Origin of the sequence: Paenibacillus sp. NPDC056579 (assembly GCF_042793215.1) — a bacterium.
In the GTDB taxonomy this organism is placed as follows: domain Bacteria; phylum Bacillota; class Bacilli; order Paenibacillales; family NBRC-103111; genus Paenibacillus_S.
On the sequence record NZ_JBHTVD010000002.1, the window covers coordinates 287,178 to 344,848 of the forward strand.

A 57,671-nucleotide genomic window follows, 5' to 3' on the forward strand; every position below is an offset into this window, starting at 1 on the left:
GTAATGAAATAAACCGAAGAGCTGTAAAGCTTGCTGGCATCGGTTAACTCACGGCAAAACGCAGTGACGGTACCGAATGGCTTTTCGCTGTTTCCGGCATAATATCTGCTGACCAAGACGCCGATTAACGGACCCAGATACAGGTAACGGACGTTGGATTTATATTGCACGCACAACGAATCGCCGTTAATCAGGCCCCATTGGGACGCAAGGGTAGCATCGAGCCGAAGGATGCCTGCAGTGGACGTCGGAACGACTCTGACTTCATGTCGTGCAGCACCGTAGCGCAGCATGACAGGCGAATTGGGATTGATTTTCCATTTCTTCATCAATGCATCGCTCAGCATGATAGTCCGTTCGTCCAATTGAGTGCTTGTGCTGGCACTTGAAACTACAATGTTGACCTTCGTTCTTTTCACTGTTGTAACTCCTTCCCAGTGCCGACTCGCATGACTAATCCAGTGAACTAATTCATCATATGAGGGCGTTTTGACCTTGGTGAAAAGAAACTGAATGCAGAGGCGCAAAAGGAACAGAAACGGCGTTGTTGTAAACGGTTACAACGGGCGGGCTATCCAACTGCCTAAGCTGGAAAAAGGAGAGGATCGGCAGGCTCCAACCTACAAATTGCGACAAACCGGAATACGGGCTCGTACTTGTGCGTCTCCGCTTTACTAATCGGGCTGTCCGGCAGGTTTTGTACATCGCACCGGAGCAGAAGTTGAGAAATGCAGGGGAAAATGGGTAATATATACGATATGAAAGTGAGAAAAGCGTCTATCGACGTCCTCGGAATCTAATAAATTCTATTGTAGTAAGGAAGACGCCATTACAAGGTTTGTTCGAGTTCAATCTGATTCTAAGTTTGCAAAGGAGAGTGTAGTATGAGACAGGCAATTGCTTCGCGTTTTCTAATTCTGCTGTCTGTGTTCCTGTTAATACTGTCTGCCGGCTGCGAGAGCCGGTCTACTACTGCTAATACATCGCCATCCGGCTCCAATACATCCGAACAAAAAGCAGGAGAGCCGACGGCGGATGCAGCTGGAAAGCCGCCTGCGGATAATGCGGCACCGGGAGCAACTGCGACACCTGCACCTACAGCACCTGCAGCTCCAAAGGATGGCAATGCAGAAGGGGCGGCCAAACCGTCGCAAGCCGGTGAGCCGGCTGCCCAAGAGGCGGCGGTATCGGCGGTTCAGTTCATCAGTCCGACGGAGGGCTGGGCAGGCGGTCCGGGAGCCGTGCTGCATACGAAGGACGGAGGAGTAACCTGGGAGAAGCAATATGGAGGAAGCGGGAACGTCGAATCGTTCTCCTTCCTTAACAGCTCGACGGGCTGGGCATTGATGAGGCCGCTTCAGGGCAGCGGCAGCCCGGCTCAGGATGGCAAGCCCGCCCCGGCCGTCCTGCTTCATACGGTCAACGGCGGAGCCAAATGGACGGAGCTGACCAACTCGGCGCCCATAAGCAAATCTTTTCGTTTTATTTCGGAGAAGGAGGGCTTTAGCGGAAGCCGGTATACCTCGGACGGAGGAGCGACATGGACTTCGCTGCCCGTCCCGGCAAACATCAAAGGGGAGCCGTATTACGTTTCGAAGGATCTGGGCTGGGCGGTTACGATGAAACAGCCCGATTATCAGATTCAGCTTACCAAGGATGGAGGCAAGACGTGGAAGACCGTCTGGACGCATGCAACCGTAAGCCAGGTGACCCAGGCCGTGATTCAGGCAACGAATGCGCAGGACGTGTGGGTGCTGCTAATCGGTGAAAGCGGCATGAGCCAGACATCGTATACGCTGCTGCACAGCAAGGATGAAGGCAAGGCATGGAAGACGGTTGTAGCCCATTCGACAGCCGGAGGCGGCCCTGCGCCAGGCTACAAGACAGAAGAGCAGGTCGGACCGAAAGGGCCGGGAACCAAGCCGGGCCAGCTTCTTGCGATCAATTCGGATACGGCGTATTTGTTCGGCGAGTGCCCGCCTTGCGGTGATTACGGCACCGTATCTGCTGGGTGGACCCGTGACGGAGGGACGACTTGGACGAACGGGGAGCAGCAGATTCCCGGATTGAACGCCCAGGCTTCGTTCATCAGCGACAAGCAGGGCTTTCTCCTCGCAGGCAGCTCCAACATGACTTCCACCCTGTATAAGACGGAGGATGGAGGGAAGAAGTGGACGGCCGTTCAGTCGTTCGGCAAGAAAGGCTCGTAACTTATAGGGACAGGTGCCTCAAAAAGAAACAACGTGCCGAGAGCTTCATGCTCTCGTGCACGTTGTTTTTGTGTTACCTTTGCTTCAGGAAACGTTCACGAATTCTTAAGAGGGAATTTTGCTCACAATCCCTGATTCGTCAAGCGAAGCACATCCATCAGAGGCACTCTCTGCCGGGCCGGATCGTAAATCAGGTAGCCGCTCTTAATATGATCGACGAACAGCAGGCCGTTCAAATGATCGATCTCGTGCTGAATGCAGCGGGCGAGGTAATCTTTGCCTTCTAAGATGAAGGCTTCCCCATGCCGGTTCAAGCTCTTGATCTTGACGTAATTGGCCCGTTTCACAACACCCGAATGATGGGGATAAGACAAGCATGCTTCGGGACCGGTCTGCTCGCCGCTCATCTCCAATATTTCCGGATTGATCAGTTCAATCAGCCCGTCCCCGCAATCCATCACGACGACTCTTCTTAAAATGCCGATTTGCGGAGCGGCTAATCCGCTGCCGTTCGCGTCATACAGCGTATCGGCCATATCGTCGAGCAGCTTGATGATTTTCTCGTTCATTTCCGTAACGGGCTTAGCTTTTTTCCGTAAAATCGAATCCCCGAAAGGGACGATCGTCTTCACTGCCATCGTGTCCTTAGCCTCCTTGCGCTACATTTCCGTCAGGGGTAAACACCCATAAATCGTTCGGCGTGCAATCGAGCGCGGTGCACAAAGCATCGAGCGTCTCCGCCTTCATTTGCTTCGGCTGGCCGGTGAGCAGGGCGCTAATCGACGGCGCAGATAAACGGTAGCCTGCCTTTTCCTTCAGCAGCCGCGCCAGTGCGGCGCCGGTCCAAACGCCTTTTTGCGCCATCACTTGCCTGAGCATCCATACGAGCATGAAATCACCTTACTTTGCGGATGTTATTAGGTAAAAGCTAACAATATTAGGTAGTACCTAATATAGCATGTTCATGTGCCGATGCCAAGGCGATGAATGCAAAAGAGGCGGATGCCCGGCCTTAAGGAAAAGCAGAACCCTCCGTCCGCAGGGAAGGAGGGTTGAGGAGGGTTGAGCGACTTTCACGGAGTGCCGAAATGTTCGCCTGGGAGTCACCAGGAGGGGCTCATTTTGGCAAGTGTGGCAATTATGACAGGTGTTGCATGCATGGCAAGGATGGGAAGTCAATTGCTGCTGTTGCGCAGGTTAACGCTAAGCAATCGATGGTAGAGAATAATGCTGCCAACGCGATTTAGGGTGTCTGAGCTTCATCGGCAGCAATGGAAACTATTGGATTGGGGGAGCGGATGAGCCGAACTTCCGAGAAGTATTCCGGTTCGATGCAATAGACAACAGGTGCACCATCGGCAAGATGTCCTTATCACCAATCCGGCATCGCATACAACTTGCCCGCCTCTTCATCGTTTCATCCAGATGCAAGAGCAATACCGCCAAGCAATGTCGGCGCTTTGTAAAGCGGATCGGACACAGAATCCGTTATTTCTCTTAAAATCGCCTGAAATCGCTATGCATCGGACAGGAGATCCGTTATTCGCTAGAAAACAATGGATATTCGTTGTATTGATGGCTAATAACGGATCCTGTGTCCGAAAGCGGTGCGTTTAGACTCTTTTTTGGTGCAATAGCGGAAGTACGGTCCGATAGGGGCTGTTGCGCATATAGCGTGAATACTTGCTGACAGGACCCGGAGCTTCTGCTGCAGGCAGACGTAAAATGCCTTAGCTTTTTAAGTGAGTAATGCATGCGCCACTATCAGGTCGAGCTGTACTCCATAGTCTCGACCGGCTTCATCCTGGACAGCACGACAAGAAGGCATACGAGCAATATAGCCAAGACTACGAGGAACCACAGCGTGAACGCGATCGAAGCATGCTCCATGAACCGCCCTGTCAGCCAAGAGAAGGCCGCACCGCCGATGCCGCTTGCCGCAATCAGCTTGCTCGTCGTTTGCTCCGTCAATCCGGGGAACAAAGAATTACTATAAATAAGTGCGATAGAGAATAGGCCGGACATGAACAAGCCGATCAGAAGAATCATGGCGAAAGCACCGATAAGGTCCTTCATTAAAGCCAGGCCGATCAGGAAAAGCACTGTTGCCGTTGCACACCAGAGCAGATAGCGCGAGTAGCCGTACTTTTCGGCCAAAAATCCGCACGCGAGCCTTCCGAGCACCATCGTTCCCCAGAACAGGCTGACGCTGAGCGAAGCGACGGCGGCGTCGATAGGCATCGATTCGAGCAGGATGGACGGAAGGAAATTGACAATGCTCATTTCCAGTCCGACATAAATGAAGAAGAGCGTTATGCAGCATAGAAGTACTGCCAGCCCGAATCCCCGGAGTTTGCGCGGAACAGATACGGTAACGCCCGCAGAAGGACGGCCTGCCGTTTGAAGCAAGGCTTGGTTCGATTGACTGAACCGGATCCACAATACCGCAAGGACGAGCGCAAACAGCACCGTGCCGAAAAAGGTCAGCTCCCAGCGCCCGATCGTAATGAGTAAGCTGATCAAAAGCGGCATGAGCAGGGCGCCGGCACCGAAAAACACCTCCAGCCGGCTCATAGCGACGGCTTTCTTGTCTTCGACTGCGTCGATAATGAGCGCGCCTACCGTCGATTCAATGATCCCGGAGCCGAAGCCGACAAGCGGCAGGCAGAGCAGGACAACGTGCCATGGCGGCAGAAAGCCGATGATCAGGTAACCAAGCAAAATAAAACATAGCGTCAGAGTCAACATGGTGCCTCGGCCGAACTGCCGCGACAAGCGGGGCTGGAATACGACCCCGAGCAGAAAACCGAAAAATTGCACGAAAATTAGGTTCCCTCCGTCCGCATAGTCACGCCCGTAATGAGCCATCAGCTCAGGCAATAACGCAGCGGCGATGACGGAGGTGCAGCCGATCAGCAAATAGAAGCAGCAGCAAATCCAGACAAGCCGGTTCATAGAGCGGCCTTCTCCCCGAGCGGATCGTCTTCCGCGGCCTGCAGCGCCCAGGCGACGGCGTCGGCCACGCTTGCAGCTTCCCGGGCTGCCTTCGCCTTCAGCTCCGGATGGCTGTGTGCCATGGCGAAGCTGTTGGGCGTAACCGCGAACATCGGCACATCGTTGAAGGAGTCGCCGATACAGACCGTTTCCTCCGGAAGGATGCCGAGATGCTGCTGCAATGCGCGAAGTCCGGTCCCCTTCGAGACGTGTCTCGGCATGACATCCAGGCAGTCGACATCGGAAATATACGCGTCGATCCGTTCGCCATAGGTGCCGAGCAGCTGCTTTTGCAGTACAAGAAGGTGTTCGATCTCGCCCAGATAGGTGATCTTGCCGCACATGAGCTCGCTGCCAATCGCTTCGATTGCATTAGGCATAATATGCAGCGGCGCCAGCAAATTGTCCTTTATATGAGCGTTCCTTTCGTTCAGCTCGGTGAGAACGTAATGATCGGGGGCGCACATTACAGTAACCAGCGGCATGGCCAATGCGACGGTGGCCAGCTCTCTGATCAGCGCCGTATCGAACGTATCCTGCTGCAGCAGCTTGCCGTTCGATGAGTGAACGTAGGCTCCGTTTTGCGAGACGGAGTGCACTTTAAGCTGCAGCTCTTCCATTACATGCACGATTTCCGGGTGCATGCGGCCGGAGGCAAAGCACAGCTGAACGCCGCTTTCCAGCGCCCGGTGCAGCGCAGCACGGTCCTTGTCGTGAATATGATGGCCTCTTTGCAGCAGCGTTCCGTCCAAATCGCTTACGATGAGCTTAATCATCATTCCTCATCTCCTTTTGCTATCAAAATATCGATTTCATGCCGGTGAAGAGCCTCTTTCATTTCTTCATTCGGCTCTTGGTCTGTAATAATGATATCTATTTGCTCCAAACCGGATATGCGGTTGAACTGGCGTTTGCCGAATTTCGTCCGATCCGCCAATAAGATGACTTGATCCGCACGCCGCATCATTTCCCTGACGAGAAATCCTTCTTCCTCGTAAGGGTTCGTCAGTCCGTCGGTCGTTATCGCACAGGTGCCGAGCAGCAGCTTGTGAACATGGTAGTCCTTCAGCATCTCGAGCGCCCTGGCGCCGTAGATGAGCCGATGCTCGGGGTGCAGCTTGCCGCCAAGCAGATGAACGTCGATGCCTTCTTTACGGTTCAAAATGCCGGCGATATCGATCGAATTGGTTACTACGACGTGTCCTTGCGTGCTGATGCTTTCGGCAGCGCTTTGTACGGTTGTCGACGCATCCAGCAGCAAATAGTCGCCGTCATGAATGAGCGTAGCGGCCAGCCGGCCTATCGCCTTTTTGGACTGAGTGGTCGCTTCGTCGCTCAGCCGGTCGCTATAGTTGGCGACCTTATTCGTGAGCGTGGGCAGTATGGCGCCTCCTCGAGTCCGTAAAATGCTTCCCTGCTCCTCCAGCTTGATAATATCTCTGCGTGCTGTATCTCTAGAGACGTCGAACAGCTCGCAAATGTTCTCGATACTGATGCGCTGATGCTGCTCCAAATGCTGGAGAATTCCGATTAACCGTTCCTCCTGGTACAATGCGTTCGCTCCTCTCTGCAGAAAGTTAATGCAACATGAATGTATTATAAGGCATTGTATGCTGAATACACAATAATTTTTAAGTGATTTTAAGTAAAACTACGTAATATTAAGTTTTTGTGTAATATTTGATTGAGTACCCCTTACTTATGTTACAATGCATGAAGATCATCTTACATATTAAACAGAGAGCAAGACAAAGGGGTACATAAGCTATATAACGGAAGGATAGGGAATCAGTTGGCTGTTAAAAAAGCAAAATTATTGGAGCTGGATATCGTCAGAGCGTTTGCCATCTTGGCTGTCATGATTATTCACAACAGCTCGGAGGCTACGGTTGAGCTTCCCGGGGGCAGCACCGCGCAACTTATTTACTTGTCTATCAACAAGCTGAGCAACTTCGCCGTTCCCGTATTTATTTTTCTTAGCGGGATGGTGTTGTTTTACCGATATTACGACGACTGGAGCGGGAAGCAAGCGTTTACGTTTTATTTGAAGCGCGTCAAGCAGGTGCTGTTTCCTTATTTGATTTGGTCGTTTTTCTACTACCTGTACAATCAGTGGGTGTTCGATCCGAAAGGGCTGCACGTCAATTGGGCCGAATTCGCCGATTTGCTGCCATGGGCTGATGCCTCGTACCACCTGTACTTTATGATCATTATCGTGCAGTTTTATCTTCTTTTTCCGCTTATGCTGTGGCTGAGCCGCGTTTCGTCGTTGTTCCGGAAATACCTGTTTCTTATCGGCATCGCCGTTCAATTGGGCTTTTACTCCTACAGCCATTGGGTGGAGCCGATCGCGAACACGCCGTCGCTATGCGTCACTTATTTCAGCTTGTTTGCGCTGGGCGGATCTCTCGGCATGAATTATGAAGCGTTCACGGCATGGATCAACAAGCATATCGGCTGGGTGCTGCCGGTCAGCATCCTGCTCGGGTGCAGCTTCATGGGCTTGTTCGTACTCGAACAAACCCAGAAACGAGTGTTCGACAATACGTGGTACGAAATTATTTTCAATTTGTATCCGATGATGGCGGGGATGAGCTTCATCTGGATAGGCAGGCTGCTGCTTAAATTTCCACCTGCCGTGTCCAAAGTATTGCTGTCGCTCGGAGCCGTATCGTACGGCGTATATTTGATGCATCCGGCCATTTTGACCTACTGGCGCACGCGGTTTATTCCCGAGGCCGGCAATTTGCCGCAGTACATCCTGTATACCGTCATCGCGTTTGTGCTGAGTCTCGGCATTCCATGGCTGCTTGTTTACGTGTATGGACAAGTGATGCGCAAGCTGCGGCGGCCGTCGCCTAAGGCCAAGCTTTCCAAGGGGAACGCATAAGGCGTGAAGCCAAGCCGGCACGAATTATGTGCGGACATGCTCCGCGTGAAAAAAAGACGCATTCATCCACGACGATATCGTGTTATGGAGGCGTCTTTTTCGTATAGGACTTCCCTTCTTCTCAAAAACGGAAGCCAAGCCTTCCTGCATTATTTCAGAAAGCGGACATTCAGCTCGCCCGATCCCTGCGTATTGGCGGGAAGCTTCAGCGAGAACGCGTTGCGCTTCAGCAGCTGCTTGACTTGGGAGGGAGTCAGCCCGGGGCGCTTTTGCAGCATCTGGGCGACCGTACCTGCCGTGATCGGGGCGGCGAAGCTGGTGCCGGACATGCGGATATAGTTCGCGCCGACCTTGTTCTGCGGCAGCGTCTGGTCCAGGACGGAGCCCGGCACGTTGATGGACACGATATTGCTGCCCGGGGCAAGCAGATCCGGCTTCGTCAAGCCGCCGGCGGCAGGCCCACGGCTCGAATAGGCGGCCACCCGGTCGTCCGACTGGCGGACGGATCCCTGGTCGTTCACGGCTCCAACCGTGATGGCGTCGGGACTTGTGCCGGGGGAGGAGATGGTCTCCCGTCCCGGTCCTTCGTTGCCTGCTGCGACAGTGACGACAATGCCGGCTTTGACCGCGGCGTTGATCGCCCTGCACAGCGGATCGTTGGCGCACGGCTCTAGTGCCGGCTTGCCGAGCGAGAGATTGAGCACGCGGATGCCGTACCGCTTGCGGTTGGCGACGCACCATTCGATGCCGCGGATAATTGTGGAGTCGTAGCCGGACCCTTCGCTGTCGAGCACCTTGACGCCGATGATTTTGGCCTCTGGCGCCGGCCCTTTATAGGTGCCGCCGCTTGAGAAGCCGTTGCCCGCCGCATCGCCGGCAACATGCGTGCCATGGCCGTTATCGTCATAGGGCTTTGTCCGCCCGTTGATGAAATCCTTGAAGGCCGCGATCCGGTTGGCAGGCCGCGTCAAATCCGCTCTGGGCGCGACGCCCGTATCGAGGATGGCGATGCCGACGCCTTTTCCGGTGGCGCCGCTTTTTTGCGCTTCCGCAGCTCCTACGGCCGGGGTCGCCACATTCAGGTTGGTGCGGTTCCTTCGGTCCAAATAGACTTTGGTCACACGCTTATGAGCGCAAATTGTTTGCAGGGAGGCAGGGGATACGCGCACCGCCCATCCGCCGATCAGCTTGAGGCGCCCTTTGTTGCGGCATTTTCGCCCCAGCTTTTTTTGCAGCTGGTCTGCGCTCTTTTTATGCGTCTTTCCCGTGAATTGCACGATGACCGGCAGGAAGGCTTTGCTTTTCCGTTTGCGCCTGCGCAGAACGGCCTGATACAACGACGGAGTCATTTCTCGCCTTTTTTTCAAATCGGGATTCACTCTCCTTCTATCATCACAATATGCGGAGAGCCGTTAATGCTCTATAGCCCGTCTGCCCACATTTTGCCCAATGAATCCGGGAGATTAGGATGAGGCATTTCCTGCCGGGAGGTGATATTTTCGTTTTCCGCCTCATACACTGTATCGTACAAGTTGTAAGAGGGAGGGACTCGCGTCATGAAAGGAATGAAACACGTCATTTATTTGGGACTGGCTCTGGCCATGCTGTTTTATGCAGTGCCCAGGCTCGACCTGCACGCGGAATCGATGCTTCAGACCGTGTTCGGTATCGTGTGGATCGTCTTCTCGCTTGTCGTCATTGCGGCTCATCTGCACGAGCTGATCGGGGTGGACGAAGAGTCGAAGCAGGAGATGGCGAAGATCAAGAAGATGAAAAAATGGCAGCTGGAGCAAATGGTGCAGGGCAAGCGGAAGGTGCTTCAGTTCAAAAAATAACGAAAAGAAAAGAGCCGATCCCGCGCATGGGCATCCGGCTCTTTCGTCGATGAATCAGACCAGCAGGGAAATAACCAGCAATTCATACAGCACCAGCGGCAAAATGACATCGTTGTAGTAATTGTTGAACGGGCTGAAAAATCCGCGCACGTGGCCGGGCATTGGTCTCAAGTATACATGGACGGGATCGACATGCACGATATAGCCGTCATAGGTTTGGCCGTGGAGCGTTTGAACGCGTACAGGATGGTTTAAGTACTGATTGCACAGATTCGTAATATGTTCTTTATTGCTGTGCAGAGACTGGATGCTGGAATGATCCATCTGATACAAGGTTTGCAGCCGTACTTCTTCAGGTTGGTTATACACAGAAGGCACCTCCAATTCAATATACAGCATTCTATGCGTTTGCCCAGTTCCTGGTTCTTTGGGAATGGGCTTTTTTTTGTGCGGGGAAGCGACTATAATGAAAGATAATACAGATTGGTACAGAATGTCGAATTGGGGTGTAACAGATTAGATGGATGATACGATTCAGGCGATGCAGGATGCGGCAACCAAGCACGAGCAAATATTGAAACATATCGAGAGCCTCAAGATCGGGACGAAAATATCGGTGCGCAAAATTGCCGAAAAGCTGGAAGTGAGCGAAGGGACGGCTTACCGCGCGATTAAGGAAGCGGACAACCTGGGGCTGGTCAGCACGAAGGAGCGGGTCGGAACCGTCCGTGTGGAAAAAAAGCTGCGCGACAACATCGACAAGCTGACCTTTGCCGAAGTGGTCAACATGGTGGACGGAGAAGTGCTTGGAGGCGTCGGGGGACTCCACAAAACCTTGAACAAATTCGTCATAGGCGCCATGCAGCAGGATGCGATGATGCGATATATCGATGCGGGCAGCCTGCTGATCGTCGGCAACCGGAGTAAGGCGCATTCGTGTGCGCTGGAGCAAGGGGCAGGCGTGCTTATTACAGGGGGATTCTCCACCAGCGAGGAAGTAAAGAAGCTGGCGGACCAGCTGGAGCTCCCGATCATTTCGAGCAGCTATGACACATTCACCGTGGCGTCCATGATCAATCGGGCTATTTACGACCGGCTGATCAAGAAGAAAATTTTGCTGATCGAGGATATCGTTCCGTCGCCGATGCAGGTATACGTGCTGAAAGGGCACCATACGCTGAAGGATTGGCAGCAGCTTCATGAGCGGACGGGTCACGGGCGGTTTCCGGTTGTCGACGAATGGAACCGGGTCATTGGAATGATCACTTCGAAGGATTTGATCGGAGCGGAACCGGAGCAAACGATTGAAAAGCTGATGACCCGCAATCCGTTGACGGGAAGTCCTAATACGTCTGTAGCGTCAGCAGCTCATATGATGGTGTGGGAAGGGATCGATCTGCTTCCGGTTGTCGATGCGAATCGGAAGGTGCTTGCCGTCATCAGCCGCAAAGATGTGCTCAAGGCGATGCAGCATATACAACGGCAGCCGCAGAACGGGCAAACGTTCGAGGATTTGATCTGGTCGGGCTTCAGCGAGGAGCGGACGAAGGAAGGGCAGATCACGTTCCGGGGCACGGTTACCCCGCAGATGATCAACCGGCTCGGCACGCTGTCCGAGGGAGTGCTCACCATTCTTGCCATACAAGCGGCCTATCATGTCGTGCAGGACGTGAAGAACGGAGAGCTCGTGATGGACAACATGTCTTCGTATTTCATCAAGCCGGTGCAAATTGACAGCGAAATCCAGATCGTGCCGAAAATGATCGAGCTGAGCCGCAAGTTCGGTAAAATCGATGTGGAAATTTACCACTCGCAGTCGTTAATCGCCAAGGCCATGCTGACGACCCAATTCATCGACCAGGCTTAATACCGGCCTGTTCGACCGGCGGGCAGCGGGTGCAGCGACAACCGCATGGTCTAATGAATTAGGTGTGAAACGCGCTTGCAAGACCCTATGTCGCAAGCACGAGTCTCGCTATTGGCGCGTAAAGTAGCTGTGATTGCGCAAGCCTGCGAACAGGTTGAACATGCCGAGCAGGAAGCAGACGACTCCGAATACGCGACGGGTGTTGGAGTCGGTGAAGAAGAACAGCTGGCTCACCGCGATAATAATCAGCATGATGCCCATGGCGATATTCATTCTCGATGCGTACAGCCCTCTCAGCTTCGGATCCTGGCTTCTGCGGGACTTGAAGCTGTAGAACAGGGAGACGAGAAGAGTGAGAACGATAACCACGGGCAGTATTTTTTGAATCCATTCCATAATAACGGGCACATCCTTTAAGCTAGTCGTTCGATCTCATCTAACTTTACCGATTTTCCCATGGAAAAGCAATGAAAGCGAGACGCCTTTTTCTTATCAGGAGCATGCCTCTTTTATCAAAATCACATCACCGGTTTCTTGAACACCTCGGCGGTGACCCATACTTTCAGCTCGGTATGGATCAGCAGCATCGTCTTTATGTTAACGACATAATCTTTGTCGAGAATGTTGTGATATGTTTTTTTGGACAGCAGGCGCTGGTATACGTGCGGAGTTTCGGCGAAGGTGGCGATTTTCTGTCCTTTGATCACGCTTAATTCGTTGCGGACACGCTTTTCGAGCTCCTGCATGGTTACCTTATCCAACGGATTCAAGTCGCCGGGCTCGACGACGATATCGATTTGGTTGATCGTGCTCTGCTGGTTTCTCGTTTTTTTGAAATCGTTCAAATCCGTCAGCAGCTGCTCATTCTCCGCCTGAAGCTCCCTATTTTTAATGATGACGGTATTCAAATGATGATGGTACAAGCTCAGGAACAGAGCGCTTCCGATGATGATTCCCGAAATTACCAGTCCCGTCGATTTCAACAGTCCCGTGTAATGCTCAAAGGGTGGAACCTTCAACTCGTGCCGCCTCCTCTGCAGATCCATTGGATTAAGGCGGTGCCGGACTGCGCCCCGATGAAGGCAAAGACGATCAGCAAGATTTGTTTGATCGCAGGAGAAATGAAGCCTCCGGCCAGATTGCTCTCAATGACGCGCAGCGGATCGATCGTGCCGCCTACGGCAGCTACGAGCGCCCAGATTTTGATCTGCTCGGAGATAAGCAGCATTCGCTGTGTAGGCGGTTCCATCATCAGTACGGCGGCAATTCCCCCTAGCATCGTGCCCCCGAGCACGACTCCGAACGCTACGAAAAAATCGAACACACATTTCGTCAAAAAGCTGACCATTCCAGAATGCCTCCTTTTTCCACTGCGTGAACCTTTGACAACCCTACTTGTCTAATCTATGGTACAAGTGTTCGCATTATGATAAAATAAAAAGAAAGTTTTTCGGCAAAGGGAGGCGGCCTTAGGTGAGTGACTTCGTCCACCTGCATGTACATAGCGAATACAGTCTGCTGGACGGCGCGGCGCGCATCGACGATCTGGTTGGACAAGCGGCCGGGCTCGGCATGAAGGCGCTGGCACTGACCGATCATGGCGTCATGTACGGCGCCATACCTTTTTATAAAGCCTGCAAGCAGCACGGCATCAAGCCGATTATAGGCTGCGAGGTTTACTATACGGCCGGGTCGATCCGTGACAAAGGAACAAGGCAGGAGCAGCCGATCTACCATTTGATCCTGCTTGCCAAGAACGAGACCGGCTACCGCAATTTGATGAAGCTGTGCTCCATCGGGCATTTGCAGGGCTATCACTACAAGCCGCGCATCGACGCGCATCATTTGGCACAGCATGCGGAGGGGCTTATATGCACCAGCTCGTGCCTCGGCAGCGAGGTGTCGCAGCATTTGCTGCACGGACGGTACGAGGAGGCCAAGGCGGCGGCAAACCGGTACCGCGACATGTTCGGAGACGATTTCTTCCTGGAGCTTCAGGACCATGGTCTGATGGAGCAAAAGAAAGTGATGCAGAGCATGATTCAGCTGAGCGCTGAGACCGGCATCCCGCTTATCGCAACGAACGACGTTCACTACGTGAGAGAGCAGGACGCTCAGGTTCAAGATATACTGCTGTGCATCGGCACGGGCAAAACCGTCGACGATACGGAGCGGCTGAAATTCCCTTCGACCCAGCTGTATTTGAAAAGCGACGAGGAAATGAAGCGGTTGTTCCCGCACGTTCCGCAGGCTATCGAAAATACGCGGATCGTGGCGGAACGCTGCAATCTGGAGCTCGAATTCGGCCGTTCGATTTTGCCGCAATTTGAGCCGATTCCCGATCATGCGACAGCAGGGAGCTATCTGGCCGAGCTATGCCGGGAGGGGCTTGTGTCGCGGTACTCGCAACTGCCTCAATGGGAGGACGCAAGCTATCGGAGCCGTCTCGACGAGAGACTGGATTACGAGCTTTCCGTCATCGAGCGGATGGGCTACTCCGACTACTTTTTGATCGTGTGGGATTTCATCCGTTTCGCGCATGAGAAGGGCATCGTCACCGGGCCGGGAAGGGGATCGTCGGCGGGAAGCCTTGTCGCCTACGTGCTGCGGATTACGGATGTGGATCCGATCCGGTATCATTTGCTGTTTGAGCGGTTTTTGAATCCGGAGCGGGTATCGATGCCGGATATCGATATTGACTTTAACGACGTGCGGCGCGACGAGGTGATCGATTACGTCGTAGGGAAGTACGGCCATGAACGGGTGGCGCAGATCATAACGTTCGGAACGATGGCGGCCAAGGCGGCCGTACGCGATGTCGGGCGGGTGCTGAACCTGCCGTATAACGAGGTGGACCGCGCGGCCAAAATGATCCCGCATCAGCTCGGGATGACGCTGGCGGAAGCCATCGAGGCGAACCCCGATCTGAAGGCGCTCGCGGCTCGACAGCCCAAAACCGAAGAGCTGCTGCAGCTGGCGATGAAGGTGGAGGGCATGCCGCGCCATGCTTCCACTCACGCTGCGGGGGTAGTCATATCGCGCGAGCCGCTGACGCAGTACGTGCCGCTGCAGGAAGGCAATGAGCAGACGGCGCTTACGCAATACCCGATGGAGCATCTCGAGTCGATAGGCTTGCTGAAGATGGACTTCCTCGGCCTGAGAACGCTGTCCATTATCGAACGGACGCTGCAATGGGTCAAGGAACAGACGGGAGCCGACATCGACTTCCACAAACTGCCGATGGACGACCCGGCGACTTATGAGCTCCTGAGCAGAGGGGATACCACCGGCGTATTCCAGCTGGAGTCTCCGGGGATGAGGAGAGTGCTCAAGGATCTCAAGCCTAGCGAATTCGAGGATATTATTTCGGTAAACGCGTTGTACCGGCCGGGTCCGATGGAATTTATCCCGCGTTACATTCAAGGCAAGCACGGGCGAATCCAGGTGGAGTATCCGCATCCGGACCTGGAGCCGATACTGCGCGATACGTACGGCATTATCGTCTATCAGGAGCAAATCATGCAGATTGCTTCCAAAATGGCGGGCTTCAGCCTGGGCGAAGCCGACTTGCTCCGGCGCGCCGTCAGCAAGAAGAAGCGCGAGGTATTGGACGAAGAGCGCGCCCATTTCGTCAAGGGCAGCGTGTCGCAGGGCTATACGGAAGCCGATGCGAACAAGGTGTACGATATGATCGTCCGCTTCGCCGATTACGGCTTCCCGCGCGCGCATGCGACGGCTTACGGGGTGCTGGCGTTCCAGACCGCCTACCTGAAGGCGCACTACCCCGTGCAGTTCATGGCGTCGATGCTGACGGCGGTGATGGGCAGCCACAACAAAGTGGCTGAATACGTCGACGAATGCCGCCGGATGGGCATCGCCGTGCTGCCGCCGGACGTGAACGAGAGCGGCGTCGTCTTTACGCCTGTGGCGTACGGCGGCACCGGCGGGTCAGAATCCGCAGGGCCGCGGGACGCCATCGCCGCCGCTGCGGAGGCGGGCCGCGAAGGCAGCGCAACGGCTTCGGCGGCTGCGTCTGCCACGGCGCCGACGGCCGCGGCTGAGGCAGCGCCATCCGGCGCGGGCGCGGCGATTCGCTTCGGCCTAGGGGCGGTGAAGAACGTCGGCACGCATGCGATCGATTCGATCATGCAGCAGCGCGGCGGCGAAGCCGGCCCGTACGAGAGCCTGATCGACCTTTGCCGGCGCGTTGACCTGCGCGTGTGCAACAAGCGCGTGCTCGAATCGCTCATCCAGAGCGGGGCGACGGATACGCTGCCGGGCCACCGCGCCCAGCAGCTCGCGATGCTCGAAGCTACGATGGAGGCTGCCGTCAAATGGCGCAAGGAGCGCGACGATCTGCAGCTGCACTTGTTCGGCTTTGTCGAAGAAGTGAACTGGGAGGTCGAATATCCCGATATTCGGCCGTTCACGATGACGCAGCAGCTGGAGCTGGAGAAGGAGCTGCTCGGGCTGTACATTTCCGGCAGCCCGCTTGACGATTACGAGGAAGCGCTCCGTGCGCTGGACCACGATCCGCTGCACTATTTGCCGGAGCTGCCCGATCACAGCGAAGTCATTGTGGCGGGCATGGTAGTGACGAGCAAGACCATCGTCACCAAGAAAGGGCAGCCGATGGCGTTCATGGAGCTGGAGGACCGCGTCGCCAAGGTTGAGGTCGTCCTGTTTCCAGAGGCATGGAAGCAGTTTGCGCCGCTGGTGCAAAAGGGCAAGCCGCTGCTCGTGAGAGCCAAGCTGCAGCATGGGGACGAGGACGTGAAGCTGCTGGCGGATCAGGTATTTGCCCTCGGCGATCCGGATCTCGCGAAGAAAGCGGCCCGGCGCTCGGCTGTGAAGGATACGGCGCGCAGCCAGCCTACCGCAGCCGCACAGGGCGGCGGCAAATCGGCGGTGCCGGTCGCGGCTGCTGCCGTGCAGAGCGCTCCGAAGGCCGATTCACCCGTGCAGCAGCGCAGAGAGCCGGTTCCATCCGGCAGCCCGGCGTCTGCAGGGACGAGACAGGCGCGGGAGCAAAGGGTGTACGTCAAAATATCGGCCGATCACGAACAGCCCCACGTGCTTGCGCGCCTCAAGGAGATGCTTCTGGATCACGAAGGTCCGCTCCCGGTCATTCTCTACTACGAGAAAAGCCAGAAGACGCTCCGGCTGAGCGACCAATTCAAAGTGAAGCCTTCTCCGAAGCTGTTTCAAGCAATGGAAGAACTGCTAGGTAAAGAAACCGTAAAAGTGAAATAATCAACGCCTCCTAAGCATACATTTAGTAACCCGGATCGTCTTTGGCATCGAATACGATTTCCCATGATCGTAAGCAACGGCAGCGGCTGCTTCCAAAGACGCCGTTCGTTGTCTTAACAGCTTGTCCTGACACTTACAAGGATGAGTTTGCACGAGTCCAGGGACATGACTCCGGTTAGTAGATGGATTCCAGAGGAGGCGTTGTTTCATGTCGCATCAGCACATTGTCGAATGGTTGGAAAAACGGGGCGTAACGATCGAACGCATCGCCGATATCGTATGGAAGCTGCAGCTTCCGTACAATCCTCAATTGAAAAAAGAAGCCTGCGTCGACAGCGTGCTGGCCATCCTGAAGAAGCGCGAGGTTCAATATTCGTTATATACAGGTATCGCACTGGATGAATTGGCTGAGAAAAAGCTGCTTCCCGAGCCGCTTCAATCAATAATGGAGCGGGACGAATCGCTGTATGGCGTCGACGAGACGCTGGCTCTCGGAATCGTTCATGTATACGGTATGATCGGTTTGACCAGCTTCGGCTATTTGGATAAGGAAAAGATCGGCATCATTCGCGAGCTGAACGACAATAAATCCCATATTCACGTATTTCTCGACGATCTCGTGGCAGGGTTGGCTGCGGCTGCGTCCGCCCGAATCGCCCACAAGCATCAGGACCGGCTCGACATGGAAGCGGCGGCATCAAGCGGCACTGACAAACCGGAGCCGGCTGCATCCGGAGATGAAGATGTCCAAGACGCAGCACCCTAACCGTTCGTTTCAGCCAATAATCGCACGAAAAAGCCCCGAACATGGCACGGTTCTATCTTCCGGTTGTCCGTTATAGTGCGGCGTAATAGGAGAAAGTTCGACCGGATTCGAATCGATCCGGAAGGCGCGCCATACCGCCCGCGAGGACGCTTGCAACCCTTTCTTGCGGGAAAAAGTGAAGATATGATATCATTAGTGCATTATGTTCGGGAGGTCTTTTTTCATGTGGACCGTTATATATATAGCTCCTACTACAAAAATTGCAGACAGAATCAAGCAGAAACTGACGGAAGAGGGCTTTCTTGTTCAGGTACGGGCCATTAACATGACGAAAAATCAATTTGAAATCTTAGTCCCGGAAGGTGAACTGGAAGAAGTTCAAGATGTGTTGAATTCCATACTGCATAGATCTTAAGCTCCGGAAGGACCGCATTTGAACATCAACCGCAAGCGAGGTGTAAACGTGTCATTTATAGATTTGTTTCAGAAGAAGAGAAAATATGCAACAATTCCTAGCGCAAACCGTACAGTTACCCAATCAGGTGACGGCGGAGAAATCATCCCCGAGGATAAGCCGAAGAGAGAAATTCCCGAAGGCTTAATGAACAAATGTCCTCGATGCGCTGCGATTCAGTTTACAAAGGAATTGGACAAAAACTTGAAGGTATGTACCTCCTGCGGGTATCACTTCAAACTTAGCGCGGTCGAACGCATTCAGATGGTGATGGATGAGGGCCGCTTTTTTGAATACGACGCCGAACTGGCTTCGGAGGATCCTCTAGGGTTTCCGGATTACGTAGGGAAATACCGCAAAGCGGTAGATGCCACCGGCATGAACGACGCTGTAATTACAGGCGAAGGAACGATTGGCGGATTTCCGGTCGTTGTAGCCTGCATGAGCTTCGATTTCATGGGCGGATCGCTCGGATCGGTTGTCGGCGAGAAGATTACGAACGCAATCGAGCATGCTATGCAAAAGCAATATCCGCTGATCATCTTTTCGACATCGGGCGGCGCAAGAATGCAGGAGAGTATTCTCAGCTTGATGCAGATGGCCAAGACGAGTGCTGCCGTAGCCCGTTTCAACGAGCAGGGCGGACTCTATATATCCGTAATTACCGATCCGACGTTCGGCGGGGTATCGGCAAGCTTTGCAATGCTTGGTGATTATATTATCGCGGAACCGGGTGCCGCCTTTGGTTTTACAGGTAAACGGGTTATTGAGCAAACGATCCGCCAGAAGCTTCCGGATAATTTCCAGACGGCGGAATTTAACTTAAATCATGGACAAGTAGATATGGTCGTAGTACGCAAAGAGATCAAGAACACGCTGACCCGACTGCTGGATCTGCATGTTGTAAAGGGGGATTTGGCAAATGGCCGGTGAATTGCCCTTTGAACAGCCGCTTCTCGAGCTGAAAGCGAAGATAGAGGAGCTGCGCAAGTTCGGGACGGAGAAACAAATCGATTTTACGGATGAAATCGCAAAGCTGGAGCAGCGCTACGAGCAGCTGGCCGCCGAGCTGTACGGCAATATGACGACGGCGGAGAAAATGCAGCTGGCCCGCCATCCGCAAAGGCCGACGACGCTGGATTACATTCAGCATATTTTTACGGACTTCATGGAGCTGCACGGCGATCGTCACTATGGAGATGATTTGGCGATTGTAGGCGGACTGGCGAGATTGAATGGCATCCCCGTTACGGTTGTAGGCCACCAGAAGGGGAAAGATACGAAGGATAATATCGCCCGCCACTTCGGTATGCCGCATCCGGAAGGATTCCGCAAAGGACTGCGCTTGATGCAGCAGGCCAACAAGTTCAAACGCCCGATCATCACGTTTATCGATACCCCGGGAGCTTATCCGGGCGGTGCGGCGGAAGAGCGGGGACAGAGTGAAGCGATCGCCAGAAACTTGATGGAGATGGCTTCCTTCGGCGTGCCGATCCTTTGCGTGGTTGTCGGCGAAGGCGGCAGCGGCGGCGCATTGGCCCTCGGGGTCGGAAACCGCGTGTTCATGCTGGAAAATGCGATTTATTCCGTTAGTACGCCGGAAGCTGCATCCTCGATTTTGTACAAGGATGCCTCGAAAGCCGGCGAAACGGCGGCCGCTATGAAAATTACGGCGGAGCACATCCATGCCCTCGGCGTCATAGATGAAGTGATTCCGGAGCCGCGCGGCGGAGCCCATCGTGATCTTGCCCGACAGGCAGAGGTCATTAAAGAAACCTTAACGAAACATTTGCAGGAATTGCTTCTTCTCTCAGAGAAGGATTTAATAGAAGATCGCTATAACAAATTCAGAAAAATCGGTAGGTTCACTTACATTCAGGAGGGTAATCACAATCATGCGTAAAACGAAAATTGTATGTACGATCGGACCGGTGAGCGAATCGCTCGACATGTTCAAGAAGCTCATTAATGCCGGGATGAACGTGTGCAGGCTCAATTTCTCCCACGGAGACTTCGAAGAGCATGGCAACCGGATCCGCAACGTGCGTCAAGCATGTGCAGAGCTCGGCAAGAACGTGGCAATTTTGCTCGACACGAAAGGTCCTGAGATCCGTACTGGCAAATTGAAGGACGACCAGAAGGTCGAGTTGGTTCAAGATAACTTCATTACTCTTACGACTGAGGATGTGCTAGGCGACGCCGAGCGTGTACACATTACTTATAAAGATTTGCCGAAGGACGTAAAAATCGGCTCTACGATTTTGATCGACGACGGTTTGATCGGTCTGGAAGTCGTTGACTTGACTAGCAACGAAATCAAATGCCGCATCGTTAACGGCGGTTTGCTGGGCGGCAAGAAAGGCGTAAACGTGCCGGGCGTGAAGATCAACCTGCCGGGCATTACGGAAAAGGACGCTAACGATATTATTTTCGGTATCGAGCAGGGAGTGGACTTCATCGCTGCTTCGTTCGTGCGCAAAGCGAGCGACGTCATTGAAATCCGTGAAATTCTGGAGCGTCACAATGCCAACCACATTCAGATTATTTCCAAAATCGAGAACCAGGAAGGCGTAGAGAACCTGGACGAAATTTTGGAAGTGTCCGACGGACTGATGGTTGCTCGCGGAGACTTGGGCGTAGAAATCCCGGCGGAAGATGTGCCTATCGTGCAAAAAGCGATGATCAAAAAATGTAACCAAGCCGGCAAACCGGTTATTACGGCTACGATGATGCTTGACTCTATGCAGCGCAATCCACGCCCTACCCGTGCGGAAGCAAGCGACGTGGCGAACGCGATTTTCGACGGAACCGACGCGGTCATGCTGTCCGGCGAAACGGCGGCAGGGAAATACCCTATCGAGTCCGTAATGACGATGGCCAAAATCGCCGAGCGTGCGGAGACGGCTCTTGAGCACCGCGAAATTTTCATCCGTCAAAGCAATGCGCAGCAAAAAACCGTTACGGAAGCAATCAGCCAAGCTGTTGCCAACTCCGCCCTGGATTTGGACGCAAAAGCGATTTTGACGGCTACCGAGAGCGGTTATACGGCGCGTATGGTGTCCAAATACCGTCCGAAAGCGCCTATCATCGCGGTTACGCCTAACGAGCAAGTACTGCGCCGCCTGTCGCTTGTATGGGGCGTTGTTCCGGTTAAGGGAGAGCACTGCCTAACGACGGACGAGCTGTTCGAGCATGCAGTGGACAGCAGCGTGAAAGCAGGCCATGTCAGCCTTGGTGATACCGTTGTTATTACGGCTGGCGTACCTGTAGGCCGCTCCGGAACGACGAACCTGATCAAGGTGCATCAAATCGGCGAAATGATCGCTAAAGGCCAAGGTATCGGCACGCAGATCGCTACAGGCAAAGTCGTAGCGGCTAATACGGCGGAAGAAGCGAATGCGAAAGCGGTCGAGGGCTGTATCCTTGTTACGGGAACAACGGATAAGGAGTACATGCCTGCCATTCAGAAAGCGGCGGCTCTTATTACCGAAACCGGCGGGATTACTTCTCACGCAGCGGTTGTAGGGATCAGCTTGAGCAAGCCTGTTATCGTTGGCGTCGAGGGCGCATTGACTTTGATCAAGGACGGCGCTGAAGTATCGATTTATCCGGAAGTGGGCGTTATTTACTCCGGTCGTGCCCGCGTATTGTAATATAAACGGGGCGTGTTTCTTTAAAGCCTCATGTCCTGTATGCTTGAAAAAACAGCGTGTGATTAAGGGAATGTGCCGCAGAGTTTACGTGCTGCCTTTGAAAACGAGTTTTTACCGCAGCATCTAATCAAGAAACTCGTTTTCAATAGCAGCCGGAGGCACATCCCTTATCACCCTAGCTCCATTTTATCAAGCAGACATTGCAGTTTTAACAAAACACGCCCCATCCCCAGAGTGAAGTCGACGTTCCTACATCGGTTTCACTCTTTTTTCATCCTACGGGCAATACTAGAATCAGGAGGGACAACTTGTGGCTGCATCATCGTGGTTTGAGCATCAGCTAAGAGTCCGGTACCAGGAGACCGACCAAATGGGCGTCGTCTACCATGCCAACTATTTAAACTGGTTTGAAATCGGCCGTACAGAGCTTATACGGTCACTAGGGATGCCTTATCAGAAGATTGAGGAGCTAGGCCTTCTGCTGCCAGTAATCGAGGCGGAGATGAAGTTTAAGCTGCCTGCGAAATATGACGACTTTATCACGATACGGACTCGTATTGAAGATTTTACCCATTTGCGTCTGCAATTCACATCGGAAATTTGGCGCGAAGAGGAGCTGCTCGTCAGCGGCGGCACCCGTCACGTCTGGCTAAACCGGGAGTGGAAGCCCGCGAGAATCGATAGAGCGGCACCGGAACTGTTCGCTCTTCTTCAAAAAGAAACGACGAATAAGGAATAGATACGGCGTCTTTACATAAAATTTACAAAGTTAATAATCTCCGATGACAATGTCGAACTACCATGAAATAAGTAGAATGTAAACGATATGGCGTCTGAAGCAAAAGAAGATTCATTTTCGCATCCGGACGAAATTGATGGAGGTTACGTAACGATATGAAAGAGATGACGCCGAGAGAAAGAGAAGCATCATCGAATTATTTGAATCGCGATTTAAGCTGGATAGAATTTAATTGGCGCGTGCTGGAAGAAGCGCAGGACCCTGAAACGCCGCTGCTCGAAAGAATGAAGTTTCTTTCGATCGTATCGTCCAATCTGGACGAGTTCATGAGTGTCCGCGTGGCGGGCGTGAAGGATCAGATCAAAGCGGGATATGTTAAAAAGGATTTTACAGGTTATACCCCTGCAGGCTTATTCAAGCGAATTATGAAGCGTTCGTCAAAAATGGTTGCCGATCAGTATAAAACATTTCGGGATATTTCCCGGCAGCTGACCAAAGAAGGCATTATATTTACAGATTATGAAGATCTGAATCTTACTCAGCGTAAAGCAATGGACGAGTATTATCATGAAATTATTTTTCCGGTATTGACTCCGATGGCGGTCGACCAGAGCCGTCCTTTTCCGCTAGTTCATACCCAGGCGCTATATTTGGCGGTCGTGCTGATGAAGGAGGGAGACGATCCCGAGGATGAGCCTTACTTCGCCATCGTCCAGGTTCCGTCGAATTTAGCCCGTTACATTGAGGTACCTGCCCGTACCAACAGTAAAAAGCATGAATACGTGCTGCTGGAGGAGCTGATCGAGCACCACATCCAGACACTGTTCTCCGGGTATATCCCTATCGCCGTTCACGGCTTCAGGCTTACGCGCAATGCCGACCTGACGCTGAACGAAGAAGGAGCGGAGGATTTGCTCGAGGAGATCGAGAAGGAGCTGCGCCGCAGAAGATGGGGCTCTCCGGTTCGTCTTGAAGTGCAGAAGGGGATACATCCGTATGCTCTGGATCAATTGCAGGACGAGTTTGAAATCGTTGACAACATTTTTGAAATCGACGGTCCTTTGGATTTGACCTATTTTATGAAGCTGTCAGGCTCCCTTAAAGGCTACGATTACCTTCGTTACAAGCCTATTGAGCCGAAATATCCTGCTGAGCTTTTGGAGTCCGACGATATGTTCGGTAAGCTGCGGGAGCAGGACGTGCTCGTGTACCACCCTTTTGAATCGTTCGATGCGATAACGGACTTTATATGCAATGCGGCTTATGATCCTCAAGTATTGGCGATCAAAATGACTCTGTACCGTGTCAGCGGCAACTCCCCGTTAATTCTGGCTCTAGCCCGTGCGGCAGAGTCCGGCAAGCAGGTCACGGTAGTCGTAGAGCTCAAAGCCAGGTTCGACGAAGAGCGGAATATCGCTTGGGCGAGAAAGCTGGAGCAGGCCGGATGTCACGTCGTGTACGGATTGGTCGGCTTGAAGACGCATGCCAAGATCACGCTGGTCGTCCGCCAAGAGCCGGATGGATTGCGACGGTATGTGCATGTCGGGACAGGCAATTATAACGATAATACCGCCAAATTGTATACGGATATCGGGCTGTTCACATCGCATTCCGTCATAGGCGAGGACGCTTCCGCCTTGTTCAACGAGGTGACGGGCTATTCGGCTCCGCACAATTGGAAGGCGTTCGGGGTTGCCCCTAACGACATGAAGGATAAGCTGTATGATAAAATCCGACGCGAGGCCGAGCATGCTTTGCAGGGCAAGCCGGCGCGGATTATCGCGAAGTTTAATTCCTTGTCCAATCAGCAAATGGTTGACGAGCTGTACGAAGCCTCCAAGGCCGGAGTCAAAATCGACCTCATCGTCCGCGGCGTCTGCTGCTTGCGTCCCGGTGTGCCGGGCTTAAGCGAGAACATACGGATCCTGAGCATCGTAGACCGTTTTCTGGAGCACTCGCGAATTTTTTATTTCGAGAACGACGGGGATCGGGAAATTTATATTGCCAGCGCGGACTGGATGACGCGGAATTTGACACGCCGCATTGAGCTGATGTGTCCTGTGTTCGATAAGGATATCCAGGAGTCGCTCATCCGCATTTTGGAGTTGAGCCTCAACGATAACGTCAAGGCCCGGATTCTCCAATCGAACGGAATGTATCAGCGGGTCTCCAATGAGGAGAAGCCGCTAAGAAGCCAGTTTGAAGCGATGAAGATCAGTTCGTGGAAAACGAGGAAGCATCAAGAAGTGTAAGCTTGAGACCCCATATCTTCTTAAAATCTTTATTCAAAGCGGCGATCTCTTTATATTCGATAGAGGGATCGTTTTGCGTTTGTACCGTAATGTCCAGCTCTTTATCCAGTGTGACGGCTGCGCTCCGGACCGGAAGCACCTGTGTTTCCGAGCTATCCATAGCAATGGCGAGCTGAAGCAGGCTGCCCAGCTTTACGATGACATCGATGTCCGTCTCAAGCAAAACATCCTTGAATTGAGCGTACAGCTGCTGAACCCTGCTCTTGGCCTTGTAGGAGGCGATGGCGGCGCACAGCACCGTTTCGCGGTGGGTCAGACCATCCAGCCGGCTGTGGGCAATCATATAGAACGAATGCTTGGAGAATTGGTAGTACGTCATGGAAACGCCGATCCGGTACAATAAAGCCGCGATATGCAGACATTGCCGGGCTCTTGCGTCATAGCCGTGAGTCTGCTGCAGGGCATCGAACAGCGTCAATGCGCTGGAGGCAACCTGCTCCAAATGAGCCATCGGAGAGCAGGAATGCAGAGCGAGCATATTGCGCGCGCTTCTCTCCGGCATACTCATCCCGATGGCGGAGTTATCCGTTAAATAGGCTTCTTGAAACAGCCCGTCCCGCAGCCCTGCACCGCTAATAACGTAGTGGCTGCAGCCGCTTTCCTTGAACAGCGTATCGAGGATCGTCAGGCCCGGCACGATAATGTCGAAACGGTCTTTGGACAAGCCGTCCACTTTCTTTCTTTTTTCCGCCGGGAGGGAGGGAAGCCAGCTCATCAATTCCGCCATATCCTCTGCGGACATCGGATAATTGTGTGTGAGAGGCAGAGAATATTTGTGCTTCTTCTGGTTGATCTTGCACAAGCTGCGGATGGTACCGCCAAGGCCGATCATCGGGAGCCCGGGGTGCTCCGTAATCCAGCGCTCGCCGCCAATAGCTTCACGGACCATTTGCCGGATCGACAGCAGCTTCTCTTCGGAGAAATCGCCGTCCGCCGAAAACCGCCGCGTCGTGTTCACCGCACCGAAAGGGAAGGAGACGCTGCGGACGAGCTTACGCTGCCGGAATAAGGAGACCTCGGTGCTGCCGCCGCCGATATCGATCAATATCCCGTCGGGAATATCGAGAGAATGGATCATACCGAGAAAGCCGATGCGGGCTTCGTCTTCCCCAGAGAGCAGCTCTACCCGGATTCCGCTGTATTCCTGCAGCTCGCTTATAATTTGCTGCGAGTTGGCGGCATTGCGGATAGCCGCTGTGGCAGCGGCGCGAATCTCTTCCACCTGGTTAGCGGTGCAGATCCGCTGAAACTGCTTCAGTATAGCAACGATGGACTGGATGTCCTCGCGGCTTAGCGTATTGTCGCTGTTTATTCTTTGACTCAACCGTGCCGATTGCTTAAACTCGCCGATGACTCTATATGCTTGAAGGGAATTGATTTCGTAGATAACAAGTCGAATCGAGTTAGAGCCGATATCGATGATGCCGATTCTGCGGTTGCTTGACATGGTATTCCCCCAGTACTCTTGTGAATTTCAAAAATGTAAATTTCAAATATCATTATTTTACCATCGTTTTGCATAACCGCAAACTTTTCAGTATAATTTAACAGTTCATAACAAACAATTCTTATTATGCTGATAATGAACTTTTATGTCCGAATTTGTTCACTTTGATCGCCAAATCATTTATAGTAGTAATATGAAAATTTTTCATTGCTGGTTCGTCGTGCTCATTCGCACACGTTCGCAATGATCTTTGCATGATCAGACGGCGTTTTGGCTTAAATACAAGTACTGCTGTCGGATTGATGGGTATCCGCATGTTTTTTTCTGAATCATGTTTTATGATATAGTAGTTATATGAACTTGAACGTAAAGGAGAGATTTGCTTTGACTGCAACCAAAGGTTTAGAAGGTATTGTCGCTACGACTTCCTCCATTAGCTCCATTATTGACGGAGTTCTCACTTATCGTGGGATTAACATTGACGATCTGGCTGAAAACGCAACATTTGAAGAGGTTGCCTATTTGCTCTGGTACGGTAAATTGCCTAACCGTTCCGAATTGGCTCAGCTGGTGAACGATCTTAACACCTATGCTCCGGTGCCAAGCCAAGTGATAGATCAAATCAAATTGTATCCTAAAGACACTAACTCGATGGCAGCTCTCCGTACGGCCGTGTCCAGTCTGGCGCTGTACGATAGCGAAGCTAACGATATGACACCTGAAGCGAACCTGCGCAAAGCAATCAAATTGCAAGCGCAGCTACCTACGATTATTGCTGCGTTTGCACGCATCCGCAAAGGCGAAGAGCCGATCGCACCTAAAAGCGACGCTTCCTCCGTTGCTGAAAACTTTCTGTTTATGCTGACCGGCAAACAGCCGGAGAAAGTAGCTATCGAAGCATTGGATAATGCTTTGGTACTTCATGCGGACCACGAGCTGAACGCTTCGACTTTTGCAGCACGCGTTACGGTAGCAACCTTGTCCGATATCTATTCCGGCGTTACTTCCGCTATCGGCGCTTTGAAAGGACCGCTTCACGGCGGTGCAAACGAAGCGGTTATGGCAATGCTGGAAGAAATCGGAACTGCCGACAACGCCGAGAACTACATCAACACCAAGCTTGAGAACAAAGAAAAAATCATGGGCTTCGGACATCGCGTTTACAAAAACGGCGACCCTCGCGCGAAGCACCTGCAAAAAATGTCCCAAGAGCTTGGCAAAATTACCGGCAACATGAACTGGTATAATATGTCCATCAAAATCGAAGAGCTTGTAACCGGTCAAAAAGGTTTGAAGCCTAACGTTGACTTCTACTCCGCTTCCGTGTACACTTCGCTTGAGATTCCGCGCGACTTGTTTACGCCGATTTTTGCTATCAGCCGTACATCCGGATGGACAGCTCATATCCTTGAGCAGTACGAGAACAACCGCTTGATCCGTCCTCGTGCCGAATACACAGGTCAGTCCAACCAAAAATACGTTCCGATTGAAAATCGTTAATCGATTTATCAATAGAGATTGAAGCAACCATCGCAGCGGGTTGTTGCAGCGCAGCACCCCGATCCGTTCCGGGTCGGGACAAGCGCCGCGGCTCCCGTTCAATTTTGTGTGTACTCTTCACATTCTCACTACTATTTTTAAGGAGGCAAACAAAGATCATGGCTCAATTCGAAAACTACGCACTACCAACAGAGGGCGAAAAAATTTCTATCGTTGACGGCAAGCTGAACGTTCCTAACAACCCTATCATCCCTTTCATCGAAGGTGACGGAACGGGTCCTGATATCTGGGCAGCTTCCAAGCGCGTTCTGGACGCAGCGGTAGAAAAAGCATATAAAGGCGAAAAGAAAATCGCTTGGTACGAAGTATTTGCCGGCGAAAAAGCATTCAACAAATACAACAACTGGCTTCCTAGCGACACTTTGACAGCGATCCGCGAATACATCGTTGCTATCAAAGGACCTTTGACAACTCCGGTTGGCGGCGGTATCCGTTCCCTGAACGTTGCTCTGCGCCAAGAGCTTGACTTGTATGTTTGCTCCCGTCCGGTTCGTTATTTCAACGGCGTTCCGTCTCCGGTAAAACGTCCTGAGCTGGTTGACATGGTTATTTTCCGTGAAAACACAGAGGACATCTACGCTGGTATCGAGTGGGAAGCTGGTTCCGCCGAAGTGAAGAAGGTTCTGGAGTTTCTGCAAAATGAAATGGGCGTTAAGAAAATCCGTTTCCCTGAAACTTCCGGTATCGGCGTAAAACCTGTATCCTCCGAAGGATCCAAGCGTTTGATCCGTTCCGCTATCGAATATGCAATCCAACACGGCCGCAAATCCGTTACCTTGGTACATAAAGGTAATATCATGAAGTTCACCGAAGGTGCTTTCAAAAACTGGGGTTACGAGCTTGCTGAGCAAGAGTTCGGCGACAAAACCTTCACATGGGCACAATACGACAAAATCAAAGCGGAGCAAGGTACCGATGCAGCTAACCAAGCTCAAAAAGAAGCTGAAGCCGCTGGCAAAATCATCGTAAAAGATGCTATCGCCGACATCGCTTTGCAACAAGTATTGACTCGTCCTACCGATTTCGACGTTATCGCTACATTGAACCTGAACGGCGACTACTTGTCCGACGCTTTGGCTGCTCAAGTAGGCGGTATCGGTATCGCACCGGGCGCTAACATCAACTACGTAACAGGACATGCTATCTTCGAAGCAACTCACGGTACAGCTCCGAAATATGCAGGCTTGGACGTAGTAAACCCTGGTTCCGTTATTTTGTCCGGCGTTATGATGCTTGAGCACTTGGGTTGGCAAGAAGCGGCTGACCTGATCTACAAAGGTATGGAAACAGCTATCAACAACAAAACTGTTACTTATGACTTCGCACGTTTGATGGAAGGCGCTACGGAAGTTAAATGCTCCGAGTTCGCTAACCAAATTATCAAGCACATGGCTTAATAGACAGCTCCGACCCCCTAGTCCACCTTGTAAAGGGAGACTAGGGGGTTATGTTTACCCTAGATAATCAACCCCCTAAATCCCCCTTACAAAGGGGGACCCCAGGGCTTACGCCCCCTGGACGACGAAAGGTTGTCTTAGGAGTTACTGAGTGGCTTCGAAGGGGCGGGGGATATAGGAACGCGTCCGTCACGAGAGCTTGAGCTGACGCCAAGCATCTCGCGACACGCTTCCATTCTGGTGTTCTTACGTTTTCCAGAGGCGATAGATATCTGCTTGATCGAGGGAAAGGCTATTGTTTTTTGTGTGTTTCGAAAGGAAATCAGGGATCGAGTTCGGCAAATGATTGTTGTAAAATTTCTTCTTCTCTACGGACATATTTGGAAGTGTGTTCCAGTCTTGTGTTATAATCAAAGAATACAGGTTATACAGCGGCCGGAGGGATATCCGTTCGCACGTTAGGTTACACTTTCTACTATGAAACCAGAGCAAGCTTTTACAAATCAGCCACAGCTGCCAGAATCCCGATAATTCGCGTTAAGACACGCAAACTACTAATTACACTTTCAGGAGGCGTATCATGGGAATCCAACGTAAAAAGATTACCGTTGTCGGCGCCGGCTTCACCGGTGCCACTACCGCTTTGATGCTAGCGCAAAAAGAGCTGGGAGATGTCGTGCTTCTCGATATTCCTCAATTGGAGAACCCTACGAAGGGGAAAGCATTGGACATGATGGAAGCTTCCCCGGTTCAAGGCTTTGACAGCAACATCGTAGGCACTTCGAGCTACGACGATGCGGCGAATTCCGATATCGTCATCATCACAGCCGGTATCGCACGGAAGCCGGGCATGAGCCGTGACGATCTCGTCAACACGAATGCAGGTATTGTGAAATCCGTTTGTGAAAACGTGAAGAAGACGTCCCCGGACTCGATCGTTATCATCTTGAGCAACCCGGTTGACGCTATGACTTACGTTGCTTTCCAAACGTTGGGCTTCCCGAAAAACCGCGTCATCGGCCAATCCGGCGTATTGGATACCGCACGCTATTGCACATTCATCGCGCAGGAGCTGAACGTATCCGTCGAGGACGTTCGCGGCTTCGTGCTCGGCGGACACGGCGACGATATGGTTCCATTGGTTCGTTACTCCAACGTTGGAGGTATTCCTATCGAGAAGCTGATCCCTGCCGATCGGATCGAGGCCATCGTACAGCGTACGCGTACAGGCGGCGGCGAAATCGTGAACCTGCTGGGCAACGGCAGCGCGTACTACGCTCCTGCTGCTTCCCTCGTTCAAATGACGGAAGCGATCATTAAAGACAAGAAACGCATCATTCCATCCATCGCCTTGCTTGAAGGAGAGTACGGGTACCAGAATCTGTTCATGGGCGTTCCTACGCTGCTGGGCGGCAATGGGATCGAGAAAATCTTCGAGCTGGAGCTGCTTCCTGAAGAGAAAGCGGCGCTGGACAAATCCGCTGAATCCGTACGCAATGTAATTAAAGTCGTAACAGGCTAACGATTATTGCGCACAAGCAACCATACAACACCAAGCAACCGGTCAAGGCTCAGTCGAGCTCGACCGGTTGTTTTTCTATCCCATAAGAACATGATCATCATCGTAGGACGGATCCAAAAATTTGCCCCCAAAAAGCCTGAGTAAGACGATGATCCGATGTTGCGTCCTCTGGATAATGATGTTAAAATCAAAAATGACTGACGAATCAGTCATAAAAGAAGCTGCACAGGATAGGGGGAATCCAGCGGTGGGAGAGGATAAGAAGTTGAACATGATTGAAGCCGCTCTGAAGCTGTTTGAAGAGCAGGGATATCATCAGACCAGAGTTTCGGACATCGTTCGCGAGGCGGGCGTAGCGCAAGGAACGTTTTATCTATATTTTCAGAACAAAGAGGATATGTTCCGCAGTATCGCCTCGGCGTGCCTGGATGAGATTTCGGCTGCTCTCAAGCATAATCACGAGCACATGTGCGAGAACAATGAAGTTTACTACTGGATGATTCACAGGGCGCTGACGGTGTACTATCATAACCGGACTATTTTGACGATCATGTACCGGCATGGCGTAGCTTCCGAGGAAATAAAGGACATTTCCGAAGCCTTTTACCATGAAATGATGCTGATCATTAAAGAGCATTTGAAGGAGTGGGGCGGTCTGCCCAACTATTCCGAGGAGCAGCTGGAAATTGCGGCTTATTCCAAGATCGGCATGGTAGAGATGGTTGCTTACCAATGGTTTGTCTTGAAAAAGGCGGGACCCGAGCATATCCAGAGGCTGGCGGAAGTCATTGTCGAGCTGGACTGCAAGGACGGGGAGCAGATGGATGTGAAGGGCGAATGATCGCGAAGCTGATCCGATACCGCAAGGTTACGCTGCTGTTCTTCCTGATGGCTATTCTGATGGGGATTGTCAACATATACACCTTGAAGCAGCGGGAAAATCCGGAGATCGATCTTACCGTTGCGCTTGTGAAGACGATCTACCCGGGCGCATCTCCCGAGAAGGTGGAGCAATTCGTTACCCGTCCGTTGGAAGAGAAAATCAAAGAGATGAGCGATATTTCGATATTGAGCTCCACATCCATGGCCAATGTCTCGGTCATTAACGTCGAAGTACGTGCAGATACCGATATTAAGCGGGCTTGGGACACGCTCAAGCAGAAGGTGCAATCGGCGGAAAGCGAGCTGCCCGACGAAGCGGAAAAGCCTGAAGTCAACGACGATCTAAGCAAAATCGCCGAGCAAATTTTGCATTTTTCCGTAGAGTCCCCGGAGCAGCTGGAGCCGCTCAGGCCGACCATGGAAATTTGGAAAAAGCAGCTGTCCACCATCAGCGGGGTAAGCAATGTAGAGATCGTTGGGCTGCCGGATCAAGAGGTGGCCGTTATTTTGGATACGGCCAAGATGGATACGCTCCATTTGCCTTGGGGTATCGCAGCGCAGGCGCTGCTCAACGGTCATGACCGGGTGCCGATCGGAACGGTCGATAAGGACAGCAAGTCCTATTATGTGAATCTGAGCGGAGAATGGAAGTCCGCTGAGGACATAGCCAATATCGAGCTGCTGGGGCTCCCGGGCGGCAAAGCGCTGAAGCTGAAGGATATAGCGGATGTGAAGCTTCGTCCGAAGAAATCCGAGGTCAGCATTTTACATAACGGAAAGCCGACGCTGGACCTGGTCATCAATGCGGAGAAAGGGGCGGATATTCCGTCTCTGCAGAAGCGGATCGATGCCAAGGTCGCTGAACTGCAGCCGCAGCTTCCGCAGCATGTGCAAATGTCCTCTTTATTTACGCAAAAAGAAAGCCTGGATCATTTGTTCAAGGAGCTTGGGCAAGAGCTCTTGATAGGCATTGCGGTCGTTATTGTCGTCTGCTCGCTCGGACTGACGTTCGGGACCTCGCTGATCGTTGCCTTGGCTATCCCGATATCGATAACCGTGGGCTTCATACCGGTCGAGGCGATGGGAGTCGACTTGAACCAAATCACGATCGTTGCCATTGTCATCGTGCTCGGAATCCTTGTCGACGACGCGATTGTCGTCAACGATAACATTCAGCGCCGTCTGCAGCTGGGAGACGATCCGGCCAAAGCGTCGCTGGAAGGAAGCCGCGACGTGGCCATCTCGATTTTGACGGCTACGATCGCTACAGCCGCCGCCTTTTTGCCGCTGTATTTCCTTAAGGGCAATATCGGCAGCTTCATCCGTCCGCTCCCGATTGTCATATCGCTGACATTGGCCGCCTCTATGGCGATGTCGCTCACGATCATTCCGATTTTCCGCCAATGGGTCGGAGAGCGGATTCTGAAGCGCGGAGGCTCGTTCAGCGGAGGCAAAGCGGCACCGGGCTTGCTTGGACAGCCGATCCAGCGGTTGAGCCAATATTACGGGAGGCAAATTCATAAGTTTTTGCGCCGCCCGCTGTTAACCGGGATGGTTGCGCTGCTTATCGGAACGAGCAGCTTCGGCCTGCTGCCGCTCCTGGGGGTACAATATTTCCCTCCGGCGGAAAAAGACGAGATGCTGATCGATTTCAAGCTTCCGACAAGCAGAGTGTTCGCCGAGACGGAATATACGATGGCCAAGGCGGCGGATTGGATACGTCAGCAGGAAGGTGTTGTATTCGTATCGGCTTATTCCGGGCGATCCACCCCGAGGTTCTATTACTCCGAATCGGATTATTCGGGGACGGGAGTCGGCCAGCTGTTCGTCAAAATCAATCCGAAAGTGATACGAACGAAGGAGGTCATTTCCGTCTGGCGCCAGGAGCTCAAAACGATGTTTCCCGCTGACGTAGAAATTACGCCGCGGGAGCTCGAACAGGGGCCGCCCGTCGGAGCACCCATTGCCGTCCGGATTAGCGGGGACGATTTGACTCAGCTGCGTATGCTGGCTGACGATGTCAAAGGGATATTGAGCGGCATTCCGGGAACAGTCAGCATTACCGACGACGTCGGTACGGACATGAATACAATCGAGATCGAAGCCGATCCAGACAAGCTGAGATTATTCGGGGTCAACGATAAGGATTTGTCTCAGACGCTCCGCATTGCTACGGAAGGTCTCAAAATTACGACAATGCAGCAGGGCAAGGAATTGCTGGATGTCTCGTTATATGCCAAGCAGCGTACGGCAGATCCGGTAGATACAATGAGCAAAATGTATGTGCCGACGCAGACCGGAGGCACGGTAACGGTACAGGAGCTGGGCGATATCCGCAGCAGCAAAATGATGAAGCAAATTCATCACCGCAATCAGACAAGAACGATCATTGTCCGCAGCTATGCGGAAGAACGGCTTCCCGATGAAATCGTGAAGGATTTGAAGCTGGAGATGAGCCAATATAAGCTGCCGGCAGGCTACACGGTGGAATTCGGCGGGGAGAATGAGGAGCGCAACGATGCGTTTGCTTCTATAGGCAAGCTGTCGATCATCGTCGTACTGCTTATTTATATTATTATGGTCATGCAATTTCAGTCGCTGTCCATACCGGTTCTCATCTTGTCTACCGTGTACCTGGCAGCAGGCGGTGCGGTAATCGGTCTGTTCCTCACGAACTCTCCTATCGGGTTCATGGCCTTGATGGGATTGGTCAGCTTGGCCGGTATCGTTGTGCGCAACGGCATTATTCTCGTGGAGTTTATCGAGCAGGCGCGGGAGGAAGGACTGCCGTTGTATGAAGCCGTAGCCGAGGCGGGCAAAGCGAGATTGCGGCCGATTTTGCTGACGATGGCAACGGCCATCGGAGGACTATTGCCCATGACGATTATGGGCGGCAATCTATGGCGGCCGATGGGGATCACGATTATTTCCGGTCTCATTTATTCCACTTTATTGACGCTTATCGTCGTGCCGTCGCTGTTCGTTATCTTGGCGCGGTTTCGCGACAAGCGTGCCGCCAAGAAAGGGGCCGCCGGTCATCATCATTCCAACGGACATAAAGGAACAGGGGCAGCAGAGCAAGCTTAAAAAGTGTTATGGCGCCTTCCATTATTTTCTTTCATCGACTCGATTCTAGTAGTATACTGAAAAGAAATAGAGGTCAGAGGAATGGGAGGCAGCCCCGTGATCCAAGTATTCGTATATTTGCACGTGCTTTCTGCAATTCTTATGGGTGTATACTTGATGTTCCCGTTTCTTTCCATGCGGATTCAGGCATTGACGGGATCGGCGCAATTCGGGTTCTTAAGCGTTCTGTTCGCGGCGAACCGGGCAGGACAGCTGGCCTTGGTCATCGCTCTGCTGTCCGGCGGATATCTGGTCAGCAAGCAGCCATACAGCGTCGTCTGGATGGTGCTCGCTGTCGTATTGTTCCTTGCGCTTGGCGGTGTTACCGGAGCGCTCGGCAGCGCAATGCGCAAGGCGCTGGACGATCCGTCCGGCAGCAAGATCAAGGACCACATCGGAAAAATCAAATCGACGAGCGTAGTCTCAGGTATCTTGTTTTTCCTCATCGTCACCTTGATGAAATTCCCGTTTTATGCAGGCTGATCTGCGGAGTACAACGATAAAGCTCGGAGACTGTGTATCGTCTCCGAGCTTTTTTCCGTCCGTATGAGATTGCGCCTATTCCTCCGACAGCTCATCCAGCGTCTTCTCCAGGCTTGGGGCCAGATGCTGAAGGAAGTAGTCCACCTCCGGCATATTCAGCTTGCTAATGGATTGCTCGATCTGCTTCTTGGCGCTGCCGAATTCCTTATTGCCCGCCGACAGCTCCGTAACGCATTTCAAGTAGGCGTCGAGCAGGTCGGCCGCTTTGACATAACGCTTCAGCTCCGGATCGAGCCCCGCTGCTTTGGTATCGATGAGCGGCTCGTATGCCGGGCGCAGCTTGGGCGGAATCATGTCCAGCAGCCGTTCGGCCGCCATTTGTTCAATGTCACGGAAATTGGACAAAATCTTCGGGTTGTGATGCTTGACCGGTGTCGGAATGTCTCCCGTGAATACTTCCGTCGCATCGTGGAACAGCGCCATGCTGACGATCCGGTCCGTCGGCAGCTGCCGGTTAAATTCCGTATTCGCAATCGTGCACAGGACGTGCGTAAGCAAAGCGACATGAAACGAATGCTCGGCAACATTCTCCTTGACGATATTGCGCATGAGGCTCCAACGCTCGATATAACGCAAACGATACATATAAGCGAAAAAATGACTGTCCATTCCACTCATCCTATCCTGGTTACTTCTTTACCGCAGGCGACTGGCGTACGGCATAGCTCTGTACAGTAGGATTATACACGATTTGCGCCCCGATGACCGTTTCAAGATCTTTGATGCCGATGAGCACCTTGTTATTCTTTGTGTATAACGGCTTCTGCAGCGTAACGGTGGCTGTACCGTTCGTTAGACCGGCTCCATTGACCTTTCCCTGCCATTGAGCGCTTCCGTACAGAATCGTTACGGCCCCGCCGCTGACGGTAGCTTTGCCTCCCAGTTGACTCAACGTTTCCGCCAGAGGAACCTCTGCCGAGGGATTGCTTGCAGCAACGATGCGCCGCAGGATGGAATTGTGCAGCACCTCGGGGGTAATCATGCTATTGCCCGCATTGATGCGCGGTATTTGCATCGGATCGATATCCCGCGTCGCCATTTCCGGCACAATCGTAAAGGCGTACTTCATGCCTCCTTGACCGACGTAGTCGATCGCTCGGGCATCGAAATAGCCGAATGGATAAGCATATGAATCGATCGGCTCGGGATACAGCTCGCTAAGCTTAGCTACGCAGGCCTGCGTATCGCCGATGACGCGCTGCTTGTATTCCTCGTCGGTCTCTTTCTTTCCGTTCGTTACCATTCTTCCTATTAATGCGGGGCTTCCGTCCGGCAGCTTATAGTGGAAGTTGTTCGTATGGCATTGAGCGTCGATGAAATTCGTATCGCTCGTCATCTCTACGATCTCGTCCCGCGAAAGGGACGGAATGTAGCTGGCCAGCGGATTTTCCAGATCGTTCGTGATGACGAAGTTGACCGCCGGAATTCGCATGCTTTTTAGTATGGGATAAGCATTGATATAAAAGCTTTCGTATCCGTCGTCGAAGGTGACAAGGACTGCGTTGTGCGGGACGGATGCGCCCTGCATGAAATCCTTGAATTGGCGGAGTGTAATAAATTGGTAGCCCTTGCTTTTCAAATAAGTTAGCTGGTCTTCAAAAAGCTTCGTCGTGATCGTTCCCCCGCTTTTGGCATCGTCATCCACATGGTGGTACATGATCACCGCAACCTGATCCTTGTATAGGACATTAGTCTTGGCTGCCTGCAGGGAAGGAAGAATCACGGTAAGCCCGAGAATGCACAGGGCGAGCGCCTTCGTAACGAGTTTGCTCATAGTTCCCGCCGCTCCTTGTCGTATAGTCGTAAACTCCCAGATGATGTCTATATGTATTCGATTACGCAGGGGAAAATCCTGCTTCGCTATACGGCCGCAAAATAATATCTTTTGAGAGTAGACGAGTGCCTCACAGAGCCTATAACAGACACAATGTTGAGCATATTTATCGGTTTTTGAACATGGCGGAATGTGCTATTATAGTAGTAGTGTAATTTACTAGATTTGAAGCAGGGCCTAATCTGAAAGGAGATTTTATTCATGCAGCATTTTCAGGAAAGTGTGTATAAACTGATCGTAGAGACATCGACCAACCTGCCGGCTGACGTTCGGCGGGCTATTCAATCTGCCCAGGACCGTGAAGACGCAGGAACGCGTTCGGCTATCTCGCTGTCCACGATCGCTAATAACATCGATATGGCGGAATGCAACGTTTCTCCGATTTGTCAGGATACAGGAATGCCGACTTTTATCATTCACTGCCCGGTAGGCGCGAACCAAATCATCATGAGAAAGCAAATCTTGGAAGCTGTTGCTCAAGCGACCAAAGACAGCAAGCTGCGTTCGAACTCCGTAGATTCGTTAACCGGAGCCAACTCGGGCGACAACCTGGGACCGGGAACGCCGGTCATTCACTTCGAGCAGTGGGAGAAGGACGATGTCGAAGTGAAGCTGATTCTTAAAGGCGGAGGCTGTGAGAACAAAAACATTCAATACAGCCTTCCAACCGAGCTTGAAGGTCTTGGTAAAGCAGGCCGCGATCTCGACGGGATCCGCAAATGCATCCTGCATGCGGTATATCAGGCGCAAGGCCAGGGCTGCAGCGCAGGCTTTATCGGCGTAGGCATCGGCGGCGACCGGACCAGCGGCTACGAATTGGCGAAGCACCAGCTGTTCCGCAGAGTCGACGACGTGAACCCGAACGAGGAATTGCGCAAGCTTGAGGATTACGTTTTGGAGAAAGCAAACACATTGGGTATCGGTACCATGGGCTTCGGCGGCCAAGTATCGCTGCTGGGCTGTAAGGTGGGCGTGATGAACCGTTTGCCGGCCAGCTTCTTCGTATCCGTTGCTTACAACTGCTGGGCGTTCCGCAGACAAGGCGTTCTGCTCGATTCGAACAGCGGCAGCATCAAGGAATGGGTATATCCGAACGGCGATGCCGTATCGATGAAGCAGGAAGCGACAGATTCAGAAACGTCCGAGCGCCGTGAAGTGGTACTGCAAACACCGGTAACGGAAGAACAAATCCGTCAGCTGCGCGTAGGCGATGTCGTTATCATCAACGGACCGATGTACACCGGCCGCGATGCCCTGCATAAATATTTGATGGATCACGATGCTCCGATCGATCTGAACGGTGCGGCGATTTATCATTGCGGACCGGTTATGGCGAAGGACGAGAACGGCGAATGGCACGTTAAGGCGGCTGGCCCGACGACAAGCAGCCGCGAGGAGCCTTACCAAGGCACGATCATCAAGAAGTTCGGCATTCGCATGGTCATCGGTAAAGGCGGAATGGGAGCCAAAACGCTGGCAGCGCTGCAAGAGCACGGAGCGGTTTATTTGAATGCCATCGGCGGCGCGGCTCAATATTATGCGCAATGCTTCAAGAAAGTGAACGGCGTAGACTTCATGGAGTTCGGAACGCCGGAAGCAATGTGGCATCTGCAAACCGAAGGCTTCGCGGCTATCGTAACGATGGACTCCCACGGCAACAGCTTGCATGCGGACGTAGACAAAAATTCGCTGGAGAAGCTTTCCCTGCTTAAAGAGACGGTATTTGCCTAAGATGAGATTATACGGCTTGAAGCTTAATGCGATTATAGAAAAATATTTATCCCTCATTGTCCCGGTATCTCTGATACTTGGGTTTCTTTTTTCTGCCCAGCTAAAAGGATGGACAGCGTGGGCGCCGTACTTGTTCGCCTACCTGACGTTCGTCATGGCGACCGGCTGCAGCTGGAAGCAGATCAAGCAGGCGTTCCGCATGCCGGTTCCGATGCTGCTCATCTTTACGGCGGCGCACATTGTTGCGCCCGTCGTCTCTTATTCGCTTGGTAGCGCATTTTTCGGAGCGCAGTCGCCGTATGTGGTCGGCTTCGTCCTGTTTACCGTCATCCCGCTCGGGGTGTCGTCGGTCATTTGGGTCGGGCTGTCGAAGGGCAATATTCCGCTGGCGCTGTCCATGATCGTTGTGGACTCGGCGCTAAGCCCGTTCGTCATTCCATTAGCGGTGTCGTTGTTCTTCGGGGCTGAGGTTGAATTCGATCACGTCAAAGTTATGCTCGATTTGGTTAAAATAATCGTAGTGCCGACCATCATCGGTGTGATTGCCAATGAGCTGTCGCGGCAGCGGTTCAAGGAATGGTCGGCTCCGGTGTGCGGGCCGAGCTCCAAAATCGCCATGATCACCGTCGTAGCGATCAATGCGGCAGCCATTCAGCCTTACGTCATAGAGATGAAGCGGGATATGATCGTCGTAATCCCTCTCGTCGTGCTGATGGTCATTTTCTGCTACTTGATCGGCTTTGCGTCCATGTTTATTTTGAAGCGGCACGAGCTCGTCATTACGGTTGCCTATTCATCGGGCATGCGCAATATTTCACTTGGTCTCGTACTGGCGCTTGCTTACTTCGAACCGTTGACGGCGGTGCCGGTCGTCCTCTCGATTCTCATTCAACAGCCGTTCGCCACTTTGAACTACTGGTGCCTGAAGAAGATGGCGCAATCCCGCCTTTACAAAAAATTAACTGGCATTCCTCCTGCAGAGACGCTAGGCTATTGAGTAGACTGTCTTTTTTACCACAATAGAATTTATAAAATTCCGAGATCATAGGGATGCAAAATTCTATTTGGCGATAAACCTGTTGGGCAGCGAGCACCTCAAACGGAGGGACAAAAGGTCATTATGCAAAAATTTCGGGCAAGGCTAACTTTGATTTTTATTATCTTGATAGGCGCTTCGGTGCTGGCAGCCGGGTTGTTCTCCGCCCGAACGCTGAGGGAATCCCATATTGAAGCATTGAAAACGAATATGGAGCGGGAGCTCAAAGTCATTTTGGTCTCGATGGAATGGAAACAGACGGGTACGGAAACGGAGCAAGTCCGCTATTTTACGGACCAAGCTGTCCGCCTTAAGGAATCTGCCGATGCCAGAGTCACCTATATTCGGGCCGACGGGAAAGTGATGGGGGATTCCGACCACAGCGTGGAGGATATGGAGAATCACCTGAACCGCAAAGAAGTGGTTGAAGCTGCGCAAACCGGGCAATTCGGTTCCGATATGCGCTATAGCACGACCGTACAGCGCAATATGCTTTATGTCGTTGTGCCTGTAAAAGACGGTGCCGCGATCCAAGGCTTCGTCCGCTTGGCCATGAGTCTGGAAGATGTGGAAGCGTCCATTCGTCAAGTATGGTACGTCATTCTGACGGGTCTGGTCACCGTGTTCGTTATCGCCGGATTAATAAGCTACCGTATCGCTTACGGGCTGACACGCCCGATTGAGATGATCACGAGAGTGGCGCACCAGATTACGAACATGAATTACAAGGCACGGGTACATGTGCTGAAAAAAGACGAGGTCGGTCAGCTCGGGCTTGCCATCAACGGGATGGCGGACAGCTTGCAGCTGCAGATGAACCGGATTATTGAGGACGAGAGCCGCCTGAAGAGCGTCCTTGAAAATATGATCAGCGGCGTCATGATGATTGACCGCGAAGGCAAAATCGTGCTGCTTAACCGTTCCGCCGAAGATATTCTCGGCTTCTCGACCCAGGAGCTGCTGGGCAAAAAATTCGACGAAGCGAAGCAGCAGTATGAATTCACGCAATTAATCCAGGAATGCATTGATTCTAAAGAGCATATTCGGGACGAGATGATCTTCTATTATCCTTCTGAGCGTATATTGGAGATAAACTTAAGCCCTCTGTCTATTGCCGAAGATGAATGGGCCGGCGTGCTGATCGTGCTTCACGATATTACGGCCGTCCGCAGGCTGGAGAGGATGCGCAGCGAGTTCGTGGCCAACGTGTCACACGAGCTGAAGACGCCGATCGCTGCAGTGAAAGGGTTTGCCGAAACGCTGCTGGCCGGCGCAATGAACGATAAGGAGACGGCGAAATCGTTTTTACAGATTATTTTTGACGAGAGTGAGCGGTTGAACCGTTTGATCGGGGATATTCTCGAGCTGTCGAAAATCGAATCGAAGCGCATCCCGCTGCAGTTCTCTCCTGTCGATCTTCACACCTTCGTAGGCAATTGCATCCATGTGATGAATACGGAGGCGAAGAAGAAATCGATCGATCTGGATATGCAGGTGGATGAGGATATGTATATGGAAGCGGATGAAGACCGCTTGCGGCAAATTTTGATCAATCTGCTGTCCAACGGCATTAACTACACGCCGGAAGGCGGTAAGGTGAGAGTGAAGGTCGAGCCGATCATCGAAGGCTCGTCATCGGGGATGGAATATGACAAAATCCGCTTCACGATCTCGGACACGGGGATTGGCATCCCGAAGAAGGATTTGCCGCGGATTTTCGAACGGTTTTATCGCGTAGACAAAGCGCGCTCCCGCAGTTCAGGCGGAACCGGTCTCGGCTTGTCCATCGTCAAGCATCTAGTGGAGCTTCACAGAGGCACCATCCGGGTTGACAGTGAAGTCGGGATGGGGACGAAGTTTATTATCGAGCTTCCGGTTATCCATTAAAGCGGGTTATTTTTGAACACGGGCCTGCTCGCTTAGGCAGTCAGCACAATAATGCCTTATGGAATGATGTATTGCTTCCATAAGGTTTTGTTGTGCAATAATTTTAACGTTTTCATTAAGTTTTAAAAAAATTTACATTTTGCCAACAAAACCGTGCTATGATAAGCTTGTCATACTAGAAACGAATACGGGGGATTCCCATGTCGCAAAAAATCTTGGTCATTGAAGATGAGCCTACGTTAGCAAGATTGTTATCTTATAATTTGTCTCAGGACGGTTACGAAACGAAGGTAGTCGATCACGGCAGCGAAGGCTTGCAAACGGCGCTTCAGCAAAGCTTTGATCTGATTATTTTAGATATTATGCTTCCAGGATTGAACGGCTTCGAAATATTGTCCAAGCTTCGCCAGAAAGGCAATAAAACGCCGGTTATCATCCTGACGGCGCGCAATGCGGAGGAAGAGGTCGTGCAAGGCTTGAAGTACGGTGCCGACGACTACATTACCAAGCCGTTCGGCGTCGCGGAGCTATTGGCGCGGGTATCGGCCGTATTGCGCAGAACGATGTCCGAAGAGCAGCTTCAGGATAAGAGCACGACGGGAGAGAAGGTCATTACCGCCGGAGATTTGTTCATTTATCCGGAGAAATATGAAGTCATGCTGAACGGAGAATCGATCCCGCTCAGACCGAAAGAGTTCGAGGTGCTGCTGTACCTTGTTCAGCGTCCGGGGGTTGTAGTAACGCGAGATGATTTGATGAACATTGTATGGGGCTTCGACTACATCGGCGGTCAGCGTACGGTGGACGTTCACGTGAGCTCGCTCCGCAAGAAGCTGGAGATGAACCAGCAGAGCGTACAGATTGAATCGATCCGCGGCGTAGGGTACAAGCTGGTTACGTCCGTAGGCAAAAAAGCATAATTATCAACAAGAGAAGCACCATTGCGATGGCTTGCTTCTTTTTTATTTCCATTTCCCGGGAAATTTTTGTCGACGGCAGGGCGGAGCATGTCAAAAAAGATCGATATATTATGGCAAAATCGCATACAATATAGGCCAGATTAGAAATATCTTTTTCGGACAATGTTCACTATACTAATGTCTAGATATTGAGGGAGCATTGAATGCTAAATGCTGAACCCACCTAATAGAGGAGGACCAAATCAATGGCTAAAACGTTTAGAATTGGCATTATCGGCTGCGGCGGTATCGCCAATGGAAAGCATATGCCTGCTCTGAAAAACCAAAAGAACGTGGAAATGGTCGCTTTTTGCGATATTGTGAAGGAAAGAGCGAGCGAGGCCGCCGAGAAATTCGGTACGCCTGATGCCAAAGTATACGACAACTATAAAGAACTGTTGAACGACAGTTCTATCGATATTGTTCATGTTTGTACGCCAAACGATTCCCATGCGGATATCTCTATCGCGTCTATGGAAGCAGACAAGCATGTTATGTGCGAGAAGCCGATGGCGAAAACTGCTGCTGATGCTCGGCGGATGGTGGAGGCCGCCAAGCGTACGGGCAAAAAACTGACCATCGGTTATCAGAACCGTTTCCGCTCGGACAGCCAATATTTGAAAAGACTGTGTGAGGACGGAGAGCTCGGCGACATTTATTATGCGAAGGCGCATGCGATTCGCCGCCGCGCCGTACCAACTTGGGGCGTATTCCTGGATGAAGAGAAGCAGGGCGGAGGTCCGCTTATCGATATCGGTACGCATGCATTGGATTTGACGCTGTGGATGATGGACAACTACAAGCCGAAGGCTGTATTGGGTACGGCGTTCCACAAGCTGTCCCAGAAGAAAGACGCAGCCAACGCTTGGGGATCGTGGGATCCGGAGAAATTTACAGTCGAGGACTCCGCGTTCGGTATGATTACCATGCAGAACGGTTCGACGATCGTGCTGGAATCCAGCTGGGCCATTAATATGCTGCAAACCGGCGAAGCGAAGACGACGCTGTGCGGCACCGAGGGCGGAGCGGATATGCAGGACGGACTGCGCATTAACGGCGAGAAGCACAGCAAGCTGTTTATGAACGAAATTCAGCTCGATGCCAAAGGCGTTGATTTCTACGACGGTAAGAAAGCAAGCCCGGCTGATCTGGAAATGCGCTTGTGGCTGGAAGCGGTGGAGCAGGACAAAGAGCCTGTAGTTACGCCTGAGCAGGCTTGCGTCGTTTCGGAAATTTTGGAAGCTATTTATGAATCGTCGAAAACCGGCAAAGCGGTTTACTTCGAATAATTTAACGGTAAGAAGCCCGAGCCTCCTGTTTGTGATTGGAGGCCCGGCTTTTTTTGCATATTTATATGAGCGGTGGCTCCCCACTTTGTGGGGATATTTGCATTGGGCGGTTAGAGGCTGACGATTGTTCCGGGAGACGGCGAGCCTACGCTGCCCTGAAGACTGAACCGTGAGCCAGAAGTCTTGACCACTGTGCTGCGCTTCGATTATTTCCCGGTTTTGCCCTGTACATAGGAGGCGTTGAACAAGAACAAGCGCATCAGCAAGTACAGGGAAGGAATGAGCAGCAGCAGCCCTGCAATAAAGGCGATGATGAGGGCCACTCCCATCGTCGGGCTTGTCACGCTCTCATGAATCGAGACAATAGGGTAGATGATATACGGCAAATGGGCTGCGCCATACCCGAAGAACGCGAAGGCGAACTGCAGCATGACAAGGATGAACGCCAAACCCAGCTTCCTGCGATTCCATATGAGGTATATGGCGAACAGAAAGCACAGGAAGGAAAGGACGAACATCCACGCGATATCGAGCATGCCTTCGAAATGCCACGGGCTGTGCTTGTAGATCGAGAAAAAGACGAGCAGGCTGGCCAAAATGGTCGGCGCGCTCCAACCGACCGCGAAGCCCCGGAGTACTTCCATCGCGGCGGCGTCCTTAGCTTTATCCGCATAATACGTAAGGAAAGAAGCGGAGATGAACAAGATGCTTACAAGAGATAGCAGGACGACCGACCACGCATAAGGGCTGGTGAACAGCTTCGCATACTGAAGGATCACTTGGCCGTTCTGCTCCTGAATGAATCCGCCCTCCGAAATGGTCAGTACGATGGATAGCGAAGCCGGGATAAGCAGCCCGCTGCTTCCGTATAGCAGCATATAGAGCGGATTATCCTTCGTTCCGCCATAGGTGCTGAAAGCATAGTAAGAGCCGCGGATGGCGAGGAGAATGATCGCTATGCTGCCCGGGATCAGCAGGGCCGTCCCCAGGTAATAGGCGGTGTCAGGGAAGAAGCCGACCATGCCGACCATGAAGAAGATCAGGAACACATTCGTTACTTCCCACACCGGGGACAAGTAGCGCTCGATAATGCCGTGAACCAGATGCTTGCGGCCGGTTATCATACTGTAATAGCTGAAAAATCCGGCTCCGAAATCGATGGATGCCACGATCAAATAACCGTAAAGGAAAATCCAGAGCACGGTAATGCCGATTACTTCGATAGTCATTTGGGTTCGCCTCCTTCGATTCCGCGACGAGCCATTTCCTGCTCCGCCGTGTTGCTCCTAAACAGCTTGCGCAGTACCGCCCAGACGGTAAATCCGAGCACGATATACAACAAAGAGAAAAGCAGCAGCATCCAATCTACGTTGTCCGCGGTTGTGGCTCCATGAGCGGTCTTCATATACCCGCGCAGTATCCAGGGCTGGCGCCCGGCTTCAGCGAAGATCCAGCCGCATTCTATCGCAAGCATGGCAAGCGGCCCCGCCCAGACGGTACAGCGTAGCAGCCAGCGCGGCAGCTCGCGTCCCTTGGCGCTCCGACGCTTGCGGGCGAACAGCAGGTAGCCGATGCACAGCACAATAAGCAGGCTGCCGATCACTACCATCGTATCGAAAAAATAGTGAATGTATAACGGCGGACGTTCGTCCGGCGGGATATCGTTCAGCCCGGTAACGACGGCGTCCGGCTTGCCGAAGGCGAGAATGCTCAGCGCATAAGGCAGCTTCAGCCCGTAGCGGATTTCATTGTTTTCCTGCAAAATACCGCCGATCACCAGCGGAGCGCGAGACGTCGTCTCGAAATGCCATTCTCCTGCCGCGAGCTTCTCCGGCTGGTATTCAGCAAGGAACTTGCCGGACAAGTCACCTATGAATGCGGTCAGCAAGGAAAAGATAAGGCCCGTGATCATCGTCAGCCGCAGCGCTTTTTTGTAGTAGACATGCTTCCGGCCTGCCAAAAGCGCTAGAGCGGCGAAGCCCGCCAGCACGAATGCGCTCGTCATATAAGCGGATGAGAGCACATGCGCGGTTTTGGTCGGTGTTGCCGGATTGAACATGGCTACAATCGGATCGATATCGGTAATAGTCCGTCCCGATAGTGTGAAGCCTTGCGGCGTGTTCATAAACGCATTGACGATCGTGATGAAAAACGCGGATGCCGACGAGCCGATAATAACGGGAATCGACAGGGAGAAATGAACCCATGGGTTACGGAACCGATCCCACGTATATAAATAAATGCCCAGGAAAATGGCCTCGAAGAAAAAGGCGAAGGTCTCCATAAATAACGGCAATGCGATGGCTTGCCCGGCAATTTGCATAAAGCTCGGCCACAGCAAGTTCAATTGAAATCCGATACAGGTGCCCGTGACGACGCCGACTGCTACCGTAATGACAAAGCCGCGGGCCCAGCGGCGCGCGAGCAAAATATAGTGCGGGTCGCGGCGCTTAATGCCGAGAAACTCGGCAATGGCGATCATTACGGGCACCCCGACGCCGATAGTGGCAAACACGATGTGGAAGCCAAGGGTTAATCCCGTCAATATGCGGCTGTATACCGCCGGATCGTAGGACATCATGGTTCGATCAGCTCCTTGTAATGTAATAGGGAGGACATGGTTATTCTTAGCATTTTTCCTTACTGTTAGTATAAAGGTTGTATGTGATTTAATTCACATAATATGTGATCAACGGTTGAAGAAATGGTTACGAAATGTTGAAGGGGTGAAAAAAAACTTATTTTTCTGTCAACAAGTACTAATAAAATCACAAAAATGCCCTTGTAAAAACTTTAAAATGCCCCTTGCTCTATACTATACAGGCATCTCGTTAACGATAGAATCTCTCATGACTTGACATTCCCACACTTTAAAGCTATCATGGATAAATAAAGTCTGTAATCGAGGTGAGACTGCACCATGAAATTTTCGAAAGCGACGAACTATGCCCTTCACACCATGCTCTTTCTTGCGGCAGCCACCCCGAATAAGCTTATTGGCGTACAGCAGTTGGCGGAGCGGCAAGGGGTTTCACCAACGTATTTATCCAAAATACTAACCAAGCTCGTCAAGGCGGGAATGATTGAATCCACTTCAGGCGCCAATGGCGGCTATAGATTAAAGCGGAATTGGGAAGAGATCTCGTTTCTGGATATCATCCATGCCATAGAAGGTACAGCCTCCTTATTCGATTGTGATTTGAACCATGGACCCGATTGCTTGATTCAGAAAGCGATGGTTTCGGCGGAAGAGAAGATGGAGGAATACCTGCGAGAGCAAAAAATGTCTGAGCTTGCCAAAAAAGTAACGTTTGTTCTGTAACAAACGGCTGCTTTTTTTTTGATAATATTATAGATATTAAGAGTCTTTAAAGTCTTTCAAATTTTATTAGAGGGAGCTGCAGCAAGATGACAAACGATCTTTTTAATGAAGCCGTATGGGAAAAAGCTTGGAAGGAGGATATGCAAACCGGAGTGAACAAGATGAAACAAGCCGGGATAGATCCAGTGCATGCTTTTGACGATAAGGCCAAGTCATTCAACGAGCAAGCATTTAACGAAGAAGGCAGACGAAGGGCCAAACGCATAATGAATTGGCTGGAAGGCCAGGGTGTCGGCTTCAAAGATTCCTCCATACTGGACGTTGGAGCGGCCTCGGGCGGATTTACTGTACCGTTTGCAGAGAGGGGGGCTGCTGTTACTTCCGTGGAGCCTAGTCTTCCGTTGGCTGAGCTTCTGAAAGACAATATTGCGGGATTGCCGAACGGCAAGGTGGAGGTTGTGACGGAGCCGTTCGAGGACATCGATATTGAAGCAAGAGGGTGGAGGAAAGCCTTTGACTTCGTCTTTGTCTCCATGTGTCCGGTTATTGTCGATTGGGAGAGTGTGGAGAAGGTGCTGAGCTGTGCGCGGCAGTTTTGCTATATCAGCATGTCCGTCGGCTCCAGGGAGCATAGTCTGGTAAGTGAGATTTGGCCTCTGGTGACTGAGCGGCCTATGATAACCAAGCATATGGAGATGGGCTATCTGCTGAATTTATTGTACCTAAAAGGCTATTCCTATGAGTCGCTTGTAACCCGGGAAATGAAGAACACGGTGGTATCCAGAGAAACGGCGCTTCAAGAGGCTATGGACTGGTTGAAAATGTTTGGTTTGCCTGCCGACGACCGGAACCGGAGGATTGTCACCGACTATTTGCAGCGGACTTACCCTGAGGACAAGGTGGAGATCCAGCAGGGAGGCCGATTCGGCAAGGTGCTGATACGATTGCAGGATCAGAGCATGTATACCCGAGATTGACGGTCGGCTAGTGAGGGGAAAGCAGCGGGAAAAGAAACACCCGAAGGGCGTAGTGTGGCAAGGAATCGAGAAAATCCAAGGACAAGCCTTGGATTTTTTTGTTGAGCAAAACCAAAGAAACCCGGCCTTTGATTGTATTGTTCGGCGGGATATGCCTTCCAGCCAGGCTTTCGAGGGTCGGACAGGAGATCCGTTATTTCTTGAAATGATGCTGCTTTCGGAGTGCGATCGGACCGAGAGTCCGCTATTTGCTCTTTTTAACGGAAAAAACGGTGTATTTTTTCGAAATAAAGGATCTGTAGTCCGATCATCCTGCAAGAAGAACCATTTTTGGTAAAATAACGGATTTACGGTCCGCACCAACTTGAGCAGTTCTCTCGTTCTTCAACGGACGGCACACTTTTGACCAGAAATTGCATAGTTTTGCACCGGTTTTTTCAATGATTCCCTATGGTATATTTATTTAGTTAAGCAATCATTTCAAGGGGGTCCGGTAATGAGACGCAGCTTCGCTAAGCCATTCACATCGATAAGGGGCAAAATACTGCTGTCGTTCTTTCTTTGCATCATCGTGCCGGTCGCCTTTATTATTTATAACTCTTACACATCATCACAGGCGGTTCTTAGAGAGCAGATCGACCGCAGCCAGCAGGAATCCATGCGCAATTTGGCCGCCAATATGGATGATCTGTCGGAGCGCATGATGAACGCATCGAATTTGATCGTTAATGATATGGAGCTTCAAAATTTTTTGCAAGCGTCCCCGGAATGGACGGGCAATTACGCTTCGTTCCAGCAATACCAGAATGTCCAGAAGAAACTGATGAATATTAAGGGCATCATAATGGACAGCAATGCTGTAGTAGCAGTGGTTGATTTTCGCGGATTCGTACATTCCTCATCTGTCGATTACGGAGGCCGGCCAGCATTCAACGAGCTTGTAAAGGAACCATGGTATGGGATGACGATAAGCAAGCAAGGCTGGCCTTACTGGCAGCTGCCGTATGAAGGGACATTGGGAGGAGAAAGCCCGGATGTACAAAAATGGTTCGTACTGACCCGGCTTATCAAATCTCCGCTAGGAGAAGAAGGGCTTGGTTTGGCCCTCATCGCAATACCGGCCGAATCGTTCTTCCCTGGAACGGCATCGACGGATGAAGGGGATAAAGGCAATACGCTGCTGCTCGTATCGGGCGAATCCAAAGTGCTGGATGTGCAAGGCGACCGGGCTCTCGAGTCGTATGAGCCGATAATAGCGGAAGCCTCCGGGCAGGAACACGGGGGAAGCTTATCCAGACTGACCGTCGACGGTCAAGATTATTTCTACAGTACGGTACCGATTCCGCGCGTCGGCTGGAAGGTGATCGAGCTTGTTCCGCAGACGGAGCTGATGGGACAATTGAACCGGATCAAGTATCAATCCTTTCTGTGGCTGTTCGCTTTGTTTGCGGTGTTCACGATGGTGTTCGTTGTACTAATGCTGCGGTTTACCGGTCCGATCCGCGGCTTGCTCCATTCCATGAATCGCCTGGGGCAAGGGGACTTCAACGCTCAAGTACATGTGAGAGGGGAAGACGAAATAGCCAAGCTGGGCGTTCATTTTAATAGGATGACCGCCAACTTGAGAGGGCTGATCGACAAGCTGTCGGAGGAGCAAAAACGGAAGGAAGCCGCCAAATTCCAAGCACTTCAGGCGCAAATCAATCCGCATTTTCTCTTCAATACGCTCAATTCCATCAAGTGGATGGCCGTCTTGTCAGGCTCTCAGCATGTAAGCCAAATGATAACTAAGCTCGGCAAGCTTCTGCAATTTACGATGAAGAACGACGGGGAGATCATTACGCTGGAGGAAGAGTTCACTTATTTGCAGGATTATTTGGATTTGCAGAAAATCCGCTTTCACGATAATGTGCAGATCGAGACGCATTTGCCGGAAACGCTCAAACGCTGCGGCATTTTGAAATTTACGCTGCAGCCTATCGTGGAGAACAGCATCATCCACGGCAATCGTACACCGCTTGCTATATGCATCTCGGCGTCCGAAACGAACGGTGACTTGGTACTTATTGTCAAGGATAACGGGAAAGGCATGAGCGAAGAGAAGCTGAACGAGGTGAAAGCGGCACTCCAACCGGAGCATGCGCGGTACAACGGAATCGGTATAGGTAACGTTCATGAGCGTCTGCGGATGCATTACGGAGAAGGTTATGGTGTGGAGCTTCAAAGCAATGAGGCGGAAGGGACAGCCGTTACGATCCGCATGCCGCTCGTACAACCGGAAGATGAGGAGGGAGCCAGATGATCCGCGTATTGATTGCCGACGACGAAATCTTAGTGCGTATCGGGCTGAAAACGATTATTCCATGGGAGCAGTACGGCTTCGAGCTGATCGGCGAGGCGTCCAACGGACTTGAGGCGCTGGATATGATCCGTCAATCCGCATGCGACATTGTGCTTACCGATATCCGAATGCCGGAATGCGACGGCCTCACTTTGATCGAGAGGTTGAAGATCGAATCTCCCGGTACCAAATGCTTGATTTTATCCAGTCATAATGATTTTGAATATGTCCAGAAAGCACTGCGGCTTGGTGCCGTCGATTATGTGCTGAAGCTGACGATGGAGCCGGACGAGCTGCTGCATAAGCTGATTGCACTGAAGGAGCAGGTCGTTCAAGAGAATGAACGGCAGCTTCAGGCGTCCGTTCGGGAGTTCAAGATGAGTGTATACAGCAGGGAAGCGAAGGAGAAGCGCTTGAAGGATTTGCTCGTCAAGGCGTGCTCCCCTCAGGATGTCCAAGAGTTCATGGGCGAATTCGGCTTCTGGGAGCCGAGCGAGCCGTACTACATCGTCAGCATGGCGCTAGATCGCTACCAGGAAGAGCTGGATGAAAACCGGTTCCGCAGCGAGCGGCTTCTGAACTTCACCGTGATGAATATATTGACGGAAATCGGCAAGAAGTACGAGCAAGACGAATTTGTTGAAATCGATAACGGACGATTTGCCATGATTGCGAGTACCGATCCCTGCGAAATGCTGACAGAAATAGGATCGGCGGTGCAAACGTTCCTGCAGCTCTCGGTGTCCTCCGGCATCTCGCAGCCGCTGGAAAGCTTAAACGAGATGCATACGGGCTTTCTCCAAGCGGAGGAGGCGCTGCTTCACCGGTTCTACCATGGTTGCGGAGGGATCATGCGCTATGTATCGGGGCGATATACCGCGCATGCCGGCCCGCAGATAGAAGAGGAATGGGTAAAGCTGCTCGAGCTGAGGGACGAGGAAGCCGCATTGAACAAGGCAAGAGACTGGTACTTGGCCTCCAGCGCGGGCCTGGAGCATCCGGACGAGCTTCGGGAGCAATGGATTCAGCTCGTGCATGTGTACGGAAGCTATGCCACCAAGCTGGGCGGGGATCTGTATTCGGTCCCATTATACGATAACCGCTATCCGTTTCATGCCGTCCGCAGCCTGGAGACGCTTCAGGAGATATACAACTGGTTCACGGGCTGGAATCGGATTTATTTCGATTATGTACGGCAGCTGACCGGCAAAGTGTGGCGTCCGGAAATTCAGGAGGTCATCGAAACGATCCGAAACCGGTATAACGAAAACTTGAAGGTGTTCGAAATCGCCAAAGAGATCGGCTTCACGGAAAACTATCTGAGCGTGTTGTTTAAGAAGGAAACCGGTGAAACGATCATGGACTATTTAACGCGAATCCGCATGGACAAAGCAAGAGAGCTGCTTAAGGATCAATCCTACAAAATTTATGAAATAGCCGAATTGGTCGGTTACGGCGACTCCAACTATTTCAGCAAGCTGTTCAAGAAAATGGAAGGAATGTACCCGTTGGAGTTCCGCAAGCATGTATTGGGACGAATGCCAACATCCAAGAATTCGACGGTTTCATGAAGGAATAGTCCATTCTCATCCCTGCCGGCGTTTTGTTAATCTGAAAACGCAAACAGCATATATACGAAAAAATCGGAGGGGAATCGACTTGAAGACATGGGTAAAGGGCACCGTCGCTCTGGCGCTTGCCTCAACAATGGTCGTCAGCGGATGCGGAAGCAGCAAGGATAACAACTCTGCTGCAAATGCTAATAATAACGGATCGGGAGCAAAAGTTGTTAAATTGAAGGTTTGGGGAGGCGTTCCGGAGGAGAATGGGCCGAAAACGGTTATCGACAACTGGAACAAGAGCCATCCTGACATTCAAGTGGAGTATGTGCGCTATGTCAACGATGATACCGGGAATACGAAGCTGGACACGGCATTGATGACGCAAAGCGATGCGCCGGACTTGTTCTTCAGCTACGGCGAGAATAACTTGTTCAGGCGGGAAAATGCAGGGATGACCGCACCGCTGGACGAGCTTATCAAGAAAGCGAACTTCAATGTCGATGAGGTTATCGGCAACGACAATGTCATGAAATACAAAGATCAAATCCATTACCTGCCGGGGTACAAGAACATCGACTTCGTCGTTCTGAATAAGAAGGCGCTGGAGGCGGCGGGCGAGAAAGTGCCTGCCGACTGGACTTGGGATGAGTTCGCGGCTCTGGCCGAGAAGCTGAATAAAGGCGCGATGAAGGGTGCTTTTGTTACGCCAGGTGCGGATTTGCTGATCGGCAAATTCACTTTGGTCGGCTCCAAGCCGAACGATTCGCTCTACACGGATGACGGCAAGACGAATTTTAACAACCCTGCCATGCAGAAGGGTCTCGATATTCAGAAGAGCTTGTACGACAAAGGCATCATGGTGCCTTGGGCGGAAGCGATCGCGAACAAGCTGGACCCGGCTAACGAGCTGCTGACCGGAAAAGCCGCTATGGTGTACGGCGGCGCGTGGATGATGAGAAGCTTGAAGGATACGACCAAATATCCTCGCGATTTTGCGGTTGCCTTCGCGCCTGCTCCTCAGCTGGAGAAAGGCAAAAACGTCAACAACGGCGGAATGAACGACTTCATGTCGGTCAACGCCAACAGCGCCAACAAGGAAGCCGCGTTCCAGTTCATGTCCTGGTACCTCACGGAGGGCAGCATGGATATGGTAGCCGGCGGCCGCATTCCAACAAGTAAGAAAGCCGACTTCGACAAGGTGACGAAGCTGATCGTCGGCGATTCGGGCAGCATTCTCGATGAGCAGTCTCTGAGCCAGGTGCTGAAAGCGAACTACACCTTCGCAACCCGCGTAAAATCCGAAGCGTTCTCCCAAATCACGAATGTGATGAAGGAAGAGGCGGAGAAATATTTCATGAACGTCCAGCCGATCGATAAGACGCTTGAAGCTATGAAGAAGCGCGGCGATCAAGCGATTCAAAGCGTGAAGAAGTAAAGTATTGCCCGTGCCCGTTATCCGCCATCAGCGGATGCGGGCTTTTTTTGTCGAAATTCGTAGAATCACCCTGAAAGCGGCGAGATTCAGCCATGTCGTCCGCGGCGGTCCTTTTTTACAATGAAGGTACTAACGTTAAGAGGTGTGAAATGCGATGAAGAGGAATCGACAGAAGCTGGCGGAGACGCTGGCGGGCTATTTGTTCATTTTGCCTAATTTTTTGGGCGTGCTGGTGTTTGTGCTGTTTCCGCTCGTTGTCAGCTTGATTATGGTCTTTACGGACTGGGATTACATGAGAGGCTTCGCCGGTATGACCTGGGCCGGTCTGGATAATTTCAAGCAGCTCGCGACTGACGAGTATTTTTTGAAGTCACTGCAAAATAACGTCATATTTACTGCAGTCACCGTGCCGGTATCAATGGCGATCGGTCTGCTCGTAGCGGTAGTCCTGAATAAGTTCGTTTATTTGAAAAATGTGCTTAGGGTTTTATTTTTCCTGCCTTATGTCAGCAGCGTTGTGGCGATATCCGTCGTCTGGAGCGTGCTGTACAATCCGACTAACGGACCGATCAACTCGGCGCTGCGCTCGTTTGGCATCGATTCGCCTCCGGGCTGGCTGGCCGATCCGAAATGGGCGCTCATCGCGATCATGATCATGGTTATCTGGACGTATACGGGGTATACGATGGTGCTGTACATGGCGGGCCTGCAGGGGATATCCAAAGAGCTGTACGAGGCATCGGACATTGACGGAGCGTCCAAGCTGCGAAGCTTCTTCCAGATTACAGTTCCGATGCTCAAGCCGACCAGCTTTCTGATTGCCGTTACCCTGATTATTTCCACGTTTCAGGTTTTCGCGGCGGTTGCCGTCATGACGAAGGGCGGACCCGTTAACTCGACGATGGTGCTGGCCTACCATATTTACATCGAGGCGTTCCAGCATTACCGGATGGGTTACGCGGCTGCAATCTCATGGGTGCTGTTTATCGTTATCTTTATCATTACGATGATTCAATGGCAGGGCCAGAAGCGCTGGCAAAGTCATTTCTAGGAGAAGGAGGAGAAGCAAATGAACTTGTATTCGGCCAAAAGCAGGAATGCGGCTTTCAAGCTAATTACTACAGTGGTTTTCACCTTGCTTGCAGTGCTCGCCGTCGTGCCGTTCTTGTGGATGATTTCGGCATCGTTCAAGCTGCCGGCAGATTTGTTCAAATACCCGATTGAATGGATTCCGAAGAAATGGTATTTCGGCAACTACCAGGAAGTATGGTTCGGGAAATATCCGTTCTTCCTCTATTATTGGAACTCGATCAAGATTACGCTGATTACCGTCGTAGGCGTTCTGGTAACCAGCTCGCTGGCGGGCTTTGCGTTTGCCAAGCTGCGGTTCAAGGGCAGGGAGGCGATGTTCCTGCTGTACTTGTCGACCATGATTATCCCGGCGCAAATTTTGCTTGTTCCCCGATTCGTTCTGTTCGATAAGCTAGGCATTATCAATACGCATTGGGCCGTCATATTGCCGGGGATGTTCTCGGTGCTCGGCACGTTTATGATGCGTCAGTTTTTCAGCACGCTGCCAAACGAAATTTTGGAGGCGGCACGGGTTGACGGAGCAGGCTTTTGGCGTCAATTTTGGCAAATTACTTTGCCGTTGACCAAGCCTGCGCTCGTGACGCTGCTCATCTTGACGTTTACCTGGCACTGGAACGAATATGAGAATCCGCTGATTTTCCTGCGCGATAACGACCTGTATACGATCCCGCTGGGGCTTACCAACTACGTGGACGAGAACAGCACGAACTACACGCTGATTATGGCGGCTTCCGTCTCGGCGCTGCTGCCGCTAATCGTCATTGTGGCGATTTTCCAGAAGTGGTTTATCGAAGGGATTGCAAGCTCCGCGGTAAAAGGGTAAAGCTCATCCGGAAACGTTAACACAACTGCACACAATTGGAGGGTTTAAAGACATGAATCAAGTGATAGAAACAGATGTAGTCGTCGTCGGAGGCGGACCTGCCGGGATTAACGCGGCTATTGCAGCGGGAAGGACCGGAGCCAGAACGCTGCTTATCGAACGATACGGCTTTCTTGGCGGCATGTCCACCGTGGCGCTGGTCTACCCGTGGATGACCTTCCATACGATGGAAGGCAAGCAGGTTATCGCAGGGATAGCGCAAGAAATCGTCGACCGTCTTCAGGCGCTCAAAGCGTCTCCGGGCCACGTGCGCGACACCTGCGGATTCGTTCATACGATTACGCCGTTCCATCCGGAAGTGTACAAGGTGCTCGTCATCGATATGCTCAAGGAAGCGGGAGTCAAGCTGCTGCTGCACAGCTTCGTCGATGAAGTGAAGACGAACGGCGACCATATCGAGTCCGTTCGCGTCTCTTCGAAATCGGGTCCCATCACGATTCAAGCCAAAACGTTCGTCGATACAACCGGCGATGCGGATCTCGCCTATTTGTCGGGAACGCCGGTGCTGCAAGGACGCGAGGCGGATCGGCTGACACAGCCGATGACGATGAAGTTCCGGATGCGCGGCGTCAATCTGGACGCTGTCAAGCAGTATATGATCGAGCATCCGGACGAATTTTACCGCAAAACGCCGGTAGCGGAGCTGCCGAATCTTCCTTTGTCTGCCGTACAAGGCTTCTACAAGCATTGGAAAGAAGCGAATCTTCCGATAAATCGGGATCAGGTGCTGTTCTTCACCGGTCCGGAGGAAGACGAAGTGCTGGTCAATATGACCCGCGTGCAAGGGCTGGACGGCACCAACGTCGAGCATTTGACCGAGGCCGAGGAAATCGGGCGCAAGCAGGTGCTGATGGTGGCGGACTTTATGAGAAGCAGCTTGCCCGGCTTCGAGAAGGCTTCGATATCGCAGGTGGGCGCACAAATCGGTATCCGCGAGACGCGCCGCCTGGACGGACAATACAGCTTGCAAATCGAGGACGTTACGGAAGGGCGCCGTGCAGCGGACGTTATTGCACGCAGCGGGTACCCGATCGATATCCACGATCCGAAGAGCAAAGGGGTCACTGCGGCCTGGATTGCAGGCGACGGAGCTTACGACATTCCGTACCGCACGCTGCTGCCAAAACGGATCGATAATCTGCTTGCAGGAGGACGCTGCATTTCGACCAGCCACGAAGCGCTGGCGACGACCCGCCTGTCCCCGAGCTGTATGGCAACGGGGCAAGCCGCCGGAACGGCAGCCGCCATGTCGGCCGTCTCGGGCATTTCGCCACAGGAGCTGGATACTGCGGCTCTGCAGCAGAGACTGGCAAACGACGGCGCCATTTTGAAATAAACGTAAATCAGGCAGGAGAGTGTAGACGATGCGAACAGGCGACATCATATATCCGTTTGAGCCATGGACCGTTACGGAACGGTCCTTCGATACCGGGACGAACCAACGGGACGAGACCGTATTTGCGGTAGGTAACGGCTATATCGGGATTCGGGGCAATTTCGAGGAGGGATATGACGGTCCTCCGGGGACGACGCTTCACGGGACGTATTTGAACGGCTTTTACGATTCGTCCCCTATTGCCTACAGCAAAGGACGTCATTACGGGCATCCGGAATTTCATCAAACGATGCTGAATGTAACGGACGGCAAGCTGATCGAGCTGTATGTGGACGGCGAGAAGTTCAGCTTGTTTGCAGGCAAGCACGAGGATTACGTGCGCACGCTGGATATGCAGCGCGGGACGGTGACACGGAGCGTAGTATGGCAGACGGAGACGGGCAAACGGGTCCGCATCCGTATCGAGCGGTTTGCCTCGCTGACGAACAAGCATTTGGCCGTTGTCCGATATGAAGCGACGCCGCTCAATTTCTCGGG

48 protein-coding genes (2 of these 48 cut by a window edge) are annotated in these 57,671 nt (G+C 52.1%); 32 read left to right on the forward strand and 16 right to left on the reverse strand.

Annotated elements, in window-relative coordinates; translation table 11 throughout:
* Nucleotides 1-419, reverse strand: the beginning of a protein-coding gene (locus ACFQ88_RS08815; RefSeq protein WP_379453849.1) for a YheC/YheD family endospore coat-associated protein. It extends 958 nt beyond the left edge of the window; 419 of the gene's 1,377 nt are visible here — the first part of the coding sequence; its start codon is at nucleotides 417-419; the stop codon falls past the left edge of the window.
* 465 nt (nucleotides 420-884) lie between these two features.
* Here ACFQ88_RS08815 and ACFQ88_RS08820 point away from each other — a divergent pair, with 465 nt between their 5' ends.
* On the forward strand, nucleotides 885-2,210 hold the full coding sequence (locus ACFQ88_RS08820; RefSeq protein WP_379453850.1) for a WD40/YVTN/BNR-like repeat-containing protein: 1,326 nt from the start codon (nucleotides 885-887) through the stop codon (nucleotides 2,208-2,210).
* A 122-nt stretch (nucleotides 2,211-2,332) separates the two neighbouring features.
* Here ACFQ88_RS08820 and def read toward each other — a convergent pair whose 3' ends face one another.
* From def to ACFQ88_RS08845, 5 genes are all read right to left on the reverse strand, one after another.
* Nucleotides 2,333-2,848: a peptide deformylase gene (def, locus tag ACFQ88_RS08825; RefSeq protein ID WP_379453851.1), complete on the reverse strand. Its 516-nt coding sequence runs from the start codon at nucleotides 2,846-2,848 to the stop codon at nucleotides 2,333-2,335.
* Between the two features lie 7 nt (nucleotides 2,849-2,855).
* Nucleotides 2,856-3,101, reverse strand: coding sequence for a helix-turn-helix domain-containing protein (locus tag ACFQ88_RS08830; RefSeq protein WP_379453852.1), 246 nt, complete (start codon nucleotides 3,099-3,101; stop codon nucleotides 2,856-2,858).
* An 873-nt stretch (nucleotides 3,102-3,974) separates the two neighbouring features.
* Nucleotides 3,975-5,165, reverse strand: coding sequence for an MFS transporter (locus ACFQ88_RS08835; RefSeq protein WP_379453853.1), 1,191 nt, complete (start codon nucleotides 5,163-5,165; stop codon nucleotides 3,975-3,977).
* Nucleotides 5,162-5,983 (reverse strand): HAD family hydrolase, encoded by an 822-nt coding sequence (locus tag ACFQ88_RS08840; RefSeq protein ID WP_379453854.1) that lies wholly within the window; start codon nucleotides 5,981-5,983, stop codon nucleotides 5,162-5,164. Before ACFQ88_RS08840 ends, ACFQ88_RS08835 begins: the two co-directional genes overlap by 4 nt.
* On the reverse strand, nucleotides 5,980-6,756 hold the full coding sequence (locus ACFQ88_RS08845) for a DeoR/GlpR family DNA-binding transcription regulator (RefSeq protein WP_379453855.1): 777 nt from the start codon (nucleotides 6,754-6,756) through the stop codon (nucleotides 5,980-5,982). The genes ACFQ88_RS08840 and ACFQ88_RS08845 overlap by 4 nt, the downstream gene beginning before the upstream one ends.
* 240 nt (nucleotides 6,757-6,996) lie before the next feature.
* Here ACFQ88_RS08845 and ACFQ88_RS08850 point away from each other — a divergent pair, with 240 nt between their 5' ends.
* Entirely contained in the window at nucleotides 6,997-8,094 is a 1,098-nt protein-coding gene (locus tag ACFQ88_RS08850) for an acyltransferase (protein ID WP_379453856.1), read from the forward strand.
* A 149-nt stretch (nucleotides 8,095-8,243) separates the two neighbouring features.
* On the opposite strand, the gene ACFQ88_RS08855 is transcribed toward ACFQ88_RS08850, so the two are convergent.
* Nucleotides 8,244-9,461, reverse strand: coding sequence for a S8 family peptidase (locus tag ACFQ88_RS08855; RefSeq protein ID WP_379453857.1), 1,218 nt, complete (start codon nucleotides 9,459-9,461; stop codon nucleotides 8,244-8,246).
* Nucleotides 9,462-9,650: 189 nt separating this feature from the next.
* Here ACFQ88_RS08855 and ACFQ88_RS08860 point away from each other — a divergent pair, with 189 nt between their 5' ends.
* Nucleotides 9,651-9,929: a hypothetical protein gene (locus tag ACFQ88_RS08860; protein WP_239633002.1), complete on the forward strand. Its 279-nt coding sequence runs from the start codon at nucleotides 9,651-9,653 to the stop codon at nucleotides 9,927-9,929.
* 54 nt (nucleotides 9,930-9,983) lie between these two features.
* Here ACFQ88_RS08860 and ACFQ88_RS08865 read toward each other — a convergent pair whose 3' ends face one another.
* Complete coding sequence (locus ACFQ88_RS08865) at nucleotides 9,984-10,298, reverse strand: hypothetical protein (RefSeq protein WP_239633004.1); 315 nt, start codon at nucleotides 10,296-10,298, stop codon at nucleotides 9,984-9,986.
* A gap of 151 nt (nucleotides 10,299-10,449) precedes the next feature.
* Here ACFQ88_RS08865 and ACFQ88_RS08870 point away from each other — a divergent pair, with 151 nt between their 5' ends.
* The gene (locus ACFQ88_RS08870) at nucleotides 10,450-11,796 is read left to right on the forward strand and encodes a DRTGG domain-containing protein (RefSeq protein ID WP_239633006.1); all 1,347 of its coding nucleotides are present in this window, start codon (nucleotides 10,450-10,452) and stop codon (nucleotides 11,794-11,796) included.
* A 108-nt stretch (nucleotides 11,797-11,904) separates the two neighbouring features.
* On the opposite strand, the gene ACFQ88_RS08875 is transcribed toward ACFQ88_RS08870, so the two are convergent.
* The 3 genes from ACFQ88_RS08875 to ACFQ88_RS08885 form a co-directional block, all read right to left on the reverse strand.
* Nucleotides 11,905-12,192 carry a YtpI family protein gene (locus ACFQ88_RS08875; RefSeq protein WP_239633008.1) on the reverse strand — a complete coding sequence of 96 codons (288 nt, stop codon included), beginning with the start codon at nucleotides 12,190-12,192 and terminating at the stop codon, nucleotides 11,905-11,907.
* 122 nt (nucleotides 12,193-12,314) lie between these two features.
* Entirely contained in the window at nucleotides 12,315-12,815 is a 501-nt protein-coding gene (locus ACFQ88_RS08880; protein WP_239633010.1) for a sporulation membrane protein YtrI, read from the reverse strand.
* Nucleotides 12,812-13,144 carry a YtrH family sporulation protein gene (locus ACFQ88_RS08885; RefSeq protein ID WP_239633012.1) on the reverse strand — a complete coding sequence of 111 codons (333 nt, stop codon included), beginning with the start codon at nucleotides 13,142-13,144 and terminating at the stop codon, nucleotides 12,812-12,814. Before ACFQ88_RS08885 ends, ACFQ88_RS08880 begins: the two co-directional genes overlap by 4 nt.
* A 125-nt stretch (nucleotides 13,145-13,269) precedes the next feature.
* Here ACFQ88_RS08885 and ACFQ88_RS08890 point away from each other — a divergent pair, with 125 nt between their 5' ends.
* From ACFQ88_RS08890 to ACFQ88_RS08925, 8 genes are all read left to right on the forward strand, one after another.
* Nucleotides 13,270-17,049, forward strand: coding sequence for a DNA polymerase III subunit alpha (locus tag ACFQ88_RS08890; protein WP_379453858.1), 3,780 nt, complete (start codon nucleotides 13,270-13,272; stop codon nucleotides 17,047-17,049).
* 208 nt (nucleotides 17,050-17,257) lie between these two features.
* Entirely contained in the window at nucleotides 17,258-17,815 is a 558-nt protein-coding gene (locus tag ACFQ88_RS08895) for a phosphatidylglycerophosphatase A family protein (protein ID WP_379453859.1), read from the forward strand.
* A gap of 223 nt (nucleotides 17,816-18,038) precedes the next feature.
* Entirely contained in the window at nucleotides 18,039-18,230 is a 192-nt protein-coding gene (locus tag ACFQ88_RS08900; RefSeq protein WP_239633018.1) for a glutamate decarboxylase, read from the forward strand.
* A 48-nt stretch (nucleotides 18,231-18,278) separates the two neighbouring features.
* On the forward strand, nucleotides 18,279-19,202 hold the full coding sequence (accD, locus tag ACFQ88_RS08905) for an acetyl-CoA carboxylase, carboxyltransferase subunit beta (RefSeq protein WP_239635311.1): 924 nt from the start codon (nucleotides 18,279-18,281) through the stop codon (nucleotides 19,200-19,202).
* Complete coding sequence (locus tag ACFQ88_RS08910) at nucleotides 19,192-20,172, forward strand: acetyl-CoA carboxylase carboxyltransferase subunit alpha (RefSeq protein WP_379453860.1); 981 nt, start codon at nucleotides 19,192-19,194, stop codon at nucleotides 20,170-20,172. The genes accD and ACFQ88_RS08910 overlap by 11 nt, the downstream gene beginning before the upstream one ends.
* Complete coding sequence (gene pyk, locus ACFQ88_RS08915; RefSeq protein ID WP_239633023.1) at nucleotides 20,165-21,922, forward strand: pyruvate kinase; 1,758 nt, start codon at nucleotides 20,165-20,167, stop codon at nucleotides 21,920-21,922. Before ACFQ88_RS08910 ends, pyk begins: the two co-directional genes overlap by 8 nt.
* Nucleotides 21,923-22,232: 310 nt before the next feature.
* Complete coding sequence (locus ACFQ88_RS08920; protein WP_379453861.1) at nucleotides 22,233-22,661, forward strand: acyl-CoA thioesterase; 429 nt, start codon at nucleotides 22,233-22,235, stop codon at nucleotides 22,659-22,661.
* Between the two features lie 155 nt (nucleotides 22,662-22,816).
* Nucleotides 22,817-24,913: an RNA degradosome polyphosphate kinase gene (locus ACFQ88_RS08925; RefSeq protein ID WP_379453862.1), complete on the forward strand. Its 2,097-nt coding sequence runs from the start codon at nucleotides 22,817-22,819 to the stop codon at nucleotides 24,911-24,913.
* Here ACFQ88_RS08925 and ACFQ88_RS08930 read toward each other — a convergent pair.
* Nucleotides 24,876-26,420 carry a Ppx/GppA phosphatase family protein gene (locus tag ACFQ88_RS08930; protein ID WP_379453863.1) on the reverse strand — a complete coding sequence of 515 codons (1,545 nt, stop codon included), beginning with the start codon at nucleotides 26,418-26,420 and terminating at the stop codon, nucleotides 24,876-24,878. The genes ACFQ88_RS08925 and ACFQ88_RS08930 overlap by 38 nt on opposite strands.
* A gap of 384 nt (nucleotides 26,421-26,804) precedes the next feature.
* On the opposite strand from ACFQ88_RS08930, the gene citZ reads away from it, so the two are divergent.
* The 6 genes from citZ (at nucleotide 26,805) to ACFQ88_RS08960 (ending at nucleotide 35,390) form a co-directional block, all read left to right on the forward strand.
* Nucleotides 26,805-27,920 (forward strand): citrate synthase, encoded by a 1,116-nt coding sequence (gene citZ / locus ACFQ88_RS08935; protein ID WP_379453864.1) that lies wholly within the window; start codon nucleotides 26,805-26,807, stop codon nucleotides 27,918-27,920.
* A 158-nt stretch (nucleotides 27,921-28,078) separates the two neighbouring features.
* Entirely contained in the window at nucleotides 28,079-29,377 is a 1,299-nt protein-coding gene (gene icd / locus ACFQ88_RS08940; protein WP_239633033.1) for an NADP-dependent isocitrate dehydrogenase, read from the forward strand.
* Nucleotides 29,378-29,957: 580 nt separating this feature from the next.
* Entirely contained in the window at nucleotides 29,958-30,899 is a 942-nt protein-coding gene (gene mdh, locus ACFQ88_RS08945; RefSeq protein ID WP_239633035.1) for a malate dehydrogenase, read from the forward strand.
* A gap of 247 nt (nucleotides 30,900-31,146) precedes the next feature.
* Nucleotides 31,147-31,740, forward strand: a complete 594-nt coding sequence (locus tag ACFQ88_RS08950; RefSeq protein ID WP_379453865.1) for a TetR/AcrR family transcriptional regulator — start codon at nucleotides 31,147-31,149, stop codon at nucleotides 31,738-31,740.
* Nucleotides 31,737-34,868 (forward strand): efflux RND transporter permease subunit, encoded by a 3,132-nt coding sequence (locus ACFQ88_RS08955; protein WP_379453866.1) that lies wholly within the window; start codon nucleotides 31,737-31,739, stop codon nucleotides 34,866-34,868. The genes ACFQ88_RS08950 and ACFQ88_RS08955 overlap by 4 nt, the downstream gene beginning before the upstream one ends.
* Before the next feature lie 96 nt (nucleotides 34,869-34,964).
* Nucleotides 34,965-35,390, forward strand: a complete 426-nt coding sequence (locus ACFQ88_RS08960) for a hypothetical protein (RefSeq protein ID WP_379453867.1) — start codon at nucleotides 34,965-34,967, stop codon at nucleotides 35,388-35,390.
* A 75-nt stretch (nucleotides 35,391-35,465) separates the two neighbouring features.
* Here the strand turns inward: ACFQ88_RS08960 and yfbR are convergent, their stop codons facing one another.
* Both yfbR and ACFQ88_RS08970 read right to left on the reverse strand, forming a co-directional pair.
* Nucleotides 35,466-36,059: a 5'-deoxynucleotidase gene (yfbR, locus tag ACFQ88_RS08965; protein ID WP_239633043.1), complete on the reverse strand. Its 594-nt coding sequence runs from the start codon at nucleotides 36,057-36,059 to the stop codon at nucleotides 35,466-35,468.
* A gap of 19 nt (nucleotides 36,060-36,078) precedes the next feature.
* Nucleotides 36,079-37,224 carry a polysaccharide deacetylase family protein gene (locus ACFQ88_RS08970; protein ID WP_379453868.1) on the reverse strand — a complete coding sequence of 382 codons (1,146 nt, stop codon included), beginning with the start codon at nucleotides 37,222-37,224 and terminating at the stop codon, nucleotides 36,079-36,081.
* A 261-nt stretch (nucleotides 37,225-37,485) separates the two neighbouring features.
* Here ACFQ88_RS08970 and ACFQ88_RS08975 point away from each other — a divergent pair, with 261 nt between their 5' ends.
* From ACFQ88_RS08975 to ACFQ88_RS08995, 5 genes are all read left to right on the forward strand, one after another.
* Complete coding sequence (locus tag ACFQ88_RS08975; RefSeq protein WP_379453869.1) at nucleotides 37,486-39,015, forward strand: fumarate hydratase; 1,530 nt, start codon at nucleotides 37,486-37,488, stop codon at nucleotides 39,013-39,015.
* A 1-nt stretch (nucleotide 39,016) separates the two neighbouring features.
* Nucleotides 39,017-40,012 (forward strand): bile acid:sodium symporter family protein, encoded by a 996-nt coding sequence (locus ACFQ88_RS08980; RefSeq protein ID WP_379454357.1) that lies wholly within the window; start codon nucleotides 39,017-39,019, stop codon nucleotides 40,010-40,012.
* A gap of 123 nt (nucleotides 40,013-40,135) precedes the next feature.
* Nucleotides 40,136-41,938, forward strand: a complete 1,803-nt coding sequence (gene pnpS / locus ACFQ88_RS08985; RefSeq protein ID WP_239633049.1) for a two-component system histidine kinase PnpS — start codon at nucleotides 40,136-40,138, stop codon at nucleotides 41,936-41,938.
* 200 nt (nucleotides 41,939-42,138) lie between these two features.
* Complete coding sequence (locus tag ACFQ88_RS08990; RefSeq protein WP_239633051.1) at nucleotides 42,139-42,858, forward strand: response regulator transcription factor; 720 nt, start codon at nucleotides 42,139-42,141, stop codon at nucleotides 42,856-42,858.
* Between the two features lie 245 nt (nucleotides 42,859-43,103).
* Nucleotides 43,104-44,186 (forward strand): Gfo/Idh/MocA family protein, encoded by a 1,083-nt coding sequence (locus tag ACFQ88_RS08995; RefSeq protein WP_379453870.1) that lies wholly within the window; start codon nucleotides 43,104-43,106, stop codon nucleotides 44,184-44,186.
* 206 nt (nucleotides 44,187-44,392) lie between these two features.
* Here the strand turns inward: ACFQ88_RS08995 and ACFQ88_RS09000 are convergent, their stop codons facing one another.
* Together ACFQ88_RS09000 and ACFQ88_RS09005 are read right to left on the reverse strand one after the other, a co-directional pair.
* Nucleotides 44,393-45,415, reverse strand: a complete 1,023-nt coding sequence (locus tag ACFQ88_RS09000) for a cytochrome d ubiquinol oxidase subunit II (protein ID WP_239633055.1) — start codon at nucleotides 45,413-45,415, stop codon at nucleotides 44,393-44,395.
* Nucleotides 45,412-46,767, reverse strand: coding sequence for a cytochrome ubiquinol oxidase subunit I (locus ACFQ88_RS09005; RefSeq protein WP_379453871.1), 1,356 nt, complete (start codon nucleotides 46,765-46,767; stop codon nucleotides 45,412-45,414). The genes ACFQ88_RS09000 and ACFQ88_RS09005 overlap by 4 nt, the downstream gene beginning before the upstream one ends.
* Before the next feature lie 339 nt (nucleotides 46,768-47,106).
* On the opposite strand from ACFQ88_RS09005, the gene ACFQ88_RS09010 reads away from it, so the two are divergent.
* The 9 genes from ACFQ88_RS09010 to pgmB form a co-directional block, all read left to right on the forward strand.
* Entirely contained in the window at nucleotides 47,107-47,508 is a 402-nt protein-coding gene (locus tag ACFQ88_RS09010; RefSeq protein ID WP_239633060.1) for an Rrf2 family transcriptional regulator, read from the forward strand.
* Nucleotides 47,509-47,594: 86 nt separating this feature from the next.
* Nucleotides 47,595-48,485, forward strand: a complete 891-nt coding sequence (locus ACFQ88_RS09015) for a class I SAM-dependent methyltransferase (protein ID WP_379453872.1) — start codon at nucleotides 47,595-47,597, stop codon at nucleotides 48,483-48,485.
* A 496-nt stretch (nucleotides 48,486-48,981) separates the two neighbouring features.
* Nucleotides 48,982-50,787 carry a cache domain-containing sensor histidine kinase gene (locus ACFQ88_RS09020; protein WP_379453873.1) on the forward strand — a complete coding sequence of 602 codons (1,806 nt, stop codon included), beginning with the start codon at nucleotides 48,982-48,984 and terminating at the stop codon, nucleotides 50,785-50,787.
* Nucleotides 50,784-52,397, forward strand: coding sequence for a response regulator (locus ACFQ88_RS09025; RefSeq protein ID WP_379453874.1), 1,614 nt, complete (start codon nucleotides 50,784-50,786; stop codon nucleotides 52,395-52,397). The genes ACFQ88_RS09020 and ACFQ88_RS09025 overlap by 4 nt, the downstream gene beginning before the upstream one ends.
* A gap of 88 nt (nucleotides 52,398-52,485) precedes the next feature.
* Complete coding sequence (locus ACFQ88_RS09030) at nucleotides 52,486-53,823, forward strand: ABC transporter substrate-binding protein (RefSeq protein WP_239633069.1); 1,338 nt, start codon at nucleotides 52,486-52,488, stop codon at nucleotides 53,821-53,823.
* 154 nt (nucleotides 53,824-53,977) lie between these two features.
* Nucleotides 53,978-54,874 (forward strand): carbohydrate ABC transporter permease, encoded by an 897-nt coding sequence (locus ACFQ88_RS09035; RefSeq protein ID WP_239633071.1) that lies wholly within the window; start codon nucleotides 53,978-53,980, stop codon nucleotides 54,872-54,874.
* A gap of 18 nt (nucleotides 54,875-54,892) precedes the next feature.
* Entirely contained in the window at nucleotides 54,893-55,738 is an 846-nt protein-coding gene (locus tag ACFQ88_RS09040; protein ID WP_379453875.1) for a carbohydrate ABC transporter permease, read from the forward strand.
* A gap of 52 nt (nucleotides 55,739-55,790) precedes the next feature.
* Nucleotides 55,791-57,134, forward strand: a complete 1,344-nt coding sequence (locus ACFQ88_RS09045; RefSeq protein ID WP_379453876.1) for an FAD-dependent oxidoreductase — start codon at nucleotides 55,791-55,793, stop codon at nucleotides 57,132-57,134.
* A gap of 28 nt (nucleotides 57,135-57,162) precedes the next feature.
* Nucleotides 57,163-57,671 carry the start of a beta-phosphoglucomutase gene (pgmB, locus tag ACFQ88_RS09050; RefSeq protein ID WP_379453877.1) on the forward strand. It continues 2,455 nt past the right edge of the window, so the window shows 509 of its 2,964 coding nt (coding positions 1-509); its start codon is at nucleotides 57,163-57,165; its stop codon lies off the right edge, out of view.

Bases quoted from the DNA above. Each gene is read 5' to 3' on its own strand.
- ACFQ88_RS08820 (WP_379453850.1), top strand. From the start codon at position 885: ATGAGACAGGCAATTGCTTCGCGTTTTCTAATTCTGCTGTCTGTGTTC.
- def (WP_379453851.1), bottom strand. From the start codon at position 2,848: ATGGCAGTGAAGACGATCGTCCCTTTCGGGGATTCGATTTTACGGAAA.
- ACFQ88_RS08830 (WP_379453852.1), bottom strand. From the start codon at position 3,101: ATGCTCGTATGGATGCTCAGGCAAGTGATGGCGCAAAAAGGCGTTTGG.
- ACFQ88_RS08835 (WP_379453853.1), bottom strand. From the start codon at position 5,165: ATGAACCGGCTTGTCTGGATTTGCTGCTGCTTCTATTTGCTGATCGGC.
- ACFQ88_RS08840 (WP_379453854.1), bottom strand. From the start codon at position 5,983: ATGATGATTAAGCTCATCGTAAGCGATTTGGACGGAACGCTGCTGCAA.
- ACFQ88_RS08860 (WP_239633002.1), top strand. From the start codon at position 9,651: ATGAAAGGAATGAAACACGTCATTTATTTGGGACTGGCTCTGGCCATG.
- ACFQ88_RS08870 (WP_239633006.1), top strand. From the start codon at position 10,450: ATGGATGATACGATTCAGGCGATGCAGGATGCGGCAACCAAGCACGAG.
- ACFQ88_RS08875 (WP_239633008.1), bottom strand. From the start codon at position 12,192: ATGGAATGGATTCAAAAAATACTGCCCGTGGTTATCGTTCTCACTCTT.
- ACFQ88_RS08885 (WP_239633012.1), bottom strand. From the start codon at position 13,144: ATGGTCAGCTTTTTGACGAAATGTGTGTTCGATTTTTTCGTAGCGTTC.
- ACFQ88_RS08895 (WP_379453859.1), top strand. From the start codon at position 17,258: ATGTCGCATCAGCACATTGTCGAATGGTTGGAAAAACGGGGCGTAACG.
- ACFQ88_RS08900 (WP_239633018.1), top strand. From the start codon at position 18,039: ATGTGGACCGTTATATATATAGCTCCTACTACAAAAATTGCAGACAGA.
- ACFQ88_RS08910 (WP_379453860.1), top strand. From the start codon at position 19,192: ATGGCCGGTGAATTGCCCTTTGAACAGCCGCTTCTCGAGCTGAAAGCG.
- pyk (WP_239633023.1), top strand. From the start codon at position 20,165: ATGCGTAAAACGAAAATTGTATGTACGATCGGACCGGTGAGCGAATCG.
- ACFQ88_RS08925 (WP_379453862.1), top strand. From the start codon at position 22,817: ATGAAAGAGATGACGCCGAGAGAAAGAGAAGCATCATCGAATTATTTG.
- ACFQ88_RS08930 (WP_379453863.1), bottom strand. From the start codon at position 26,420: ATGTCAAGCAACCGCAGAATCGGCATCATCGATATCGGCTCTAACTCG.
- icd (WP_239633033.1), top strand. From the start codon at position 28,079: ATGGCTCAATTCGAAAACTACGCACTACCAACAGAGGGCGAAAAAATT.
- mdh (WP_239633035.1), top strand. From the start codon at position 29,958: ATGGGAATCCAACGTAAAAAGATTACCGTTGTCGGCGCCGGCTTCACC.
- ACFQ88_RS08955 (WP_379453866.1), top strand. From the start codon at position 31,737: ATGATCGCGAAGCTGATCCGATACCGCAAGGTTACGCTGCTGTTCTTC.
- yfbR (WP_239633043.1), bottom strand. From the start codon at position 36,059: ATGGACAGTCATTTTTTCGCTTATATGTATCGTTTGCGTTATATCGAG.
- ACFQ88_RS08970 (WP_379453868.1), bottom strand. From the start codon at position 37,224: ATGAGCAAACTCGTTACGAAGGCGCTCGCCCTGTGCATTCTCGGGCTT.
- ACFQ88_RS08975 (WP_379453869.1), top strand. From the start codon at position 37,486: ATGCAGCATTTTCAGGAAAGTGTGTATAAACTGATCGTAGAGACATCG.
- ACFQ88_RS08980 (WP_379454357.1), top strand. From the start codon at position 39,017: ATGAGATTATACGGCTTGAAGCTTAATGCGATTATAGAAAAATATTTA.
- pnpS (WP_239633049.1), top strand. From the start codon at position 40,136: ATGCAAAAATTTCGGGCAAGGCTAACTTTGATTTTTATTATCTTGATA.
- ACFQ88_RS08990 (WP_239633051.1), top strand. From the start codon at position 42,139: ATGTCGCAAAAAATCTTGGTCATTGAAGATGAGCCTACGTTAGCAAGA.
- ACFQ88_RS08995 (WP_379453870.1), top strand. From the start codon at position 43,104: ATGGCTAAAACGTTTAGAATTGGCATTATCGGCTGCGGCGGTATCGCC.
- ACFQ88_RS09000 (WP_239633055.1), bottom strand. From the start codon at position 45,415: ATGACTATCGAAGTAATCGGCATTACCGTGCTCTGGATTTTCCTTTAC.
- ACFQ88_RS09005 (WP_379453871.1), bottom strand. From the start codon at position 46,767: ATGATGTCCTACGATCCGGCGGTATACAGCCGCATATTGACGGGATTA.
- ACFQ88_RS09010 (WP_239633060.1), top strand. From the start codon at position 47,107: ATGAAATTTTCGAAAGCGACGAACTATGCCCTTCACACCATGCTCTTT.
- ACFQ88_RS09015 (WP_379453872.1), top strand. From the start codon at position 47,595: ATGACAAACGATCTTTTTAATGAAGCCGTATGGGAAAAAGCTTGGAAG.
- ACFQ88_RS09020 (WP_379453873.1), top strand. From the start codon at position 48,982: ATGAGACGCAGCTTCGCTAAGCCATTCACATCGATAAGGGGCAAAATA.
- ACFQ88_RS09025 (WP_379453874.1), top strand. From the start codon at position 50,784: ATGATCCGCGTATTGATTGCCGACGACGAAATCTTAGTGCGTATCGGG.
- ACFQ88_RS09035 (WP_239633071.1), top strand. From the start codon at position 53,978: ATGAAGAGGAATCGACAGAAGCTGGCGGAGACGCTGGCGGGCTATTTG.
- ACFQ88_RS09040 (WP_379453875.1), top strand. From the start codon at position 54,893: ATGAACTTGTATTCGGCCAAAAGCAGGAATGCGGCTTTCAAGCTAATT.
- ACFQ88_RS09045 (WP_379453876.1), top strand. From the start codon at position 55,791: ATGAATCAAGTGATAGAAACAGATGTAGTCGTCGTCGGAGGCGGACCT.